The 57671-nt window shown below is 61.6% G+C and carries 53 protein-coding genes, 1 tRNA gene and 1 pseudogene (1 of these 55 running past the window's edge); 37 read left to right on the top strand and 18 right to left on the bottom strand.

Annotated elements, in window-relative coordinates:
• The 4 genes from GR197_RS13590 to GR197_RS13605 all read right to left on the bottom strand — a co-directional run.
• Nucleotides 1-238: porin (locus GR197_RS13590; RefSeq protein WP_204330199.1), on the bottom strand; the 238-nt coding region annotated here is incomplete at its 3' end.
• 593 nt (nt 239-831) lie between these two features.
• Nucleotides 832-923: transfer RNA gene (locus GR197_RS13595), tRNA-Ser, on the bottom strand.
• A 254-nt stretch (nt 924-1177) separates the two neighbouring features.
• Complete coding sequence (locus GR197_RS13600; protein WP_164010265.1) at nt 1178-2395, bottom strand: FAD-dependent oxidoreductase; 1218 nt, start codon at nt 2393-2395, stop codon at nt 1178-1180.
• Nucleotides 2396-2482: 87 nt separating this feature from the next.
• The gene (locus GR197_RS13605; RefSeq protein ID WP_164010267.1) at nt 2483-3598 is read right to left on the bottom strand and encodes a Gfo/Idh/MocA family protein; all 1116 of its coding nucleotides are present in this window, start codon (nt 3596-3598) and stop codon (nt 2483-2485) included.
• 206 nt (nt 3599-3804) lie between these two features.
• On the opposite strand from GR197_RS13605, the gene GR197_RS13610 reads away from it, so the two are divergent.
• The 8 genes from GR197_RS13610 (at nt 3805) to GR197_RS31995 (ending at nt 12220) form a co-directional block, all read left to right on the top strand.
• Nucleotides 3805-4680 (top strand): MurR/RpiR family transcriptional regulator, encoded by an 876-nt coding sequence (locus tag GR197_RS13610; RefSeq protein WP_164010269.1) that lies wholly within the window; start codon nt 3805-3807, stop codon nt 4678-4680.
• A gap of 93 nt (nt 4681-4773) precedes the next feature.
• On the top strand, nt 4774-6708 hold the full coding sequence (locus tag GR197_RS13615; RefSeq protein WP_164010271.1) for a bifunctional 5-dehydro-2-deoxygluconokinase/5-dehydro-2-deoxyphosphogluconate aldolase: 1935 nt from the start codon (nt 4774-4776) through the stop codon (nt 6706-6708).
• Nucleotides 6709-6909: 201 nt separating this feature from the next.
• Nucleotides 6910-8760 (top strand): 3D-(3,5/4)-trihydroxycyclohexane-1,2-dione acylhydrolase (decyclizing), encoded by a 1851-nt coding sequence (gene iolD / locus GR197_RS13620; RefSeq protein WP_164010273.1) that lies wholly within the window; start codon nt 6910-6912, stop codon nt 8758-8760.
• 65 nt (nt 8761-8825) lie between these two features.
• On the top strand, nt 8826-9743 hold the full coding sequence (iolE, locus tag GR197_RS13625; protein ID WP_164010275.1) for a myo-inosose-2 dehydratase: 918 nt from the start codon (nt 8826-8828) through the stop codon (nt 9741-9743).
• Nucleotides 9744-9936: 193 nt separating this feature from the next.
• Complete coding sequence (gene iolB, locus GR197_RS13630; RefSeq protein ID WP_164010277.1) at nt 9937-10734, top strand: 5-deoxy-glucuronate isomerase; 798 nt, start codon at nt 9937-9939, stop codon at nt 10732-10734.
• Between the two features lie 89 nt (nt 10735-10823).
• Nucleotides 10824-11051: a DUF1127 domain-containing protein gene (locus GR197_RS13635; RefSeq protein ID WP_164010280.1), complete on the top strand. Its 228-nt coding sequence runs from the start codon at nt 10824-10826 to the stop codon at nt 11049-11051.
• A gap of 68 nt (nt 11052-11119) precedes the next feature.
• Nucleotides 11120-11956, top strand: coding sequence for a helix-turn-helix transcriptional regulator (locus GR197_RS13640; protein WP_164010282.1), 837 nt, complete (start codon nt 11120-11122; stop codon nt 11954-11956).
• Between the two features lie 102 nt (nt 11957-12058).
• Nucleotides 12059-12220, top strand: coding sequence for a hypothetical protein (locus GR197_RS31995; RefSeq protein ID WP_204330201.1), 162 nt, complete (start codon nt 12059-12061; stop codon nt 12218-12220).
• A gap of 45 nt (nt 12221-12265) precedes the next feature.
• On the opposite strand, the gene GR197_RS13645 is transcribed toward GR197_RS31995, so the two are convergent.
• Nucleotides 12266-13633: an MATE family efflux transporter gene (locus GR197_RS13645; RefSeq protein WP_164010284.1), complete on the bottom strand. Its 1368-nt coding sequence runs from the start codon at nt 13631-13633 to the stop codon at nt 12266-12268.
• A gap of 77 nt (nt 13634-13710) precedes the next feature.
• Nucleotides 13711-14154 carry a glyoxalase superfamily protein gene (locus tag GR197_RS13650; RefSeq protein WP_164010286.1) on the bottom strand — a complete coding sequence of 148 codons (444 nt, stop codon included), beginning with the start codon at nt 14152-14154 and terminating at the stop codon, nt 13711-13713.
• Between the two features lie 354 nt (nt 14155-14508).
• On the opposite strand from GR197_RS13650, the gene GR197_RS13655 reads away from it, so the two are divergent.
• Nucleotides 14509-14841, top strand: coding sequence for a hypothetical protein (locus tag GR197_RS13655; protein WP_164010288.1), 333 nt, complete (start codon nt 14509-14511; stop codon nt 14839-14841).
• A 36-nt stretch (nt 14842-14877) separates the two neighbouring features.
• Nucleotides 14878-15096: pseudogene (locus GR197_RS32300) on the top strand (LysR family transcriptional regulator); the annotation flags it as partial.
• A gap of 63 nt (nt 15097-15159) precedes the next feature.
• Here the strand turns inward: GR197_RS32300 and GR197_RS13665 are convergent.
• The gene (locus GR197_RS13665; protein ID WP_164010291.1) at nt 15160-15606 is read right to left on the bottom strand and encodes a host attachment protein; all 447 of its coding nucleotides are present in this window, start codon (nt 15604-15606) and stop codon (nt 15160-15162) included.
• A gap of 161 nt (nt 15607-15767) precedes the next feature.
• On the opposite strand from GR197_RS13665, the gene GR197_RS13670 reads away from it, so the two are divergent.
• From GR197_RS13670 to GR197_RS13680, 3 genes are all read left to right on the top strand, one after another.
• Nucleotides 15768-16169, top strand: coding sequence for a DUF2177 family protein (locus tag GR197_RS13670; RefSeq protein WP_164010293.1), 402 nt, complete (start codon nt 15768-15770; stop codon nt 16167-16169).
• A gap of 236 nt (nt 16170-16405) precedes the next feature.
• Nucleotides 16406-16807, top strand: coding sequence for a PilZ domain-containing protein (locus GR197_RS13675; protein ID WP_116405296.1), 402 nt, complete (start codon nt 16406-16408; stop codon nt 16805-16807).
• A 160-nt stretch (nt 16808-16967) separates the two neighbouring features.
• Nucleotides 16968-18080: a pyridoxal phosphate-dependent aminotransferase gene (locus tag GR197_RS13680; protein ID WP_164010295.1), complete on the top strand. Its 1113-nt coding sequence runs from the start codon at nt 16968-16970 to the stop codon at nt 18078-18080.
• A 200-nt stretch (nt 18081-18280) separates the two neighbouring features.
• Here the strand turns inward: GR197_RS13680 and GR197_RS13685 are convergent, their stop codons facing one another.
• Nucleotides 18281-18547 carry an SEL1-like repeat protein gene (locus GR197_RS13685; RefSeq protein WP_007626573.1) on the bottom strand — a complete coding sequence of 89 codons (267 nt, stop codon included), beginning with the start codon at nt 18545-18547 and terminating at the stop codon, nt 18281-18283.
• A gap of 442 nt (nt 18548-18989) precedes the next feature.
• Here GR197_RS13685 and GR197_RS13690 point away from each other — a divergent pair, with 442 nt between their 5' ends.
• From GR197_RS13690 to GR197_RS13700, 3 genes are all read left to right on the top strand, one after another.
• Entirely contained in the window at nt 18990-19328 is a 339-nt protein-coding gene (locus tag GR197_RS13690; RefSeq protein ID WP_164010297.1) for a DUF2147 domain-containing protein, read from the top strand.
• 271 nt (nt 19329-19599) lie between these two features.
• Entirely contained in the window at nt 19600-19779 is a 180-nt protein-coding gene (locus GR197_RS13695) for a hypothetical protein (protein WP_164010299.1), read from the top strand.
• Nucleotides 19780-19861: 82 nt separating this feature from the next.
• Complete coding sequence (locus GR197_RS13700; protein ID WP_164010301.1) at nt 19862-21364, top strand: AMP nucleosidase; 1503 nt, start codon at nt 19862-19864, stop codon at nt 21362-21364.
• Between the two features lie 9 nt (nt 21365-21373).
• Here the strand turns inward: GR197_RS13700 and GR197_RS13705 are convergent, their stop codons facing one another.
• Nucleotides 21374-21589, bottom strand: coding sequence for a hypothetical protein (locus tag GR197_RS13705; RefSeq protein WP_246724565.1), 216 nt, complete (start codon nt 21587-21589; stop codon nt 21374-21376).
• 155 nt (nt 21590-21744) lie between these two features.
• Here GR197_RS13705 and GR197_RS13710 point away from each other — a divergent pair, with 155 nt between their 5' ends.
• Genes GR197_RS13710 through GR197_RS13725 form a run of 4 tightly spaced genes read left to right on the top strand, consistent with a single transcriptional unit; the run spans nt 21745 to nt 24084 of the window.
• On the top strand, nt 21745-22101 hold the full coding sequence (locus GR197_RS13710; protein WP_164010305.1) for a YciI family protein: 357 nt from the start codon (nt 21745-21747) through the stop codon (nt 22099-22101).
• 10 nt (nt 22102-22111) lie between these two features.
• A complete protein-coding gene (locus GR197_RS13715; protein WP_164010307.1) occupies nt 22112-22471 on the top strand; it encodes a YciI family protein in 360 nt (119 codons plus the stop codon).
• Nucleotides 22472-22473: 2 nt separating this feature from the next.
• A complete protein-coding gene (locus GR197_RS13720) occupies nt 22474-22833 on the top strand; it encodes a YciI family protein (RefSeq protein WP_164010308.1) in 360 nt (119 codons plus the stop codon).
• A gap of 9 nt (nt 22834-22842) precedes the next feature.
• A complete protein-coding gene (locus GR197_RS13725; protein ID WP_164010310.1) occupies nt 22843-24084 on the top strand; it encodes an RNA polymerase sigma factor in 1242 nt (413 codons plus the stop codon).
• On the opposite strand, the gene GR197_RS13730 is transcribed toward GR197_RS13725, so the two are convergent.
• Nucleotides 24052-25014 carry a lysylphosphatidylglycerol synthase domain-containing protein gene (locus GR197_RS13730; protein ID WP_164010312.1) on the bottom strand — a complete coding sequence of 321 codons (963 nt, stop codon included), beginning with the start codon at nt 25012-25014 and terminating at the stop codon, nt 24052-24054. The two genes, GR197_RS13725 and GR197_RS13730, sit on opposite strands and share 33 nt — an antisense overlap.
• A gap of 179 nt (nt 25015-25193) precedes the next feature.
• Between GR197_RS13730 and GR197_RS13735 the strand changes: the two genes are divergently transcribed.
• From GR197_RS13735 to GR197_RS13750, 4 genes are all read left to right on the top strand, one after another.
• Nucleotides 25194-26687: an ArnT family glycosyltransferase gene (locus GR197_RS13735; RefSeq protein ID WP_164010314.1), complete on the top strand. Its 1494-nt coding sequence runs from the start codon at nt 25194-25196 to the stop codon at nt 26685-26687.
• Between the two features lie 137 nt (nt 26688-26824).
• Entirely contained in the window at nt 26825-27841 is a 1017-nt protein-coding gene (locus GR197_RS13740) for a glycosyltransferase family 2 protein (RefSeq protein ID WP_164010316.1), read from the top strand.
• 12 nt (nt 27842-27853) lie between these two features.
• Nucleotides 27854-29356: a glycosyltransferase family 39 protein gene (locus tag GR197_RS13745; protein WP_164010318.1), complete on the top strand. Its 1503-nt coding sequence runs from the start codon at nt 27854-27856 to the stop codon at nt 29354-29356.
• The gene (locus GR197_RS13750; RefSeq protein ID WP_164010319.1) at nt 29353-30840 is read left to right on the top strand and encodes an ArnT family glycosyltransferase; all 1488 of its coding nucleotides are present in this window, start codon (nt 29353-29355) and stop codon (nt 30838-30840) included. The genes GR197_RS13745 and GR197_RS13750 overlap by 4 nt, the downstream gene beginning before the upstream one ends.
• Before the next feature lie 6 nt (nt 30841-30846).
• On the opposite strand, the gene GR197_RS13755 is transcribed toward GR197_RS13750, so the two are convergent.
• A complete protein-coding gene (locus tag GR197_RS13755) occupies nt 30847-32214 on the bottom strand; it encodes an aspartate aminotransferase family protein (protein ID WP_164010320.1) in 1368 nt (455 codons plus the stop codon).
• Nucleotides 32215-32294: 80 nt separating this feature from the next.
• Between GR197_RS13755 and GR197_RS13760 the strand changes: the two genes are divergently transcribed.
• Nucleotides 32295-33647, top strand: a complete 1353-nt coding sequence (locus GR197_RS13760) for a glutamine synthetase family protein (protein ID WP_164010856.1) — start codon at nt 32295-32297, stop codon at nt 33645-33647.
• A 15-nt stretch (nt 33648-33662) separates the two neighbouring features.
• On the opposite strand, the gene GR197_RS13765 is transcribed toward GR197_RS13760, so the two are convergent.
• Nucleotides 33663-34607, bottom strand: coding sequence for a diacylglycerol/lipid kinase family protein (locus GR197_RS13765; protein WP_164010321.1), 945 nt, complete (start codon nt 34605-34607; stop codon nt 33663-33665).
• Nucleotides 34608-34906: 299 nt separating this feature from the next.
• On the opposite strand from GR197_RS13765, the gene GR197_RS13770 reads away from it, so the two are divergent.
• Together GR197_RS13770 and mgtE are read left to right on the top strand one after the other, a co-directional pair.
• Complete coding sequence (locus GR197_RS13770) at nt 34907-36133, top strand: MFS transporter (protein ID WP_164010322.1); 1227 nt, start codon at nt 34907-34909, stop codon at nt 36131-36133.
• Nucleotides 36134-36397: 264 nt separating this feature from the next.
• Nucleotides 36398-37771, top strand: a complete 1374-nt coding sequence (gene mgtE / locus GR197_RS13775) for a magnesium transporter (RefSeq protein WP_164010323.1) — start codon at nt 36398-36400, stop codon at nt 37769-37771.
• 31 nt (nt 37772-37802) lie between these two features.
• On the opposite strand, the gene GR197_RS13780 is transcribed toward mgtE, so the two are convergent.
• Nucleotides 37803-38324 carry an Lrp/AsnC family transcriptional regulator gene (locus GR197_RS13780; RefSeq protein WP_204330203.1) on the bottom strand — a complete coding sequence of 174 codons (522 nt, stop codon included), beginning with the start codon at nt 38322-38324 and terminating at the stop codon, nt 37803-37805.
• A 96-nt stretch (nt 38325-38420) separates the two neighbouring features.
• Between GR197_RS13780 and GR197_RS13785 the strand changes: the two genes are divergently transcribed.
• Complete coding sequence (locus GR197_RS13785; RefSeq protein ID WP_164010325.1) at nt 38421-39326, top strand: DMT family transporter; 906 nt, start codon at nt 38421-38423, stop codon at nt 39324-39326.
• 82 nt (nt 39327-39408) lie between these two features.
• Here GR197_RS13785 and GR197_RS13790 read toward each other — a convergent pair whose 3' ends face one another.
• On the bottom strand, nt 39409-40023 hold the full coding sequence (locus tag GR197_RS13790) for a L,D-transpeptidase (protein ID WP_164010327.1): 615 nt from the start codon (nt 40021-40023) through the stop codon (nt 39409-39411).
• A 137-nt stretch (nt 40024-40160) separates the two neighbouring features.
• Complete coding sequence (locus GR197_RS13795) at nt 40161-41825, bottom strand: electron transfer flavoprotein-ubiquinone oxidoreductase (protein ID WP_164010329.1); 1665 nt, start codon at nt 41823-41825, stop codon at nt 40161-40163.
• Nucleotides 41826-42077: 252 nt separating this feature from the next.
• On the opposite strand from GR197_RS13795, the gene GR197_RS13800 reads away from it, so the two are divergent.
• Nucleotides 42078-42866, top strand: coding sequence for an SDR family oxidoreductase (locus tag GR197_RS13800; protein WP_164010332.1), 789 nt, complete (start codon nt 42078-42080; stop codon nt 42864-42866).
• Nucleotides 42867-42876: 10 nt separating this feature from the next.
• On the opposite strand, the gene GR197_RS13805 is transcribed toward GR197_RS13800, so the two are convergent.
• The gene (locus GR197_RS13805; protein WP_164010334.1) at nt 42877-43755 is read right to left on the bottom strand and encodes a phosphotransferase family protein; all 879 of its coding nucleotides are present in this window, start codon (nt 43753-43755) and stop codon (nt 42877-42879) included.
• 292 nt (nt 43756-44047) lie between these two features.
• On the opposite strand from GR197_RS13805, the gene GR197_RS13810 reads away from it, so the two are divergent.
• The 6 genes from GR197_RS13810 (at nt 44048) to GR197_RS32005 (ending at nt 51579) form a co-directional block, all read left to right on the top strand.
• Nucleotides 44048-45355 carry an efflux RND transporter periplasmic adaptor subunit gene (locus GR197_RS13810; RefSeq protein WP_164010336.1) on the top strand — a complete coding sequence of 436 codons (1308 nt, stop codon included), beginning with the start codon at nt 44048-44050 and terminating at the stop codon, nt 45353-45355.
• Entirely contained in the window at nt 45352-48468 is a 3117-nt protein-coding gene (locus GR197_RS13815; protein ID WP_164010338.1) for an efflux RND transporter permease subunit, read from the top strand. Before GR197_RS13810 ends, GR197_RS13815 begins: the two co-directional genes overlap by 4 nt.
• 217 nt (nt 48469-48685) lie before the next feature.
• Nucleotides 48686-49978, top strand: a complete 1293-nt coding sequence (locus GR197_RS13820; RefSeq protein ID WP_164010340.1) for an Hsp70 family protein — start codon at nt 48686-48688, stop codon at nt 49976-49978.
• Nucleotides 49979-50046: 68 nt separating this feature from the next.
• Nucleotides 50047-50952 carry a uracil-DNA glycosylase gene (locus GR197_RS13825; protein WP_164010343.1) on the top strand — a complete coding sequence of 302 codons (906 nt, stop codon included), beginning with the start codon at nt 50047-50049 and terminating at the stop codon, nt 50950-50952.
• A 131-nt stretch (nt 50953-51083) separates the two neighbouring features.
• Nucleotides 51084-51275 (top strand): hypothetical protein, encoded by a 192-nt coding sequence (locus GR197_RS13830; protein ID WP_164010858.1) that lies wholly within the window; start codon nt 51084-51086, stop codon nt 51273-51275.
• 148 nt (nt 51276-51423) lie between these two features.
• Nucleotides 51424-51579 carry a hypothetical protein gene (locus GR197_RS32005; protein ID WP_007626617.1) on the top strand — a complete coding sequence of 52 codons (156 nt, stop codon included), beginning with the start codon at nt 51424-51426 and terminating at the stop codon, nt 51577-51579.
• Here GR197_RS32005 and GR197_RS13835 read toward each other — a convergent pair whose 3' ends face one another.
• Together GR197_RS13835 and GR197_RS13840 are read right to left on the bottom strand one after the other, a co-directional pair.
• On the bottom strand, nt 51580-52452 hold the full coding sequence (locus GR197_RS13835; RefSeq protein ID WP_164010346.1) for a hypothetical protein: 873 nt from the start codon (nt 52450-52452) through the stop codon (nt 51580-51582).
• Between the two features lie 245 nt (nt 52453-52697).
• Nucleotides 52698-53636, bottom strand: a complete 939-nt coding sequence (locus tag GR197_RS13840) for a DMT family transporter (RefSeq protein ID WP_164010349.1) — start codon at nt 53634-53636, stop codon at nt 52698-52700.
• A gap of 336 nt (nt 53637-53972) precedes the next feature.
• Here GR197_RS13840 and GR197_RS32655 point away from each other — a divergent pair, with 336 nt between their 5' ends.
• Together GR197_RS32655 and pepN are read left to right on the top strand one after the other, a co-directional pair.
• A complete protein-coding gene (locus GR197_RS32655) occupies nt 53973-55079 on the top strand; it encodes a methyl-accepting chemotaxis protein (protein ID WP_164010352.1) in 1107 nt (368 codons plus the stop codon).
• A 187-nt stretch (nt 55080-55266) separates the two neighbouring features.
• Nucleotides 55267-57671, top strand: partial view of an aminopeptidase N gene (gene pepN / locus GR197_RS13850; protein ID WP_164010353.1) — the 5' portion only. Its footprint extends 244 nt past the window's final position; 2405 of the gene's 2649 nt are visible here — the first part of the coding sequence; it begins with the start codon at nt 55267-55269; its stop codon lies beyond the right edge, outside the window.

Consider the following 57671-nt stretch of genomic DNA (forward strand, 5'->3'; position numbering starts at 1 on the left):
CGCGAGTGTCGGAATTGCCGACCCGATCGCCAACGTTGACCTGGAAACGGATGTAGCCTTCGATCTTGAGGCAGGTTTCGGTGCCCGGGATGTAGAAGTAGCCGGTGCCGTAAGCGTCGCAGACGCGGACGTATTCAACCGGTTCCGGCTCGGCAGCAACAATAGCGTCAGCAGCCTGAGCACCGGAAACTACTGCGAGAGCAGCAGCGGAGCCGAGAAGAAGGCTCTTGATGTTCATAAATGACCTCCAATTCAAAGTTTCGATCGGGTTTGAGATCTTTCGCTGAGCAGCGTTCCCTGCCCCATCCCCGTGTTTCAAGAAGTGGACGATCCGTCGCCCTTGCTTCCGAGAGTGAAAATACAAGACGGCGGCCGTCACGCAATCACCAACTTGCTCGGATGGGTGGTTTGGGGAAGCCTTCCCGAAATCCTGTTGCTGAAAGGACACAAGTCGGGCAGCCGGCCGCGATTTCCTTTATTCTTTGTTAAGAAAAGCCTGATTTTGCGGCGGTTTAGGTTGGATCAACAGTGAACCGGACATGGGCTGCGCAACACATTTGCGACGGTTTTTTGACGAAATCCGGAGGCTGAAGGGATATCGCGGCTGCGGCAAGCGTAACCAGAGATGCACAGAACCGGTTCTGCTGCTTGTCGGGGCATGCGAGCGGGCAGTGATTCCCTGCTGGCGATTCTCCCGCTCAAAGGCGGAACGATTTTGTCATCGCGCCGCCACGAAGCAGACCGTCCAGCGACCGCAAGACATAGCTTGCCTAACCCCAGGTGGCTTCCGGCCGCACGATAAGGATTGAACTGAACTGGGGGAAATCAAAATGGCGGAGAAGATGGGATTCGAACCCACGATACGCTTTTGACGTATACTCCCTTAGCAGGGGAGCGCCTTCGACCAACTCGGCCACCTCTCCGGTGCGGCCTAACTATGGTGACCGGTCTGTGAATGCAAGGGTTTTTTCAGGTTTCACCAGAAGAAATGCAGTCGGCGGCATTTAGGCCGGTTCGGCAAACAGACCGCATTTGCTGGGGTGATCCGCGGAATTTGATCGCGCTTCGTTCTCTTTAGCGAAGAAGCTGCGCTTTGCCCCCCGGCGTCCGATAGGATTGGCGCGCCGAGCACGGCGTTTCCGCCGGCTGTGATTCCTTGCGAGGATCGGTCTTGAGCTCAGCCAAGCAGGCGCTTGAGGTCGGCGGAGGGATCGGCCAGAATCGATCTGTCGGGGTTGGTCCCGGATTCCAGTAGTTTTTTGCCGGTCACATAGGCTTTGGCGTCGTTGATGGCATCGACGGCAATCAGCAGGCCTTGCCTGAAGTACCAGACCGAATGGGCGCCTTCGCGGGCGCCGGGGCGCAGCAGCGTTTCGTCATAACCGAGGTTGAAGCCGGCGATCTGCAGCTTGACATCATACTGGTCGGACCAGAACCACGGCTTCGGATCATATGGCGCGCTGCCACCGGCGATGACGGCTGCCGCCGCTTCGGCCTGGTCGACGGCGTTCTGCACCGATTCGAGCCTGATGCGGCCACCCTGCCAGGGAAGGGCTGCGCAATCGCCGGCGGCAAAGATCGCCGGATCGGAGGTGCGGGCGAATTCGTCGACGACAATGCCGTTGGCGACGTCGAGGCCGGCTTCCTTGGCGAGCTGGTCATTCGGCACGACGCCGATGCCGACGACGGCAAAGTCGATGTCGATTACCGATCCGTCGGAAAGCGCGGCGCCAGTGACGCGGCCATCCTTACCGACCAGATGCTTGAGCCCTGTTTTCTCGCGGATCACCACGTCATGGGCCTGATGGATCCCGCGCATGATGTCGGCGGTCTCCTTCGCAGCCACGCGCTGCAGGATGCGGTCGGCCATTTCGATGACGGTGACCTCAAGGCCGCGGTAGCGGGCAACGGCTGCCGCCTCGAGGCCGATATAACCGCCGCCGATGATGAGGACGCGGCGACCGGGGCGCATTTCGTCAGCGAGCAGATCGGCATCGCGCTTGTCGCGGGCGACGTAGACGCCGTCGAGATCACCGCCGATTGCGGCCGGCAGCCGGCGCGGCGTCGAGCCGGTGGCGAGCGCCAGCATGCCATAATCGAGAACGGAGCCGTCCTGCAGCAGAACCTGCTTGCTGTCCGGCTTGATCTGCTCGGCCCATGTGGAAAGGCGAAGGTCGACGTCATTGTCGCCGTACCAGTGCTCGTCGCGGAACAGCAAACGGTCGAAGGCCATTTCGCCGAGCAGGTATTTCTTCGAAAGCGGCGGGCGCTGATAAGGCGCCACGTCTTCGGCGCCGATAAGGGTGATCGGGCGCGTGTCCTTCAAGGCACGCAGCTTGGCCGCCAATGCAAAACCAGCCTGCCCCGCGCCGATGATCACCAGTCTATCCGTCACGATCTCACTCCTGAAACGAGGCCCGACACTCATGCCAAGGCCTATCCCCTGCCCTATGCGCCGTCAACGGAAAGCAGCTTCTTACCTTCAGCCGATCTCGATCCAGCGACGCTCGTGGAAGGACTGTGCCATGGCATGCACCGACTTCTCTATCCTGAGACCGTCTTTAAATGTCACGATCGACGACGGCTCGCCCGATATCGCCCGGATCAGCTCGCGGCATTCGATGATCTTCAGATCGTTGAAGCCGAGGCCGTGGCCGGGCGCCGGGATGAACCGATCATAGGGCCGATGGGCTGGTGCCGCCAGTATCTTGCGGAAACCTTGTTCCGAGCCGCGACCCTCCGCCTGATAGAGTTCGAATTCGTTCATCCGCTCCTGGTCGTAGACGATCGAGCCCTTCGAACCGTAAATCTGCAGGGCGATGCGGCCCTTGCGGCCCCAGGCGGCGCGATTCGCCATCAAGACAGCGGAGATGCCGCCGCCAAGCCGCATCAGCACGTTGGCAGCATCGTGATTTTCGACGGCACGGCGGCCACCGTCGCTGAGCGGTCGGTCGGCATAGGGCTTCAGCATATCGGTTATAACAGCCTCGACATGGCCAAAGAGATACCAGAGCAGCGACAGCGGGTGCACGGCGAAATCGTCGAGCGCGCCGTAGCCGGCGGAAAGCTCGCTCTTCCAATAGAAGAAGACATCGGGATCGGCCATGAAATCCTCGTCCATCTCGACGCGGATATGATTGACCGTGCCGATGGCGCCCTCGCCGACAAGCGTCTTGATATGCCGCATGACGGGATTCTGAATGTAATTATAGCCGAGGGCGGCAATCTTGCCGGAGCGCTCCGCCGTTTGCAGCATGCGCTCGGCTTCGGCATAGGCAGGCGCCATCGGCTTTTCGCACCAGATGTGCTTGCCGGCCTCAAGGGCTGCAATCGCCATCTCGGCGTGGAACTGGTTGGGCGTGGTGACCGAGACGACGTCGACCTCGGGGTCGGCGATCAGTTCCCGCCAGTCGGCCGTCGCCTTCTGGAAGCCGAATTCACTGGCCCGCGTCTGCGCCAGCCCGGCATTGGCTTCGGCCAGATGCACGAGACGCGGACGCTCGACATCGCCGAACACCGTCTTCACCGCATTCCACGCCAGCGCATGGCATTTGCCCATGTAGCCGGTGCCGATCAAACCGATGCCAAGTGACTTCATTTCCGTCTCCTCCAAAGCTGCGCGCGGATTTTTGGAATATTTGGATCATTTTGACAAGAGAGTTGTCCGCAGGCATTTTCGCGCTTCTCCCGAAAAATTGTTCAAAACCCTTCAATTACAGAGGATTAAAAACAATTAGGCGTGTGATTTGAAATCGTCTATGCTCAACAATATGGAATATTTGTTTCATCTCGCGGGCAGCAAGCATGGATAACGATCCCCAGAGGCAGGCGCGCGTCCCGCGCGATTTCGAAAGCCTGCGCAGCACCATCATCGAGCGCAAGGCGAATATGCCGAAGCGGCTGGCGCAGGTCGCCGCCTTCGCGCTCGGCAATCCCGACGAGATCGCCTTCGGCACGACGGCAAGCATTGCAGCCGCCTCCGACGTCCAGCCTTCGACGCTGGTGCGCCTGGCGCATCATCTGGGTTACGAAGGCTTCTCCGACCTGCAGAGCATCTTCCGCGAACGGCTGCGCGACCGAACGCTGAGCTATGAAGAGCGGCTCGTCACGCTGGAGCAAACCAGCGGCGACGACGAGGACGCCAATCTGCTTTCCGGTTTCATTGCCGCTGCCAGCCAGTCGGTCAATCGGCTGGCGGCGACCGTGCAGAGCGATACGTTCACGAAAGCGGTGAGTATCCTTGCCGCCGCCGAAACGATCTATCTGATCGCCAAACGGCGTTCCTACCCGCTGACGGCGCACATGACCTATGCTTTTTCCAAGCTCAACATCCGCCACCAGATCGTCGCCTCGCCGAACGGCGTCGACCCCGAAATGGTGCAGTTCGCAACACCGAAGGATGCGGCGATCGCCGCGAGCTTCTCGCCCTATGCGGCCGACAGTCTCAGTCAGAGCCAGGAACTTGCCGACCGCGGCGTCCCCGTCATCGCGATCACCGATTCGGCGTTCTCGCCGCTTGCCGCCTGCGCCACGCACTGGTTCGAGGTGGCGGAAGCCGATTTCGCCGGCTTCCGCTCGCTTTCTGCTTCGATGGCGCTCACCATGGCGCTCCCGGTGGCGATCGCCGAACGGCGCCGCAAGCTTCACCATCCAAAAGCTGGGAAAGCGAAAATGGAATAAACATTCCGAATTGACAAAATAACGGAACCGATGTTTCATTATTCACAAATTCGCAGGCACTGGAAGCCGCGCAAAATCTAGCGGGAGGACATCATGGTACAATCGAATCCGAGCTCACAGCCGGAGCCGGCGCTTGATGTAATCACAATCGGCCGCTCCTCGGTCGATCTTTACGGCCAGCAGATCGGTTCGCGGCTGGAGGATATTGCCTCCTTCGCCAAGTCCGTCGGCGGCTGCCCGGCCAATATCGCCATCGGCACGGCACGGCTTGGCCTCAAATCCGGTCTCATCACCCGCGTCGGCGACGAGCAGATGGGACGCTTCATCCGCGAGCAGTCGGCGCGCGAAGGCGTGGCAACAGACGGTATCGTCACCGACAAGGAGCGGCTGACAGCGCTGGTGCTGCTTGCGGTCGAGGCCGAGGGCGTGTCGCCGATGATCTTCTATCGGTCCGACTGCGCCGACATGGCGCTCGATGAAGGCGATATCAATGAGAACTTCATTAAATCGTCGCGCGCCGTTCTGGTTTCCGGCACGCATTTCTCCAGGCCAAATACCGAGGCCGCGCAACGCAAGGCGATTCGCATCGCCAAGGCGAACGGCCGCAAGGTGATCTTCGACATCGACTACCGGCCGAACCTCTGGGGCCTTGCCGGCCATGCGGAAGGCTTCGAGCGCTACGTGAAATCCGACCGGGTCTCCTCGAAGATGAAGGAGACGCTGCCGGATTGCGATCTCATCATCGGCACCGAAGAGGAGATCCTGATCGCTTCCGGCGCCGACGACGTGCTCGGCGCGCTGAAGGAGATTCGTCGCCTGTCGCCGGCGACGATCGTGCTCAAGCGCGGCGCGATGGGCTGCATCGTTTATGACGGGCCGATCGCCGACGATCTTGAAGCCGGCATCGTCGGCGAGGGTTTTCCGATCGAAGTCTTCAACGTGCTCGGCGCCGGCGATGCTTTCATGTCCGGCTTCCTGCGCGGCTTCCTGCGCGACGAGCCGCTAAAGACCTGCGCCACCTGGGCCAATGCCTGCGGCGCGTTTGCCGTCTCCCGTCTGCTCTGCTCGCCGGAATATCCGACCTGGGCGGAACTCGATTACTTCCTGAAGACCGGCAGCCAGCATCGGGCGCTGCGCAAGGACGAGGCGATCAACCATATCCACTGGGCATCGACCCGGCGCGGCGAAATCCCGCTGCTGATGGCGCTGGCGATCGATCACCGTTCGCAGCTTGTCAGCGTCGCCGATGAGCTCGGCGTCGGTCATGAGAAGATCGTCGCCTTCAAGCGGCTGGCGGTCGCCGCAGCGGCGCGGGTTTCGAATGGCCGTGACGGCTACGGCATGCTGATCGACGAACGGTTCGGCCGCGACGCCTTCTTCGACGCGGCGACGAAGAATTTCTCCTGGATCGGCCGGCCGGTGGAACTGCCGGGCTCGAAGCCGCTGCGTTTCGAATTCAGCCAGGATATCGGCTCGCAGCTGGTGGAATGGCCGCTCGGCCATTGCATCAAGTGCCTGTGCTTCTACCATCCCGACGATCCGGCCGAATTGAAGAGTGAGCAGCAGGAGAAGCTGCGCACCCTGTTCGAGGCCGCCCGCAAGGTCGGGCGCGAGCTGCTGGTCGAGATCATTGCCGGCAAGAACGGACCGCTGACGGACGATACGATCGCAACCGCGCTGGAGGAACTCTATGCACTCGGCATCAAGCCGGACTGGTGGAAGCTCGAGCCGCAGGCATCGAGCGAAGCCTGGAAGAAGATCGATGCGGTGATCGCCAAAAACGATCCCTTGTGCCGCGGTATCGTGCTCTTGGGGCTCGAAGCGCCCGCCGACGAGCTGATCTCCTGCTTCGAGGCGACGCTGGCCGCCCCTTCGGTGAAGGGCTTCGCCGTTGGCCGGACGATCTTTGCCGATGCGGCGCGCGCCTGGCTTTCGGGCGCAATGAACGACGAGGAAGCGATCACCGATATGGCCGGCCGCTTCCGGCAGCTGACAGAGGCGTGGCTGAAGACGCGCGAGCGTCGGTAGGAAAATTAAGGCCCCTCCCCAACCCCTCCCCACAAGGGGGAGGGACTTACGCGGAGCACCGCTCAGTGTCAGGCAGCGCCCTCCTATAGGAAGAGACGCTGAAATTTGCCTGAGGTAGCGCCGCAAATTAAGTCCCTCCCCCTTGTGGGAGGGGTTGGGGAGGGGAAAACAGATAGAGTGTCAAAAGTCCGGGAGGCCCCGATGGGCAAGACGATACGGTTGACGATGGCGCAGGCCGTCGCACATTTCCTCAAAAAGCAGATGACTGTTGTCGACGGCAAAAAGGTGCCGATCTTCGGCGGCGTCTGGGCGATCTTCGGTCACGGCAACGTCGCCGGTATGGGCGAGGCGCTCTATCAGGTGCGTGGCGAGTTGACGACCTATCGCGCCCACAACGAGCAGGGCATGGCGCATGCCGCGATCGCCTATGCCAAGGCGAATTTCCGCAGCCGCTTCATGGCCTGCACCACCTCGATCGGCCCCGGCGCGCTGAACATGGTCACGGCCGCCGGCGTCGCGCATGTCAATCGTATTCCCGTTCTTTTCCTGCCGGGCGACGTCTTTGCCAACCGCGCGCCGGACCCGGTGCTGCAGCAGATCGAGGATTTCGGCGACGGCACGGTTTCGGCCAATGATGCCTTCCGTCCGGTTTCGCGCTATTTCGACCGTATCACCCGGCCCGAGCAGATCATTTCCGCGCTGAAGCGCGCCATGCAAGTGCTCACGGATCCGCTGGATTGCGGCCCGGTGACCTTGTCGCTCTGCCAGGACGTCCAGGCAGAAGCCTATGATTATCCGGAAAGCCTGTTTGATGAAAAAGTCTGGACGACCCGCCGGCCGCAGCCGGATGCGGACGAGCTGGCGAATGCCATTGCGCTGATCAAGGCCTCGCAGAAGCCGGTGATCGTTGCCGGCGGCGGCGTGCTTTATTCGCAGGCGACGAAGGAGCTTGCCGCCTTTGCCGAGGCCCACGCCATTCCGGTCGTCGTCACCCAGGCCGGCAAGTCGTCGATCAACGAGACCCATCCGCTGGCGCTTGGCTCGGTCGGCGTCACCGGCACATCGGCGGCGAATGCGATTGCCGAAGAGACGGATCTCGTTATCGCCGTCGGCACCCGCTGCCAGGATTTTACCACCGGCTCCTGGGCGCTGTTCAAGAACGATAGTCTGAGGATGATCGGTCTCAATATCGCCGCCTATGATGCGGTGAAGCATGACAGCCATCCGTTGGTCGCCGATGCCCGCGAAGGGCTGAAGGCGCTTTCATCAGGGCTTTCCGGCTGGAAGGCACCGGCGGCACTGGCCGAAAAGGCAACTGCGGAGAAGAAGGTCTGGATGGAGGCTGCCGCCAAAGCGTTGGCGACGACCAATGCCGCCCTGCCCTCCGACGCCCAGGTGATCGGCGCGGTGGCGCGCACGATGGGCGGCGAAAATACGACGGTACTTTGCGCTGCGGGCGGCCTTCCCGGCGAGTTGCACAAGCTCTGGCCGGCGACAGCGCCGGGCAGCTATCACATGGAGTATGGCTTTTCCTGCATGGGCTACGAGATTGCCGGCGGGCTCGGCGCCAAGATGGCGCATCCCGAACGCGATGTGGTCGTCATGGTCGGCGACGGTTCCTACATGATGATGAATTCCGAGATCGCCACCTCGGTCATGCTCGGCCTCAAGCTCAACATCGTCGTGCTCGACAATCGCGGCTATGGCTGCATCAACCGACTGCAGATGGGCACCGGCGGCGCCAACTTCAACAATCTGCTCAAGGACTCCTATCACGAGGTGATGCCGGAGATCGATTTCCGCGCGCATGCCGAAAGCATGGGCGCCATTGCCGTCAAGGTCGCCTCGATCACCGAGCTGGAGCAGGCGATCGCCGACTCGAAGAAGAACGATCGCACCTCGGTCTTCCTCATCGACACCGATCCGCTGATCACCACGGAAGCCGGCGGCCACTGGTGGGATGTCGCGGTGCCGGAGGTCAGCCCCCGCGAACAGGTCAACGAAGCGCGCAAGGGCTATGTCGACGCACGCGCCGCCCAGCGCATCGGCTAATCTATTGCTGTCATTTTTTCGGAGGAGCGGAACCGCTCTTCCGCAGTGCTTTTAAGGAGAATGTGATGAAGGCCAAACTCGGCATGTCGCCCATCGCGTGGTGGAACGACGATCTTCCTGAACTCAGCGACGACGTATCGTTGGAGGAATGCCTTCGGCAATCGCGCAGCGCCGGGTTTACCGGCATGGAGCAAGGCCGTCGTTTCCCCAGCAATCCCGAGGATATGCTGCCCATCCTGCGCGCCGCCGACGTGACGCTCTGCGGCGGCTGGTTCTCGGGCACGCTGGTTATGGAGGAGCTTGCCGCCAACAAGGACCGCATCGCTCCGATGATCGAGCTGTTCAAGGCGGTCAATGCGCCCTGCATCGTCTATGGCGAGGTCGGCCGCTCGATCCAGGGCGACCGGTCCAAGCCGCTCGCGACCAAGCCGCGCCTTTCCGACGACGAGATGAAGGCCTATGCGCGCCGCGTCACCGAGTTCGGGGAATGGTGCGCCGAACAAGGCATGCCGCTCTCCTATCACCATCATATGGCTGCGGTCGTCGAAACCGAGCCGGAACTCGACGCCTTCATGCGTTCTTCGGGCGAAGGCATTCCGCTGCTGCTCGATGCCGGCCATCTCGCCTTTGCCGGCGGCGACGTGCTGCGTGCCATCGGCAACCACCACGCCCGCATCAACCACGTTCACGTCAAGGACATCCGCAAGCCTGTCGTCGACGGGCTCGACCGCAGCCGGCAATCCTTCCTCGACGCGGTGGCGCTCGGCGCCTTCACGGTGCCGGGCGACGGCTCGCTCGATTTCGGCGCCATCGTCCAGCGGCTGGCCGATCACGGTTATGAAGGCTGGTTCGTCGTCGAGGCAGAACAGGATCCACGCAAGTCACCTCCGCAGAAGATGGCCGAGATCGGCCATGCGGAATTGATGCGGGTGATGACGGCCGCGGGTTATACGGTGGAGACCGAAGGTTTCCCGAAGAGATAACGGAAAAGAAAACCCCTCCCCAACCCCTCCCCACAAGGGGGAGGGACTTAACTTGAGGCACCGCCCCGCTCCAGACAGCGCTACCTTGCAAAAGGAACGCCGCAACATGGGGGAGACAGCGCCGCAGATTAAGCCCCTCCCCCTTGGGAGGGGTTTGGGGCGGGGAATTTTCAACGTACGAGGAGAACCACCAATGCCAAACCTCAAGGTGAAACCATCAGGCACGCATGGCCGCGTCACGCATGTCACCCCTGAGAATGCCGGCTGGACCTATGTCGGCTTCGATCTGCACCGGCTAAAGTCGGGCGAGACGGTTTCGGGAGAAACCGGCGATCGGGAAGTCTGCCTCGTCTGGGTCACAGGTAAGGGCAAGGCCTCTGCCGGCACCAAGGATTTCGGCACGCTCGGCGGCCGCATGAACCCGTTCGAAGGAGCACCGCATGCACTCTACATCCCGATGGAATCGGCGTGGTCGGTGACGGCTGAAACCGATCTGGAGCTCGCCGTCTGCTCGGCGCCCGGCGGTGGCACCTATCAGGCGAAGGAAATCCCGCCGGGCACGCATCCGCAGGTGACGCGCGGCAAGGGAACGAATCTGCGCTACGTCAACAATATCATGCCTGAGGACGACAGCTCGGCGCATTCGCTGCTTGTCGTCGAGGTGATCACGCCCGGCGGCCATACGTCGTCCTATCCGCCGCACAAGCACGACCAGGATGACCTTCCGAACGAGAGCTTCCTGGAAGAGACCTATTACCATCGCCTCAACCCGCCGCAGGGCTTCGGTTTCCAGCGTGTCTACACCGACGATCGCTCGCTTGACGAAGCGATGGCGATCGAGGACGGCGACGTGACGCTGGTGCCGAAAGGCTATCATCCCTGCGCCGCCTGCCATGGCTACGATCTCTATTACCTCAACGTCATGGCCGGGCCGACGCGGATCTGGAAATTCCACAATGCCGTCGAGCACGAGTGGCTGGTCAAGGCGTGAGGACTGCGTCAGATCGCTAAATAATCTGACAGCGCCAAACTGCCGTCGATGGTTCACTGCCTCCATCCAAACACGGATGGAGGATCACCATGCACAGCTCGAATGTCACAATCTCGGCCCGGAATATTCGACCTTCGCGTCATTTTCGTCCCGGCCTGCTTCTTGCCGTCATCACGGCGGCACGCTGGCTGGCGCGCAAGATTGGCGAACGGCGCAACAGCAATGCGCTGATGGAACTTTCCGACGATCAGCTAAAAGATATCGGTCTCTCCAGGGGGCAGACAGAAAGCGACGTTCACGTCTATAGTCGCATCTAAAATACAGGTTTCAGTTGTGATACTGTACCTCGGGCCGCCTCGTCGGCGGCCTGTCCTGGGAATATCAAATGTCGCAGTTTTCGACAGCACCGCTCTTGCAAACGAAGATGGTCACCATTCGTGATATCGTCTGCAATGGTGCGTGCCGCCATAAGAGCGACGAGGAATGCGCCCACGCAACAAGCCTTGTCTATCCCTATCGCGGCGTCTTCATGCGGCATGTCGGCCGCAATGACACGGTGGCCGAAGCCAATCAGGTGTTGTTCTTCAACCCCGGCCAGGGATATCGGATCAGCCACCCGATCGAGGGCGGCGACGCCTGCATCGATCTGGCAATCGACGAGACCATGCTCGAAGAACTCGCGCCGAAAGATCAGGTGCAGCCCGGCCCGGCTTTTTCGTTCCGCCGCCAGCGCCGGCGGATCGATCCGCGTGCACAGGCGCTGGTCGCGCTTCTGCGTCATGGTTTGAGCCGCAATGTCGCCGAAACGCTGGAGGCAGAAACACTCGCCCTGACGCTGGTCCGACGCTCGCTCGGCGAGCGCACATCGCATGCGGCGGGTGCCAGCGCCGGCCGGCAAAAACTCGTCGACCGGGCAAAGCTGGTGCTTTCCTCCGATCTCGCGCGGCGCTGGACGCTCGGCGACATCGCCGCCGAAGTGGGCGTCTCGCCGGTTTATCTCACCCAGGTGTTCCAGCAGGTCGAGGCGACGCCGCTCTATCGCTATCAGCTGCGGCTCAGACTTGCCCGTGCGCTCGATCTGCTCGGCCAATACGACGATCTGACAGCGCTTGGGCTCGATCTCGGATTTTCCAGCCATAGCCATTTCAGCGCTTCCTTCAAACAATCTTTCGGGCAGACCCCGGCCGAATTCCAGCGCGCGACGCAGCTGCGCCGGAGGTGATGATCCAGTTCGATCGCTAAAGATTTCGACAGCGGCATTGCGGTCTTCGATGATCTTATCAGCCTGTCCCGATCCGGGGACGATCAACCGGAGGATCACCAGATGAAGAAGACAACCTGTGCCGCCTGCGACTGCGAACTCGGCGCCGAGACTATATCCGTCAAGCTCGGCGGCAAGACTGTCGAGGTCTGCTGCCAGGAATGCGCCGAGGCGCTGAACGAGGCGGAAGCCGCGACATCGGCAGCTCCAACAGGCAAGGAATAGACGACATCCGGCAAGAGCCGCGCTCGCCAGCGCGGCTCTTGCGTTTCAGGCCGGCAGTAGCCCGTAACGCCAGCCGCGGCGTTTTGCATTCTGTGACAGCACCAGGAAGGCGAGGATAAACATGCCGGCCTCGGCAAAGACCGGCACCATCCAGATCCCCTGCTCGCCGAAGATAAGGGGCAGCAGGAAAGTGAGCGGTAGGGTCAGCAGATAAGGCCGCGACAGGCCGAAGATCGCCGCGCGCGGCGCATCGCCGATCGACTGGAAATAGGACGACAGGATCAGCATCTGCCCAAAAAGAAAATAGGCGCCGATTGTCCAGGGCAGAATTCGCCTGACCTCGGCGATAATGGCGGGATCGGCGACAAAGACGGCGCCGAGGCGGCCAGCCAGCAATTCGACGGTGATTTCCACCAGGGTGCAATAGACCAGCGCTGAGAGCATGGCGATCTGCAGGCTTTGGCCGACGCGAAGCCTGAGACCAGCACCATGATTGTTGCCGGCGATCGTCTGCAGGGCGATGCTGAGGCCGAGCAGCGGCAGATAGGTGAAGGTCATGATCCGGGTGATGATGCCGTAGGCGGCGATCGTCGCGACGTGGTCATGCACGCTCCAGAGCGAGACGTTGATCAGAATGGCTGCCGAGGCCAGCGATATGCCGATGAAGCCGAGGCTCATCGGCGCGCCGAAGGTGGCGATGCCGCGCCAATCGGTCAATGCGGTTTCCAAAGAAGGTCTGAGTGCCGCCGGCCGGCGCTGGCGATAGGCAAGCACGGCTGCGAGACAGACGAATTGTGCGGCGATGGAGCCGACCGCCGAACCGAGCACGCCCCAATGCATGACCGCCATGAACAGCCAATTGGCGAAGATGTTGAGCAGCGAGGCCGACAGCGTCACCAGGGTCATGAAACCAATCTTGCCTTCGCAGCGCAATCCGTCGAGATGCAGCGACAAGAAGAAGCTGACCGGCGCAAAGGCGATCATCGCGCCCATGAACAGCATGGCGCCCTCAGCCACCGCGGCATTGCCGGCAGCACCGGCGTCGATGATCTGCCGGCCGAGGGTCCAGTAGACCAGGTTGAGCACCAGGGTGACTGCGAGCGCCAGCGTATGGGCACCCGTGAATACCTGGTGCGCGCCTTGGCGATCGCCAGCGCCGAGCCGGCGGGCAAGGATGCTGGCCATGCCGTTCGAGACCAATGACTGCAAGGCGACGAGCAGCATCAACCCCGGGAAAATCAAGCTGACGGCAGAAAGCGCATCAGGGCCGACATAGGCCCCGAGGAAATAGGCGTCGACGACGGTGAACAGGCCGTTGACGGTGGTGATCGCGACGATCGGCGCTGCCGTTTTGATGAAGACGGCCGGCAGCCAGCCGGTGAGAAAGGTATTGCCTTCTGAAAGAGCGGTCATGGAGAAATCCGTACAATAGGAGGCAAGGCCCGAGCCGACTAAATCATCCGGTTCTGGACGGCCTCAAAAAAAGCAATTTAGAGATCGAGCACCAAATGCGGCACGCCGTTCGAGGTCTTTCGCGGCGAGACGCCGTCGGCGTCGATCTGCGCGTTCACGCGCCGGCGAAAGGCCGAAAAGCTTTCGAAGGTGACGACATCCACCGGCTCGTCGAAATGGATGGTGATCCTGTGGAGATCGCCGCCCGGCAAGGCCGAAAGCGCCAGGACTTCGCCGGTGAACGGCTGATTGAGATAGCGGCCGCGAATATAGGCGCCGACGAAGAGCTGTGTCTTCGGGCCGGCATTGGGCTTTGCCGCGAGGGCGGCCAGCGTGTTCCAATCGCGGACGCCGTGCTGGCGGGCAATCATTTCGAGGGCGGCACTGTGGGTCAGTGTGGTGCCGCGATCGTTCATCGCCTGGCGCAAGCGCTTGGCCTGGGCCTTCAATTCTTCAATGGCAGGATAATAGGTCGTCGTCATGGAGTGAGCCTTCGCAAGGCATGCTCTTCGACTGTGAATGGGAGCTCGCATTACCGCCAGTCAGCATGCACAAGGGCCGTGACCATGATCGCGAAGACTTCACCATGGATTTTCATCCGCGAGCGGCTGGTGCCTCGAACCGGCCTCTGTATGCGCGAACGCCACCGACATGTCAAGAATGGCGCATGCGCACTTTAGAATGAGCAAATTTGGGGCAAAACTGCACGAAATCGATGCGGTTTTCCCGCAGGGTCCACATAAACATTCAATCTTATCGATGTTGTTCAGCAGCTGTCAGCATTCTTCGGCTAATATCCTGTGGTAGAACAAGCGGAGGCTAAAAGGGCCTTTCAGATGCACCTCGACACAGAACACCCCAAGCCGGAACGTGCTTACAGGGAATTCAATCTCGACAGGCCCGGCAACATCATCTTCGTCGGCCATCATCTCAGCACCGGAACGCAGGTGCGCTGCCTGATCCGCACGATCACACTTGCCGGCGCATTGCTCGAAGTCAGCCCGAACCTGGAAATGCCGAGCCATTTCTTCCTCGAAATCCTCGGCATCCATGACGAGATCGGCGCGACCATGGTCAAGCGCGAAGGCGAATGGGTGACGGTCAGCTTCAACATGCTGCTCAATCCGGAATTTCTGCACCACGCGCTGCGGCTGAGCTTCGAAACCTGAGGCCTTGCAATTGGTAAATCATTGCGGCGCGGCATGGGGCGCGCCGGCCGCGGCGTGCTCCCCTGTTTCATCGGCGACCAGGACCGCAACCTCGTCCACGCCGGGCCGCTCATCGATGAACTGACCTATGAAATGTGGATCGTTGCGCATGACGACGAGCGGCAATAGCCGGAGGTCAGGATCGTCATCGATCGGCTGGCGGCGCTCTTTGCCGATCATGAAAACCTGTTTGCCGGGCAGAGGCCGTCGCTTTGACACGCAAACGCGGGCCTCTCGACCCGCGTCCCCATCATTCAAGGTATAGAGGTTTCTATCGGTTCAGGCGGCGAGATGGCGCTCGATCTCGTTGACCGGCATATTGGTATAGTCCTTCGCCACCTCCGCGGTGATGACCGCCTGCGTATCGGCACGGAGCGCCGGCCGCAATGTACCGAGCGCTCTTGGCGGTGCGACGAGGACGATGCGGCGGGCATTCTTTTCCTGCACCAGCGCGTCAAGCTTTTCCGCCACCTGTTTCAGGAATTCCGCTTCGGCCTGATCCTGCCAGTTGGTCTCCTCGACAGCGCTGCCGCTGAAGCCATTCGCTGCATGGGTTCGGCCGGGCTTGTCGGCGCCGATCTCGCGATCCGGCGCACTCGGCTGCGTCAGGGTTTCCAGCACCTTCAGGTTCATCAGTTGGGCATCGCCCGCATTCTGCATGATCAGAGCCTTGGCTCCGTCACAGACCACAACCCATGATTCCAAAGGGATTTTAACGTTGGTCATTTTCAACTCCTCGCTGTCGTCATTCGAAGCGCGCCCTGCGTCATCGATCAAGACAGAACGCCCGGCAGTTGAAAGAGTTCGGGAAAATTGCACCGAAATCGAACCGGCGGCGATCCGGTCGGCCTTTGCTGCGTAGAAAGGGCTGGTTCGGGAGATTGACGATGAAGACATCACTGTTGGCCTATGCCGGCACCTTTCTCACCCTTCTCGTCTGCGACGGGATATGGCTTGGCCTCATCGCCCGCAACTTTTATCGCGACCAGTTGGGGGCACTGATGCTGCCTTCCCCCAATCTAGCGGTCGCCGCATTGTTCTACCTCTTCTTCGCCGCAGCAGTGGTCGTGCTTGCAGTGCTGCCGGCGCTGTCGGCAGGCTCGATCGCCACAGCGTTTCTTCACGGTGCCATTCTCGGATTGGCGGCCTATGGCACTTATGACGTCACCAATCTTGCCACACTCCGCAACTGGCCACTCGCCATGAGCCTGGTCGACATGGCGTGGGGCACGTTGCTGACGGCGCTGACCGCCGCCGGCGGATACCTCGCCGTCAGAATTCTTGCGTGAAACGATACCAAGGAGTGAAAGCCCGCGTCCCGATAATGGACATGACGGCGTCCCGCATAGGAACAAAGTTTGAACTCGTTAAAATTGTAATTTTATATTTGACGAATGTGCAAAACATTCATGTGACCTTGGTTGGGAGCAAGACCAGCTTGCTCGGGATGAAGACCAGCCTGCTCGATCAAAACCCGCCCTGATCGAGATCACGGACCCCAAATGCGTCCTGACGGAGAATGTGAATGTCTATGCTCCGCGCCACACACCTTGCCACGGTCAAGTCCGCTGTCTACGACCTGCGCTGGGAAGAATTCAGCGTCAAGCGGCCAGCCCGCATCGTCGCCGTCCGGCCGTGCCTCACAGGCGTCTCGATGCGAAGCGCCGAGATCATCGATATTTCCCAGGGTGGCGCCACCTTCGTCGTATCGACCACGGCCGGCCTGCCGAAGCACTATTATCTGAACATTCTCGGCCTCGCCTATCGCATCGGCTGCGCCGAGGTCTATCGCCATAAGGAACGTATCGGCGTGCGGTTCATCAACATCATGGACCCCGAGGTTCTGCGCCGCGTCGTCCGCACCGATTTCCTCGTCGGCAACATGGAAGCGATCGCCGCCCGGCGCGGGCCGATCTTCCGGGCGTGAACAGGCCAACAGGCTGCATAATTCCTTGAATCGGGATTGGCGTCTCGCGCGTCTGAAAAGACGCGCTGGACTGTCGTTGCGGATATAATCTTGCTTGCGTTGGTCGTGCCCGGGCCTATTGTTTCGCCAATTGTCACGTTATCCGGGAAACCGCCGTCGCATGTCCGCCTTTTCGCGCTTTACGCCTCTTGCCAGCGCCCTGCCCTCCACAGTCCCCTTCGTCGGCCCCGAGGCGATCGAGCGCCAGCGCGGGTTTGCCGTTTCGGCGCGCATCGGCGCCAATGAGAACGGCTTTGGTCCAGCGCCTTCGGTGTTTGCGGCGATGCGCGAGGAGGCGGGCAATATCTGGAAATACAATGATCCGGAGAATTTCGCGCTCAGGCAAGCGCTTGCCGCCCATCTCGGCATCTCCCCCGCCAATATCGCCATCGGCAGCGGCATTGACGAATTGCTCGGCCAAATCGTCCGACTGGTGATCGAGCCGGGCGCGCCTGTCGTCACCTCGCTCGGCGCCTACCCGACCTTCAACTTCCACGTCACCGGTTTCGGCGGCCGGCTGGTCACCGTTCCCTACGCAAACGACCGTGAGGATCTCGACGGGCTGCTGGATGCCGTGAAGCGCGAGAACGCGCCGCTCGTCTATTTCGCCAATCCCGACAACCCGATGGGAAGCTGGTGGGATGCCGACAGGATCGTCGCTTTCGCCAGGGCGCTGCCCGAGCCGACGCTGATGGTGCTCGACGAGGCCTATAGTGAGACAGGGCCGGCAGGGTCGCTGCCGTCGATCGCCTCGCTCATCGACCTGCCGAACGTCGTTCGCACCCGCACTTTCTCCAAGGCCTACGGACTTGCCGGCTCACGCACCGGCTACGTGATCTCGACCGCCGGCACAGCGCAGGCCTTCGACAAGATCCGCAATCATTTCGGGATGAACCGGCTGGCGACGGCCGCAGCGCTCGCCGCCCTCAAGGACCAGGCCTATCTCGTCGAGGTGGTGGGGAAAATCCACGCGGCGCGGGAGAGGATCGCCGGTATCGCCCGGGCAAACGGCCTTGAGCCCCTGCCCTCGGCAACGAATTTCGTGGCGATCAACGCCGGGCGCGACGGCGCTTATGCCAGGGCGATCGTCGACGGGCTGATGGAACGCGGCGTCTTCATCCGCATGCCTGGTGTGGCGCCGCTCAATCGCTGCATTCGCATCAGCGTCGGGCCAGAGGCGGATATGGCGCTTCTCGAAGAAACCCTGCCGCAGGTGCTGAAAAAGATCGGCTGATAGAGCATGTGCCGAAAAGTGTCAGTGGTTTTCGGGCGGCATGATGCTCTCACTCTTTGCCGTAAAACAGCGAGAACCGCGACCGGTGGAGGATCCGGTCGCGGTTCCGTTCTCCCGGCGTCGGCCCCATCTAAAGTGCCCGCCAGCCCCTCTTTTCGAGGTTGTTATATCGTTCCTGCCGATTTGCCGGCAGGATAGTATCAGTGAACCGTCATCCACTCGCGGGCGGCGCGCAACGCTGCCACGAGCTGCATCTTGTCCATGGCGGCGGCCACGTCGGCACGCAGCTCGGCGGCGCGGTCGTTGCCCTTGATTGCGGCGATGTTCAGCCATTTGTGAGCTGCGACCAGATCGATTTCGCAGCCGCGGCCGGTCGCATACATCAGACCCATTTCACAGAAGACATCGGCGCTGTTGTCGCCACCCATGGTGGCCGTTTCAGCATTATGCATTTCAAAGCGTGCCATCGGTTTTATCCCTGTTAGCCTGTTTATGACTTACCCTGTTTTACCTCTGGGCTTGCCGACTATCGCGGCTTGCGGCCCTTGCGGTCCGGCGGGTTTGCCCCGCTCGTTTGATGGGTTCACTATGCCAAACGGCCTTCAAAAAACGCCTAAAATGCATGATTAATTCTAGGCAAACGAAATGCAAATGCTTGGTAAATTTGGGTTTTTGTTAAACATCACATGCCTTGCGAATTAAGGACTTTCGCTCGACTTTTACGAAACATTCAGATTTGAAAATAAAGGGATCGTTCATCATGAAATCAGCAGGCGATATCATTGCAAGCGCGCCGCACGGCTTTTTCTCGCGTCTTTGGCCCAGTCTGCGGGATAACGATCATGCTTATTTACCTTTACGTTCGCGTCAGTTATTTTCGCGGCCGATCAGGACATCATGGAGGAAAAGATGATCCGCAGCTTCGTTCTCGCCGCCGCCATCGCAATGACCGCGGGCATAGCTCGCGCCGAGGAGCCGATCGTCGGCAACTGGAAGACGGCCGCCGGCGATACGGCGGTGATCGTATCCTGCGGCGGCAGTTATTGCGTGACGCTGAAGACCGGTAAATATGCCGGCCGGAAGATCGGCACGCTTGCTGGAACCGGCGGCAGCTATGCCGGCGAGATCACCGACCCCGCCGCCGACAAGACCTATAGCGGCTCGGGCAAGATTTCCGGCAATTCGCTGAGGATGCAAGGCTGCGTGATGAAGATCCTCTGCAAGGCGCAGACCTGGACACGGCTCTGAGCCTGTAAGGCGGCTGCACAACGATTATCAAACGCGCGCATGCCAACGCGCCGGCATGCCCCGCGGCCCTTTTTCTGCCCCTTCACCCAAGCGACCCGGCAAAGTCGAACGCGTTGAGCCGGGCCTAGCGAACCCTTGTAAATCCTCTCCGCAACCCGCACCGAGCCTCCCCGGCAAGCTGAACGCTGGATGAACCGGTATCTCAGCACTCGTTCAGCCGCCCCATGGCAAAACCCTTGTCACGATAGAGTTGCGTATCGGGGGCAAGGCAATGGACATGTATATTCTGGCAAGGCGTTTCAGCATCATCACACTGTTTGCGGCGATCTTCGCGATCACGTTTTCGGCGGTGGTGGTGCACAATGGCGGCGGTGGCGCACAGTCGCATTTCGGCGCTAGCTATACCTGCCTGGAGAGAAACGGCACCTTCTGCGCGCCATCGGTGCAGTGACGGCATCTGGCGCGGAATAAAATAATCGGATTCCGCCGGCGCGCGTCGTTTGCTTGTCAAAAACAACTCTCTATAATGCGTCATGAACAAACGAATCTCCCCTTTGTCGCCGCTCGACATATCCTCACCACCCCCTTTCCAGCCGCAGAGCTTTGATGATCCCGCTAAGGCGGTGGAGGCGCTGACGGCGCTTTACGAGCGCAATACGGCGTTCCTGATCAAGAGCTTCACCGAGCTGGCGCAAGGCGCTCCAATCTCCTCGCGCTACCGTGCCTTCTATCCGCAGGTCAGCATCGAGACGACAAGCTTCGGCCATGTCGATTCGCGCCTTTCCTACGGCCATGTCACGGCACCGGGCATCTATACGACGACAGTCACTCGGCCCAAGCTCTTCAAGCACTACTTGAAGGAGCAACTGGCGCTGCTGTTGAAGAGCCACAATGTTCCGATCATCGTCTCGGAATCGACGACGCCGATCCCCCTGCACTTCGCCTTCGGCGAGGGTGCGCATGTGGAAGCATCGACAAACGCCTTCATCGACATTCCGATGCGCGATATTTTCGACACGCCCGACCTCAACACCACCGATGACGAGATCGCCAACGGCGAATATATCCCGCCGCCGGGAGAGCCCTCGCCGCTTGCGCCGTTCACCGCGCAACGCATCGACTACTCGCTCGCCCGTCTGTCGCATTATACGGCAACGCATGCCGAGCATTTTCAGAATTTCGTGCTGTTCACGAACTATCAGTTCTATATCGACGAATTCTGCAGCTGGGCACGCAAGCTGATGGCGGAGGGCGGCGACGGCTATACGGCCTTTGTCGAGCCCGGCAACATCGTTACCCTCCCCGGCTCGAGCGCTCCGGAAACGGATGCCGCGCTTACCCGTCTGCCGCAGATGCCGGCCTACCATCTGAAGAAGAAGGGCCATGCCGGGATCACCATGATCAATATCGGCGTCGGCCCCTCCAACGCCAAGACGATCACCGACCATGTCGCCGTGCTGCGCCCGCATGCCTGGTTGATGCTCGGCCATTGCGCCGGTCTTCGCAACAGCCAGCGGCTCGGCGATTATGTGCTTGCCCATGCCTATATGCGTGAGGACCATGTTCTCGACGACGACCTGCCGGTCTGGGTACCGATCCCGGCGCTGGCCGAAGTGCAGGTGGCGCTAGAAGCGGCTGTTGCCGAAATCACCGGCTACGAGGGCTTCGAGCTGAAACGCATCATGCGCACCGGCACCGTCGGCACGATCGACAACCGCAACTGGGAACTGCGCGACCAGCGCGGGCCGGTGAAGCGGCTGTCCCAGGCGCGCGCAATCGCGCTCGACATGGAATCGGCGACGATCGCCGCCAACGGCTTCCGCTTCCGCGTGCCCTACGGCACGCTGCTCTGCGTCTCCGACAAGCCGCTGCACGGCGAATTGAAGCTGCCGGGCATGGCGACAGCCTTCTACCGCACACAGGTCAACCAGCATCTGCAGATCGGCATCCGCGCCGTGCAGAAGCTTGCCGCCATGCCGACGGAAGCGCTGCATTCGCGCAAACTGCGCAGCTTCTTCGAAACCGCCTTCCAATAGGCGGCTTCCTCACCGTCCCGCCACAACAGGTGCCGGGTGATCCGCAAGCATCTGCGGTCTGCCGGCGGCAAGGTTCAACCCTGCTATCAGCAGGGTGAAGGCGACGAAGGCGAAAGCGACGCGCTGGAGAATCTTCAGCCCATCGCTTTCGAGGAACTCCAGCTGACGTTTTTCATGGCGGCGTGCCCAGATCTGGCTTGCCAGCGCGATTTCAAGAATGCTCATTGTCGTTCTCCTCGACAGGTTTCGATGAAGCCTTGTCGAGTGCTGCCTTGCGATTTCGACAGCCGACCGGCACAAAAGATTTTTTCCGCCGCTGTCGAAATGCATGGAGGTCGTTCGTCCAGGAGTATGGAACACGACAAAGGAGGCTGCCTGCGATGAAGTATCTCTGTCAGGTGTGGTTCGACGGCGCGATACTCGACGCCATGACGCAAGAGGAGAAGGCCGAGCTCGACACCAATTCGTTGAACTACGACAAGGACCTCGCCGAAAGCGGACATATGATCGTCGCCCAGGCGCTGCAGCCCCCGACATCGGCGGTCACTGTCCGGGTGCGAGACGGCGACACGTCCGTGACGGACGGTCCCTTCGCCGAGACCAAGGAGGCGCTCGGCGGCTTCATCCTGATCGAGGCCAAAGATCTCAACGATGCGATCCGCATTGCCGCCGGCATTCCGCTTGCCAAGCTCGGCGCGATCGAGGTGCGGCCCATCCACGAATTCGCAGCTCAATGAGGAGGAACCAATGAAGTTTCTATGCCAGATCTGGTTCGACACCGAAAAAAGCAAGCTGGTCCCTCAGAGCGAATGGGATGCGCTCACACAGGAGTGCATCGCCAGCGACAATCGCTGGCGCGAGAGCGGTCATCTACAAGCGGCGTTTGCCTTGCATGAGCCGTCAACGGCGATCACGGTCCGGCTGCACAATGGCGAAGTCTCCGCGACCGATGGCCCGTTTGCCGAGATCAAAGAACATCTCGGCGGTTTTGTGCTTGTAGAAGCCGAGAACATCGAGGAGGCGAAGACCATCGCGTCCAGTTTTCCCATCCTCAAATATTGCTCGATCGAAGTGCGTCCGGCCTATTCCATCCAGGATGGGAAATAGGCATGCGCTACATCTGCCTGATCTACAATCGCGCCGATACCGACGGTACGCTGACACCTGATGAAACCGATGACCTCGTCAAGGCGCATTTCGCCTTCGACGAAGAACTGCGCAGCAACGGCATCATGATCCATGCCGATGCGCTTGAAATGCCTGACAAGGCGACCGTGCTGCGTGTTCGAGACAACACTCTGTCCGCGACCGACGGTCCGTATGTCGAGACGAAGGAGCATCTGGCCGGCTTCTACGTTATCGAAGCACCTGATATGGCGACGGCAATAAAGATCGCCGGGCGGATCCCTTCGGCGCGTTTCGGCGCGGTTGAACTCCGGCCCGTGCGGATGCTGACCCTGCCGGACTGAGGTGCGCCGTTGGAAAGCGTGATCGAGGAGATTTATCGAACCCAATCGCGCCGGGTGCTGGCGACGCTGATCCGCCTGCTCGGGGATTTCGACCGGGCTGAGGAAGCGCTGCACGACGCCTTCGCCGCGGCCGCGCGGACATGGCCGGCCGACGGCATTCCCGGCAACCCCTTCGCCTGGCTTGTTTCGACGGGACGTTTCAAGGCGATCGACACGATCCGGCGCCGGGCGCGCTTCGATGCGTCGCAGCATCACATCGAGGACAGCCTCTACACGCCTGAGGCAACTTACATCGGCGACATGGAACCGATCGAGGACGACCTGCTGCGGCTGATCTTCACCTGCTGCCATCCCGCTATCCCCTCCGACGCGCAGACGGCGATGGCGCTTCGGGAAATTTGCGGGCTGACCACCGAAGAGATCGCCCATGCCTTCCTTACTCCCGCACCGACAGTTGCCCAGCGGATCGTGCGCGCCAAGAACACGATCCGGGCGGCGAAGATCCCTTACGAGGTGCCGGGCCACGAGGCGCTGCCGCAGCGGCTCGACCAGGTTCTGCACGTCATCTACCTGGTCTTCAACGAAGGTTATTCCGCCTCTTCTGGCGAAGACGTGGTCCGTGCCGATCTGACCGCAGAGGCGATCCGTCTGGCGCGGCTGCTTCTGACGCTGCTGCCGCATCCCGACGTCTCCGGCCTGCTGGCGCTGATGCTGCTGCAGGATTCCCGCCGCACCGCCCGCAGCAGCGAGCGGGGGGCGCTGGTGCTGCTTGCCGATCAGGACCGCTCGCTCTGGGATCATGCGAAGATTGCGGAAGGTCTGGCGCTGCTTGCCGAAGCAATGAGAACGGGAGAGGTCGGCAGCTATACGCTGCAGGCGGCGATCGCCGCCGAGCACGCCAGGGCGCCTGCTGCCGATGAGACCGACTGGCAGCGGATCGCCTTCTATTACGATCTGCTTCTGACGGCCCAGCCCTCGCCGATCGTCGAGCTCAACCGCGCCGTGGCGATCGCGATGGCGGAAGGGCCAGCGAAGGGGCTGAAGCTGGTCGATGCCATTCTGGAACGCCAGGAGCTACAGACCTATCATCTCGCCCATTCGGCGCGCGCCGATTTCCTGCGGCGCCTCGGCCGGAGGCAGGAGGCGATCGCGGCCTATAAAACGGCGCTGTCGCTTTGCCGGCAGGAGCCGGAGCAGGCATTTCTCAGAAAACGGATTTCAGATCTTGCCACGACGCCCGAGCGGCAGTGAGATCGCCGTTCCCGTCAGCGCCGAGACGATGATCAGCAGATGGGCGTTGACGCTCGCCTGGGCCAACGCGGCCAGGGCCAGCCGCTCACTCGAAGCCCCAAGAGCAATGGCGCCGGCGGTGATGCCGGCCGGATAGGTGCCGACGCCACCCGGCGCGTGGACCGGCAGCACGGAGGAGAGTTCACCGCCGAGCGCACCGCCGAAGCTTGCCGCCATCGGCAGCACGCCCATCAGGCCGAGCGCCCAGGCAAGCACCATCACCTTCACCAGCCAGTTGACGATGGTCATCGCCCAGGCGCGTGTAAAAGCGATGGCATCGACCGGCAAACCGTTTTCGATCTCGGCGACGAATTTCTGCGCCTTTTCCGGCAGCAGCCTGGCGGCGAGGCGCAGCAGCGGCTTGCGGGCGGCAAAGGCTGCGACCGGCAGCAGCAGAAAGCCGGTCCACAGCGACCAGGCAACGATCGGATCGGCAGAGGCGACGGCAAAACCGATGCCGGCGGCGGCGACAAGCGCGTGCAGGTCGAGCAGCCGCATGACGAACAGCGCCGAGGTTCCGCGTGTCAGCGGAATACCGAACTCCGAGCGCATCAGCAGCGGAAAGCTGGTCTCGCCGGTGCGAAAGGGCAGCATGATGTTCAACAGGTTGTGGATCTGCGTGACGCGGAAGAGGACTGCGAACCGGCCGGCCGTCTCCTTCGGAAAATAATCATAGATGCGCCAGGTGCGCAGGAAATAGGTGCTCGTCAGGAGCACCAGCGCACCGATCACCGGGCCGGCGCCGACATTGGCCCACTGCCTGATAATGACAGGCCAACCCCAGAACCATTGGATAAAGAGCGCATAGGCTGCGACGATGACGACCGTCAGCACCGTCATGCGATTGCGCATAAACCAGGATTGCCGGCTTTCAACGATCGAACTCTTCATGTAGTAGGCATTCCTCGCTTGGCGTCGGCATTGGCCCCGTTCGCCAGGCCTTTTAGGAGAAATGACGGTTGCGCACAACGGCGGAGTTGATGGGCAGTGGCGGCAAACTCCGCTTCACCGCCGACGATCCGAGCGCTGACCGGTAAATCACATGCCTTGCCGGCTTGACGTGGAGATCGATGTTGGAGCGGATTACCAAAAGCATTACGAGCGCAAGCCTTTTTCTGGCAGTCTATTTCCTGCTCAATATCGCGCTGCGCATCGCCTTGCCTCATACGCTCGATCTCGACGAGGCGGAGCAATCTTTCTATTCACAATACCTGCTTGCCGGCTATGGCCCGCAGCCGCCGTTCTACAACTGGATTCAATATGCCATCGTTTCGGTGACCGGCATATCGATGTGGGTGCTCTCGGTCCCTAAGAATATCATTCTCTTCGGCTGCTATCTCTTCTACGGGCTTGCTGCCCGCGAGGTGCTGAAGAACCGTTCGCTGGCAGCCGTGGCCATGCTGAGCCTGATTACGCTGCCGCAGGTGGGTCTGATGGCGCAGCGCGAATTGACCCATACCGTCGCCCTGCTATTTGCGACCTCGCTGTTCCTCTTCGGTTTTTTCCGGACGCTGCGCCGGCCGACGCTTGCAAGCTTCCTCGTCATCGGCATCGCCACCGGCATCGGGCTGATCTCGAAATACAATTTCGCCATCCTGCCGGCTGCAGCACTCCTCGCCGTGCTGCCGGACCGGGAATGGCGCAGCCGTCTGATCGACTGGCGTTTGCTGCCGGCAATCGTCATCGCCATTCTGATCGTGCTGCCGCATGCGCTCTGGCTGCCTGACAATCTCCTCAGCGCCTCTGCGCCGACATTGGAGCGGATGACCGCCGAAGACTTGGCCCCCGCCGGCATGCCCCGCATCGGACAAGGACTATTATCTCTCCTCATCGCCGTGCTCGGCTTCGTCGCCTTGCCGATCGTTCTCGTCGCAGCCGCCTTCCGGCGGGATTTCTTTGGCGCACTCTCCTCGTCCAGCCCGATGATCCGGCTGATCGACCGGCTGATGATCATCAGTCTGGTCGCTTTCGTCGGCGTGGTGCTCTTTGCCGGTGCAAGCGATATCCACGAGCGCTGGCTCGATCCCTGCCTGCTCGTCCTGCCGCTCTATCTGTTCCTGAAACTGGAAACCGCAGGTGTCGATCTTTCCGCCGGCCTTGCGCGCTTCCGGCCCGTGGTGCCGGTCTTCATGGTCGTCATCCTGTCGATCCTTCTCTTCCGGATCATCGGCATTCAATATATCGGCACCTATACGAGAACGAACGTACCCTTTGCGGGCTACGTCGCTGAACTGACCGCGACCCGCAAGCCGGTTCTCATCGTCGCTGGAACCAAATTCGTGGCCGGCAATCTGAAGCTGGCGCTTCCCGATGTGCCCGTGGTGATACCGTTCTTCCCGGGATCCGGGGTTCCCGAATATGCGACTGCGAAGGGACCGGTTCTGGTTATCTGGCGCGGCGAGACCGCAGACGACCCGACGATCTCCCCCGGCTTCGCCAACGATCTCTCGAGATCAGGCATTCATCTGCAGGAGTTGAACACGCTGACGCTGCCCTATCTCTTCGGTGACGGCAAACGCAGCTTCTCCATTGGGTATTCCTGGGTTGAGGGCGGCGCGAAATAGCGTTGCGGCAGGTCAAGCGATTGCGGGGAAACCGGCATTGCCCGCTGGCAACCAGCGGACAGTTCATGTACTAGCCTTCCGCAAGCGCGACGGCAGCCGTAAGATTGCTCAACCGTCCGGCCTTTTGGAGATGAACGTTGCAGACAACCGTAGAGCCCATTCGCGGTACGAATGATCCGGTACAATCGCTAGAGCTGTCGCTGGTCGTGCCGATTTTCAACGAAGAGGATAGCGTCGGTCCACTCGTCGAGCGTGTCGTGGCTGCGATGGCAGCCTATCCCGATCGCTGGGAGCTGATCCTCGTCGACGACGGCAGCACGGATGCGACGCTCGTCAACGCCCGCAAGTTCGTCGGACGCGACGGGCTGGTGCTCAGGATCGTCGAGCTGCAGCGCAACTTCGGCCAGACCGCTGCCATGCAGGCCGGTATCGACACCGCCCAGGGCCGGCTGATCGCAACGATGGACGGTGACCTGCAGAACGATCCGAAGGACATTCCTGCGATGGTCGCCGAACTGGAACGGCGCGAACTCGATCTCCTTGTGGGATGGCGCAAGAACCGCAAGGACGGTCTGTTCCTGCGCAAGATCCCCTCCTGGTGCGCCAACTACCTGATCGGTCGGATCACCGGCGTCAAGCTGCACGATTACGGCTGCAGCCTGAAGATCTACCGTGCCTCGATCATCAAGCAGGTGAAGCTGATGGGCGAAATGCACCGCTTCATCCCGGCCTGGGTGGCCGGTGTCGTCCCGAGCTCGCGCATCGGCGAGATGGCCGTCACCCACCACGCCCGCGAACACGGCGTTTCGAAATACGGTATTTCGCGCACCTTCCGCGTAATCCTCGACCTGCTGTCGGTGATGTTCTTCATGCGCTACAAGGCCCGGCCCGGGCATTTCTTCGGCTCGCTGGGTCTCGGCCTCGGCGCGGTCGCGATGCTGATCCTCATCTATCTCGGCTTCGACAAGTTCATCATGGGCAATGATATCGGCACGCGCCCGATGCTGATGGTCGGCGTCGTGCTGCTGCTGTCGTCGGTGCAGATGATCACGACCGGCATCCTGGCGGAGATGATCGCGCGCACCTATTACCGCGACGACGCCTCTCCAAATTATATCGTGCGGCAGATCTTCGACGATCGAAGCCAAGCCTAAGCCGGCAGCACGATGCTGGAGCGCGCGACGAGGACGATCAAAACCGCGGGCCTGCTGCTTGCGGCCTATTTCGTGCTCAACGTCGTGCTGCGCATCGCGCTTCCGCATTCGCTGGAGCTCGACGAGGCAGAGCAATCCTTCTTCTCGCAATATCTGCTGGCGGGCTACGGCCCGCAGCCACCCTTCTACAACTGGATGCAATATGCCGTCGTTTCGGTGACGGGCATGTCGATCGGAGCACTGATCGTGCCGAAGAACATCCTGCTGTTCCTGTGCTACCTTTTCTACGGCCTTGCCGGGCGCGAAGCCTTGAAGGACCAGGCGCTTGCCGCCGTCGGCATGCTGGCGCTGATCACCCTGCCCCAGGTCTCCTATATGGCCCAGCAGGATCTGACCCACACGACGGCGCTGCTCTTTGCCAGCGCATTGTTTCTCTACGGCTTCTTCCGCACGCTCGACCGTCCCGATATCGGCAGCTATCTCCTGCTCGGGCTTGCCACAGGCATCGGGCTGATCTCGAAATATAACTTCGCGCTGATGCCGGCCGCTGCCTTGACCGCCATCCTGCCGGATGCCGAATGGCGGCGCAGGGCACTCGACTGGCGCATGCTGGCGGCGATCGCCGTCGCGCTCGTCATCGTCCTGCCGCACGCGATCTGGCTGCGGGGCAATCTCGCATTCGCGTCCTCCGATACTCTGGTGAAGATGGCCGCCGGCAACGAACCGGCCGGCATCGCGCGAGCCGGCAAAGGCTTCATCGCCTTTGTCGTCGCCATCATCGCCTTTGCGGCCCTGCCGGTCGCCATCTTCGCCGCCGCCTTCCGCCGGGATTTTGTCCGTGCCCTTTCGGCCGGCAACCGCTGGACCGGGATGATGGAGCGGATGATGCTCGCAAGCCTTGCCGGCATCGTTCTTATCGTGCTCTTCACCGGCTCCACCACCGTGCGCGAGCGCTGGCTCGACCCGTTCCTGCTGGTGCTGCCGATCTATTTCCTGGCGAAAATGCAGGCGGCCGGCATCGACCTTTCTGCCGGCTTGCGCCGCCTCCGGCCGGTGCTGCTGGTGCTGATGGCCTGCGTGCTGATCGCACTCGGCTTGCGTGTCGTCGGCGCCGGCCTGATCGGCGTCTACGCCAGGCCGAACGTGCCGATGGCCGCGCTTTCCCGCGAGATGACGCGACAAGCGGAACCGGCGCTAGTGATCGCCTCGGATACCTATATCGGCGGCAACATGCGGCTGCAATTTCCCGATGTGCCGGTGGTCATCCCGGATTTCCCGGCACCGGGCATATCAGCCTATGCCGAGGCGAAGGGACCGGTGCTCATCGTCTGGCGCGGCAAAAAGACGGCGACGGCCGCCGATGCAGTGATGCCGGAACGGTTTTCGTCGGCACTGGCAACGGCTGATATCGCACCGCAGGAGATCGGCTCGCTGTCGCTTCCCTATTATTTCGGCCGCCAGGGCGACAATTTCGCGCTCGGTTACGCCTGGGTTCAGCCGAGGGCCAATAGATGAGCGAAACCGACAGTCGCGACATCCGCTGGATTTTCGTCCTGCTGGCCGCCTATTTCGTGCTTCAGATCGGCGTGCGGCTGGCGACCTCGCATTCGCTCGATCTCGACGAAGCCGAACAAGCCTTCCGCTCGCAATGGCTTGCCGCCGGCTATGGCCCTCAGCCGCCCTTCTACAACTGGCTGCAATACACCGTCTTCCAATTTACAGGCGTCTCGCTTGCCGCACTTTCGGTGGTGAAAAACCTTCTGCTGTTCATGTCCTACCTGCTCTATGGCCTGACCGCGCGTCTTCTGCTGCGCGACAAGGCGCTGGTGGCGATATCAACACTGGGGCTGCTCACGATCCCGCAGATGGCTTTCGAGATGCAGCGCGACCTCACGCATACGGTCGCGGTATTCTTCTCGGCCAGCATCTTCTTCTACGGATTCATCCGCAGCCTGAAACAGCCAAGCCTTGCCTCCTATCTGATCGCCGGCATCGGCATCGGTTTCGGCCTGCTGGCCAAATATAATTTCGCGATCCTGCCGGCGGCAGCGCTGATTGCGGCGCTGGCGGATGCGCGCCTGCGGCCGCGGATCTTCGACCGGCGGCTGATGCTGACGGCGGTGGTGGCGCTGATCATCGTCCTGCCGCATCTTTTCTGGCTGAAGGACAATCTCGATTTTGCCACCGCCCGCACGCTGGAGAAGATGACTGCGAGCGGCCATGCGAGCTATCTCATGCAGGTGACCATGGGGGTCAGCTCGCTTGCTCTCGCCATCATCAGCTTTGCCGGATTGACGGTGGCGGTCTTCGCCGTCGTCTTCGGCAAGGGCCTTCGTTCGGCGTTCACTGCCGGCTCGCAATGGACACGGCTCATCGAGCGGATGATGCTCGTCTTCCTCATCGGCATTCTGTTTCTGATCGTCTTCGGCGGCGCGGCCGGCATCAAGGACCGCTGGCTGGTGCCGATGCTCTTCATCCTGCCGCTCTATTTCTGCCTGAAGATCGAAGCCGCCGGCGTTGCGACAGGCCGGGCGTCCCGGCGTTTCGCGGTCGCCGTCGCCATCCTCATGATCGGCGTGCCGGCCGCCCTTTACGGCAGCGTCGCGGCGGCACGCTTCACCGGTCACTACGAACGATTGAACAGGCCCTATGCCACGATGCTGGAAAACCTGCGCAAACAGGCCGAGCCGACGGCGATCCTTGCCGGCGACAGCCTGCTTGCCGGCAATCTCAGACAGGATATTCCCGGCGTGCCGGTCCTCTCCGTCGATTATCCCGGCTTCCATCCGGATCTTGCCGGCCGGCGACCGCTTCTCCTCGTCTGGCTGATACCGCCGAAGGGCGGCAGCGAAGCACTCCCGCCGGCCATGGCGCAATGGCTCCAAGCCAATCTCGGCGCCTCCGCGCCTGAGGCCTCGGTGATCGACGTGCCCTATTTCTACAGGCGCGGCGACGACAGCTACCGTTTCGGCTATGCCTGGATCAAGCAGCCGGGCTGAACGAAATCAGGATTTCAACTCCTTCCAGGCCAAGTCCAGCGCCAGCCTGGTAATCCTTGCCATCTCGTCCACCTCCGCATGGCTGATGACAAGCGGTGGCGAGGCCAGCATGCGGTCGCCGGTGGCGCGCAGCACGAGGCCGTTCGCCAGCGCGTGGTTGCGCACCAGCGCACCGACCTGATCGGGCTTTTCGTAACGGCTGCGCGTGCTCTTGTCGGCGGCAAGCTGCAGGGCACCCATCAGGCCGATGCCGACGGCCTCGCCGATCAGATCATGCTCGGCAAGGGCCGTCCAGGCCTTGCCGAAATAAGGCCCGATATCGTCGCGCACCCGTTCGACCAATTTCTCCTCCTCGATGATGCGCAGATTTTCAAGGGCGGCGGCGGCGCAGACCGGGTGGCCGGAGTAGGTGAAGCCGTGATTGAACTCGCCGACCTCGTTGATCAGCACATCGGCGATGCGGTCGCTGACCAGCACGCCGCCGATCGGCAGGTAGCCGGAGGACAGTCCCTTGGCAATCGGCACCAGATCGGGCTCGACGCCGAAATGCTGATAACCGAACCAGGCGCCCAGCCGGCCGAAACCGCAGATCACCTCGTCGGTCACCAGCAGGATATTGCGCGCCTTGCAGATGCGGTTGATCTCCGGCCAGTAGGTCTCGGGCGGGATGATGACGCCGGCAGCCCCCTGCACCGGTTCGGCGACGAAGGCGGCGACATTTTCCTCGCCGAGCTCGTCGATCTTCGCTTCGAGTTCGCGGGCGACCTTGAGGCCGAATTCATCAGGCGAGAGATCGCCGCCCTCGCCGTACCAATAGGGCTGGCCGATATGGACGATGCCGGGGATCGGCAGGTCGCCCTGCTCGTGCATATATTTCATGCCGCCGAGGCTGGCGCCGGCGACGGTTGAACCGTGATAGCCGTTCTTCCTTGCTATAACGATTTTCTTCGACGGCTTGCCGACGGCGCTCCAGTATACGCGGGCCATGCGGAACCAGGTGTCGTTCGCCTCCGAGCCGGAGCCGGTGAAGAAGATGTGATTGAAACGTTCTCCGGCGTGGGAGGTGACCTTCTGGGCAAGCAGTGTCGCCGGCGCCGAACTCGTGCCGAAGAAGGTGTTGTAATAGGGCAGCTCGTTCATCTGCCTTGCGACTGCGTCGGTGATCTCGCGGCGGCCATAGCCGATATTGACGCACCAGAGGCCGGCGAAGCCGTCGAGATATTTCCTGCCGTGATTGTCGAAGATATGAACACCCTCACCGCGCTGGATGATGCGCGTGCCTTCGGCATTCAGCTTCTTCATGTCGGCGAAGGGGTGCAGGTGATGCGCGGCGTCGATCGCTGCAAGGTTCGAGGGTGGGTAGGTATCGGGCATAAGGTGAAGACCCTCGCGGATTGAAAGGCTGTTATCGATGGGATAGGAGCTTGGCCTTGTCCCGGAGGATTTTCAAGGTCATGGCGAGCGACAGGGTGGACGGCAAGGCCGAGGGCGGCGATCCTCGTTTCGAGATCTTGATCGTCGGCATGAACGGCGATCTGCGCGGCAAGCAGCTTCCATCAGGCGCCGAAGACAAGATCTGGGCCGGCGACATCCGCCTGCCGACCTCGACGCAATCGCTCGACATCTGGGGCGACGACAATGACGACATTACAGGCCTGTCGCTGACGATCGGCGACCCGGACGGCAAGCTCGTCCCCGACCGGCGCAGCCTCGCGCCGATGCCCTGGGCGCCTGAGGGCTCGATGCAGGTGCTTGCCACCATGCATGAATTCGACGGCAGCCCGAGCTTCATGGATCCGCGCGCCATCCTCGCCTCGGTGCTCGATCGCTATCGTGCACGCGGCCTGACACCGGTGATGGCGACCGAGCTGGAATTCTACGTGATGTCAGGGGACTGGCGCGAGGCCGGCCGCCCCTCCCCGCCCGAAAGCCTCACCTATCGCGGCGAACCGAACGGTTTCCAGCTTTACGACATGAGCGCCGTCGATGCACTCGACACCTATCTCGGGACGCTGAGGGCCTATGCGAAGGCGCAGGGGCTGCCGGCGGATGCGACGACGGCGGAATTCGGCCCTGGTCAGCTCGAGGTCAACCTGCTGCATCGCCCCGATGCGCTGGCGGCCGCCGACGACTGCCTCTACCTCAAGCGCATCGCCGAGCAGGCGGCGCGTCGCCACGGGCTGAAATCGACCTGCATGGCCAAGCCCTATTCCGACCATGCCGGTTCCGGCCTGCATGTGCATGCGAGCATCATCGACGCACAAGGCCGCAACATTCTCGATGCCAAGGGCGGCGAGCCGAAGCGGCTGAAATCGGTCACGGCAGGCCTGCTTGACACGATGCGCGCGGCGCAGCTGATCTTCGCCCCTTTCGCCAACTCCTATCGCCGCTTCCAGCCGGGCTCGTTTGCACCTGTCGATCTGACCTGGGGCAGCGGCCATCGCGGCACGGCGATCCGCATACCCGACAAGGACGGGCCGGCCGCCCGCATCGAGCACCGCGTCGCCGGCGCCGATGCCAACCCCTACCTGCTGCTTGCGGCGATCCTCGGCGGCATGCTCCTCGGCCTCGACGGCGAACTCGACCCAGGAGAGGAAACGACGCCGTCGCACACACCGGCGAATACCGCGCGACTGACGCATGATTTCCTGAGCGCCGCCGAGACCTTCCGCGCCTCACCCTTCATCGCCGATATCTTCGGCGCACGTTATCAGGCGCTCTATGGCGACACCAAGCGCAAGGAGGCGCTGGCGCATCTGCGCACAGTCTCGGATTTCGATTACCGCACCTATCTGCCGCGGCTCTGAAATTCGGCAGAAGACCTACACAGCCGGCTCGCGCCGCTCGGCCGCATCCACCTGCGCGGCGAGACCCTGCTTGACGAGAACCTTCAATTCGCCCGGATGCAGCCGGATCGAGACGTCGCGTTCGAGCGGCAGCAACTCGCCGTCCATGACACAATTGGCCTTGGAGCGCAGTTTGGGGAAATGCAGTTGCACCTCGGCCGGATGCATCACCATGACGTCGGCATTCTCGCGGACCTTGCCGCGCAGCATGTCGATGGCGAGACGAGCGACGCCGACGGGTTTCAGCGGATTTGCCGTATAGAAGCCGAGTTCGCCGCTTCTCAGATTATCGGCATAAAGCAGCGCATTCTCACCGAAGGGATTGTTGGAGACGGAGATTGCCGACACCCTCCGGCGCTCGCGCATGCCGGCCGCCTCGAACTCGACTTCGAATTCCGGCGGGTTGAAGATAACGCCCAAGGCCGCCTTTGTGCTCGCCCGGATCTTACCCAGCCGCGAACGATAGCTGTAGGCGTTGCGGTAGCGCACCATGCGGGCGTGCAGGCCGGCGGAAAACTGGTGGATGAAGGGCCGGCCGTTGGCGCTGGCGATATCGACATTGTCGATCTCGCCGGAGGCAAGCACATCCAGCGCCTGCCAGATATCGAGCGGTACACGCAGCGAGCGGGCAAACAGATTCATGGTGCCGGCCGGCACGACGCCGAGCGCAATGCCGTTCTTCCAGGCGATCGAGGCCGCCGCCGAAATCGTGCCGTCGCCGCCGCCCGCGACGATGCCGTCGATATCGTCGCGCTTGGCCGCCCGCTCCATGGCGGGAATGATCTCCTTTCCGGAGAAGACGATGGCGTCGAAATCATGCCCGGCGTCGCGAAAAGCCGCCTCCGCCCTCTTTTCATAGGCCAGCATGTCGGTGGTCTTGAAGGTACCGCCGTCGCGATTGAAAAAGCCTACCAGCTTCATGAGCGATCCCGTCTCTGGCGCGGAAACAATCCTGCCTTGCCCATCAGATGGTTGCGGGATCGGCGATTTCAAGCGCCAGCGCCTTTCCCGAGAGACGACAGAAATGCAAAAATTGCAACGGACATATGCACATAGCAGGACGCTGCACTGCAAAAAATGCACTCGACGCCGGCCGGGTCGTCACGGATAGATGGAAGGATCGGAGACAGGTCTCCACCTCCCGCCATTTTGAACGATCGGCCACGGTCGCGCCTGCGCCAGTGCCATCGCCCATCAGAAAACCGCATCCAGGAGCTCTCGTGAGTGAGATCACCGTCAATGATTCCATCGATAGCCAGGATGAAGGGCTGCCCTCGGCAACGACGGTAGCGCTGGTCCAACTGGCGCTCGCCTGCGGCGGCTTCGGCATCGGCACCGGTGAATTCGCGATCATGGGCCTATTGCCCAATGTCGCCAAGACCTTCTCGGTGACGACGCCGCAAGCCGGATACGTCATCAGCGCCTATGCGCTCGGCGTCGTCATCGGCGCGCCCGTCATCGCCGTGCTCGCCGCGAAGATGGCGCGCCGTACACTTCTTTTGATATTGATGCTGATTTTTGCCGCCGGCAATATCTTCAGCGCCATGGCGCCGACCTTCGAAACCTTCACTTTGCTGCGCTTCGTCAGCGGCCTGCCGCATGGCGCCTATTTCGGCGTCGCGGCCCTTGTTGCCGCCTCGATGGTGCCGGTGCACCGCCGCGCGCGCGCCGTCGGCCGCGTCATGCTCGGCCTCACCGTCGCAACACTTCTCGGCACGCCATTGACGACGTTCTTCGGCCAGTCGCTCGACTGGCAGATCGCATTTTTCTCGGTTGGCGTGCTCGGCCTGCTGACGGTAGCACTGATCTGGTTCTACGTGCCCAAGGACAGGGTTTCCGAGGAGGCAAGCTTCCTGCGCGAACTCGGCGCTTTCCGCCGGCCGCAGGTGTGGCTGACGCTCGGCATCGCCGCCGTCGGTTACGGTGGGATGTTCGCGATGTTCAGCTATATCGCCTCAACGACAACAGAGGTGGCGATGTTGCCGGAAACAGCCGTTCCGATCATGCTGGTGCTCTTCGGCGTCGGCATGAATGCCGGCAATTTCATCGGTTCGTGGCTCGCCGACAAATCGCTGCTCGGCACGATCGGCGGCTCGCTCGTCTATAATATCGTCGTGCTGACCACCTTCTCGCTGACCGCCGCCAATCCCTATATGCTCGGCCTCTCGGTTTTCCTCGTCGGCTGCGGTTTTGCCGCCGGCCCGGCGCTGCAGACCCGGCTGATGGATGTCGCCGCCGATGCGCAGACGCTTGCCGCCGCCTCCAACCATTCCGCCTTCAACATCGCCAATGCGATCGGCGCCTGGCTCGGCGGCCTGGTCATCGCCGGGGGCTACGGTTTTGCGGCAACCGGTTATGTCGGCGCAGCACTGTCTTTCCTCGGCCTCTTCGTGTTTGCCGCTTCAGCACGGCTGGAGCGTCGCAGCCGGAGCACGCAGGCCGCGTAGAGCATCTCCGCCCGCAATGCGTGGAGGTGCGACATTCTGGCGTTAAGCATTTACCCCGCTTGACTTTTTTCGCGTTCGGGACCACCTAGCATCTCACGTGGATGGCACTTGTCTTCCGCGGATTTTAACGGAGCCATCTTAACGATGCCAAGCGACAGTAGCAGTCGATTGCCCCTGCCGTACGCGGCCCTCGTGCGCTGACCGACTCCTGTCGGCTCGCCCGGTCGGGACGCTACGGCGGATCGACGGAAAGGCGAGCCTCAAATGAATATCAATCGCTTCCCTCTTCGGGCAGGCCATGCCGCCCGTGCCTTCATCAACAACAGCCGCGGCGCGACGATCGCCGAACATGTCGAGTCGTTGAACGCGCTGACCGCCCAGGACGCCGGGCGCGTGCTGACCGGCATGCCGCTCGACTATGCCGTCAACATTCTCGACCGGCCGGAGCTTCGCAACGCTGCACAGATCCTGGCGCTGATCGGCGCCGAGGACGCTGCACGGCTGCTGCACGGCATGTCCAACGACCGTGTCGCCGACGTGCTGCTCGAACTCGACGGCGAGACCCGCGCCCGGCTGTTTGCCAGCCTCGACGAGCCGGTGCGCATTGCGATCCAGCATCTGATGGGCTACCCGCCGCGCACGGCCGGCGGCATCATGACGACGGAATTCGTCAGCGTGCCCGTGAACTGGACCGTCGCCCAGACACTTGATCATGTGCGCCAGGTCGAACGCTCGCGCGAGACCGTCTACGCCATCTATGTGCTCGACGAGATCAGCCACGCGCTCATGCATGTGGTGACGCTGCGCCGCCTGATCACCGGCGAGCCGGATGCTTCCATCCTCTCGGTGGCGCAGAAGGGCACACCGGTTTCGGCCGATCCGCTGATGAAGCAGGAGGATGTCGCCCGGCTGATCCGCAAACACGACCTGCTCGCCTTGCCGGTCACCGACGAACACGGGCAAGTGCTCGGCATCGTCACTGTCGACGACGTGATCGACACGATGATCTCCGATACGACGGAAGCGGCCCAGAGGTTCGGCGGCATGGAGGCGCTCGGCCAGCCCTATATGAAGATCGGCTTCGCCGGCATGATCCGCAAGCGCGCCGGCTGGCTCGCCGCCCTGTTCCTCGGCGAGATGCTGACGGCAAGCGCCATGCAGCATTTCGAAGGCGAGCTGGAAAAGGCCGTCGTGCTGACGCTGTTCATCCCGCTGATCATGAGCTCGGGCGGCAATTCCGGTTCGCAGGCGACCTCGCTGATCATTCGGGCCTTAGCGCTTGGCGAGTTGAAGCTTTCGGACTGGTGGAAGGTGCTGCTGCGCGAACTTCCCACAGGCATCGTGCTCGGCGCAATCCTCGGCTTCGTTGGCTTTATCCGCATCGTCTTCTGGCAGTCGGCCGGCCTCTACGACTACGGCCCGCACTGGCAGATGGTCGCCATCACGGTGTTTGCCGCCCTGATCGGGATCGTCACCTTCGGCTCGATCTGCGGCTCGATGCTGCCCTTCCTGCTGCAGAAGCTCCGGCTCGATCCGGCCAGCGCCTCGGCGCCCTTCGTTGCCACGCTGGTCGACGTCACCGGGCTCGTCATCTACTTCTCGGTGGCGCTGCTCATCCTCAGCGGGACGCTGCTGTAGCACCCGCAAATGGCAACAAGCCCGAGGGGATTTATTTTCCCTCGGGCAATTTCAACGGCCCATGTGTCTTGATGCTGCGGATGGCGAAGTTGGAGCGGATGTCGCTGACATTCGGCAGGGTCAACAGCGTTTCCGTCAGAAGCCGTTCGTAGGCGGCGAGATCCTCGACCACCACTTCGGCGAGGAAATCGGCGGTGCCCGAAATCAGGAAGCATGAGACGATCTCGGGGATGGCGAGCAGCGCCCTCTGCTGCGCGTCGGAATTCTCGCGGCTGTGATGAACGACTTTCAATTCGACGAAGACGGTCAGGCCGAGCCCGACCTCCTTGCGGTCGATATCGGCCGTGTAGCCGCGGATGATGCCGGAGCGTTCGAGATTGCGGATGCGGCGCAGGCAGGGCGACGGCGAAAGGTTCACCTTCTCGGCGATTTCGACATTGGTGGCCCGCGCATCCTCCTGCAGGCACTTCAGGATGGCAATATCGAACTTATCGAGATTTGGCATTTTCGCGATCCTCGCTGGCGTCGATTGGCAGAAGATTGCGCGTAGCATGATTTTTGAGCCAGAGATAGCAAGGACATGCCCTGCCCTGTGCGGCTAATCTTTTCCTCGACCGGAAAGGCTCCGGACGAAGGGAAGGACAGGACGATGACCACCATTGCATTGACGAACGACAAGTCGCCTTCACAGGCACTGGGTTATGCCGGCGGCACTGTTACCGTACTGATCTGGGCGACATGGTTTCTCGTCACCCGCCACAGCGCCGCAACGCCGCTCGGCTCGATCGACATCGGACTGATCCGCTTCGGCATTCCGGCGCTGGTGCTTTCGCCGGTCTGGCTGAAGACCGGGCTGTTGCCGAAGTCCCTGCCGCTGCATCTGCTGGCGATCATGGTGTCCGGCTCGGGCGCCGTTTTCTTCCTGCTCACCACGCTGGCAATCCATTCCACGCCGGCCGCCTCCTCAGGCATCCTGCTCGGCGGCTCGATGCCGCTTGCGGCGGCGCTGATCGGCATCGTGCTGTTTGGCGAAAGACCCGATAGCACCCGCATCTTCGGGCTGGTCGCAATCGTCACCGGCGTGCTGATCCTGCTCACGCACAGCCTTGCAGACGCCTCGCTGCCATGGACGAGCTTCGTGCTGCTGCCGGCCGGCGCCGTTTTGTGGGCGAGCTATACGCATGCCTTCCGCCGCTCGGGCCTGACGGCCGTGCAGGCAAGCGCGCTGATCGCCGTCTGGTCCTTCCTGATCATGGGCGCGCTTGCCCTCATCTTCGGCATCTCGCTGCCGCAGGCACCGCTTCCGGAAATCGGCCTGCAGGTGTTGAGCCAGGGCATTCTTTCCGGCCTCGTCGCAATGGTCGCCTACGGCACCGCCGTCAGAACACTCGGCGGAACGCAGGCCGCCGCCTTCACGGCGCTGACGCCGGTGCTGGCAACGCTGGGCGGCGGCTTCCTGCTTGGCGAACCGATCGGCCTGACGGAAATCAGCGCCGCGGTGATCACCGGCATCGGCGTTGCACTTTCCACGGGGATCGCCGCCCAGCGCAGCTGACCGCCAGCCAGGCCCAACAAAGTCGAAAGCCGCCGACAGCCATCGCTGCGGCGGCTTTTTCAATGAAGGTGATTTGGACCGCTCACGCCTGGATGACGACGACCCTGGCGCCGACTTCGACGCGGCTATAGAGATCGATCACGTCGTGGTTCATCATGCGGATACAGCCGCTTGACATGGCGAGACCGATCGATTGCGGCTGGTTGGTGCCGTGAATGCGAAAATGCGTGTCGCCGCCACCGCGATAGAGATACATCGCCCGTGCGCCGAGCGGGTTGTTCGGGCCGCCCGGCATGCCGCCGGCGAGCTTGCGGTAGCGCTCTTCGCGGCGCTGCATGTTTTCGGTGGGCGTCCAGCTCGGCCATTCGGCCTTGCGGCCGACATAGGCGTCGCCGGCAAATGCCAGCCCCTCGCGACCGACGCCGACGCCGTAGCGCACCGCCCTGCCATCGCCGAGCACGTAGTAGGCGCGGCGTGCAGGTGTGTCGACGATCACGGTGCCGGCCGCATGGGTGGTTTCATAGGCCACTTCCTGGCGGCGGAGTTCCGGCTTAATCTTGTCGATCGGCACCTGCCTCAACGGGAATTTTTCATCCGGGAGTGCGGCGTAATTCGTCTGGCTGTTCAGGCCGGTCGAAGAGCAGCCGGCGACAAAAAGCGGCAGAGCGATCAGGAAGCCCCGGCGGGAGATCGTCATAAAATGTGTCCTTAGTGCGTCAACAAGATGTCGCAAGCTAAGAAGATTATGGTTAACGAACGGCTAACGACCGCCCACCGCAAGTAATCACGAAGGCGTCAGCACGTAAAAATTGTCGGCGGCGTGGATAATCCGCCTCACATATTCGGATAGACCGGCCCCTCGCCGCCCTGCGGCGGTACCCAGTTGATGTTCTGGTTGGGATCCTTGATGTCGCAGGTCTTGCAGTGCACGCAGTTCTGGGCGTTGATGACGAAGGTCTCCTGCCCGTCCTTCTCCACCCATTCATAGACCCCAGCCGGACAGTAACGCGTCGACGGGCCGGCGTAGATGTCGTGCTCCGAACGTTTCTGCAGGCCGATGTCCTTGACCTGAAGATGCACCGGCTGGTCTTCCTCGTGATTGGTGTTCGACAAGAACACCGAGGACAGGCGGTCGAAGGTCAGGACGCCATCCGGTTTCGGATAGGCAATCGGCTTGTGGTTTGCTGCCGGCTCGAGCGACTGCGCATCGGTCTTGCCATGCTTCAGCGTGCCGAAGAACGAGAAGCCGAACAAGGTGTTGGTCCACATGTCGAGACCGCCGAGAGCCACGCCGAGCGCCGTGCCGAACTTCGACCACAGCGGCTTGACGTTGCGCACCCGCTTGAGATCCTTGCCGATGTCGCCCTTGCGCCATTCGGTTTCGATCTCGGTGACCTCGTCATGGCTGCGGCCGGCTGTAATTGCGGCGGCGATCTTTTCGGCCGCCAGCATGCCCGACAGCACCGCATTGTGACTGCCCTTGATGCGGGGAACGTTGACCAGACCGGCCGAACAGCCGATCAGCGCCCCGCCCGGGAAGGAGAGCTTCGGCACCGACTGGTAACCGCCCTCGGTGATCGCACGCGCGCCATAGGACAGCCGCTTGCCACCCTCGAAGGTGCCGCGGATCGCCGGATGGGTCTTGAAGCGCTGGAATTCCTCGAAGGGATAGAGATAGGGGTTCTTGTAGTTCAGGTGGACGACGAAGCCGACGGCGACCAGATTGTCTTCGAGATGATAGAGGAAGGAGCCGCCGCCGGTCTTCATTCCGAGCGGCCAGCCGAAGGAGTGCTGCACCAGGCCGAGACGGTGGTTCTCAGGCTTGACCTGCCAGAGCTCCTTGATGCCGATGCCGAACTTTTGCGGTTCGCGATCTTTCTGCAGATCGAACTTGGCGATCAGTTGTTTGGCGAGCGAGCCGCGCACGCCCTCGCCGATCAGCACATATTTGCCGAGCAGTTCCATGCCGCGGGTATAGTTCGGGCCAAGCTCGCCGTTCTTCTCGATGCCCATGTCGCCGGTGGCGACGCCGATGACGGCGCCCTCGTCATTGTAGAGCACTTCGGTTGCGGCAAAGCCCGGATAGATCTCGACGCCGAGTTCTTCGGCTTTCGCCGCCAGCCACCGACAGACGAGCCCGAGCGAGACGATGTAGTTGCCGTGATTGTTCATCAGCGGCGGCATCAAAAAATTCGGCAGGCGGATCGAGCCGGCAGGGCCGAGCAGCAGGAAGTGGTCGGCATTGACCTCGGTCTTGAAGGGATGGTCGCTTTCGCTGCGCCAGCCGGGCAGCAGTCTATCGATGCCGATCGGATCGACGACGGCGCCTGAGAGAATATGAGCGCCGACTTCCGAGCCCTTCTCCAGCACCACGACCGAAAGCTCCGGATTGACCTGCTTCAGCCGGATCGCCGCGGAAAGACCGGCCGGACCGGCGCCGACGATCACCACGTCGAATTCCATGCTCTCGCGTTCGGGCAGCTCAGTCGTCTCGGTCATTCACTCGTCTCCGCTTGGCGGCACGCGGCCGTCATCCCGTCATAGGCACTTTCTTGTCAAAACGAGAAAGCATTGTCGAGCCGGGATACGACAGCCAATCTTCAATTCGCACAATGATATGCCCTGGGCGCCAGAATTATATGTCGTTTACGTCAACGTCAATTATCAAACGGCGCCGAAGCGACCACCTGCCCTTCCCTTTTCCGCCGCATGCGCCTTATACATCGCTCAAAGATATCGGAGGGAACGATCATGGATCTCGGCATCGAAGGCAAACGGGCGCTCGTCCTCGCCTCCTCGCGTGGGCTCGGCCTTGGCATCGCCACAGCACTGGCGCGCGAAGGCGCAAATGTGCTGCTCTGCGGGCGCAGCGGCGAGCAGCTGGAGGCCAATTGCAAGGCAATCAATGCCGAAGGCAAAGGCCGGGCCGACTGGATCTGGGCCGATCTCGGCGATGAACGCTTCGTCGAGACGACGACGGCGGCGGTGAACGAGAAATTCGGCGGGCTCGATATCCTCGTCAACAACACCGGCGGGCCGAAGCCCGGCACGACCGAGGACATGACCGGTGAAAAGCTCGAGACCTATTTTATCTCCATGGTCGCCCGCGTCATCACGCTGACCAATGCGCTGCTGCCCGGCATGAAGGTGCAAGGATGGGGCCGTATCCTGACGGTCGCCTCCTCGGGGGTGATCGAACCGATCGCCAATCTGGCGCTGTCGAATACGCTGCGCCCGGCACTTGCCGGCTGGAGCAAAACGCTTGCCTCCGAAGTCGGCGGCTTCGGCATTACCACCAACCTGCTTCTGCCGGGCAGCATCCTGACCGCAAGACTCGACGATCTCGACGGGGCGGCGGCAAAGCGGACGGGCAAGAGCCTCGAAGATATCCGCACCGACAAGGAAGCGCGCATTCCGGTCGGCCGCTATGGCAGGGTGGAGGAATTTGCCGCAACGGCTGCCTTCCTTTGCAGCCAGCCGGCAAGCTACATCACCGGCTCGCTGATCCGCTGCGACGGCGGTGCGGCCCGATCGGTCTGACGGCTTCGCCTCAGCCGGCGTGTACGGCCCCAGCCCATGTCGCGGCACTTCGGATCATCTGTTCGACATAGGCGGGGTCGTCGGCAAATTCGGCGAGCTCGGAAAGACGATGGAAGCCCGTCAGGATCGCAATGCGCCGCCGGTCGAGCCGGCGTCCGGTCAACATTTCATAGGCCGATACGATCCGGGCGGTGAGATCGGGCGAGATGAAGTTCGAGTAGATGAACTCTTGGTGCAACGGACCGAAGCCCGAATCGGCGAAATCATAGATGCCGTTGAGCCTCCCTTGCGCATGGTCGAAAGCCATGTTCCAGCCATGGCCGTCGAAGAAGCCGTAGATGTTGCCGTGAGGATCCGGCGGCAAGGTTTCGAAATCGGCAAGAATGGCCTGCGCAAAGCTCCTGATGTCGGGCGGCAGAAGCGGTAAGGCCTTGGTTCGCACCACCTCCGGCGATTGCCATGGCTGGATCGGCCCGGCGCCGGCCGACCGCATGCGATCGGCATCGAGCACGTGCAGCTCGGCGTAAAAACGAGCAAGATCATCGGCGAGACGTCGACGATAATTCTCGCCAAGCGCATCGTAATCCTCGGCAATGAGATGTTCCCCCTCGAGCTTGGCATGGCTGGAGAAGATCGGCGGCCCGTCGTGAATGCGCATGTCTGGAACCGCCATCGACAGCGACGGCCTGATGATGTCGAGCAAGGCGGCTTCCTTGACAAGCGCTCTTTCCGCGCCTGAATGGCGAGGAAATTTAAAGATCAACGTGTCATCGACGTCGACGGCAAGCGAGTCCCAACCCTTCGCCGCCAGCTTGAACACGGAGGCCGTGAGTTCGGGAAACACGCTTATGATGAGAGAGCGAAATTCGCTGGCGTTCAACTCGGTCATGACGACCTGCCTTCTCTGGTTTTTCCGTATTCTTCCCGTGCCATCGCCGGATGGCGGGGTAATCTCGTCTTCTCGCGAAGGATCTCCCGCCGCAGCCGTCGAACGGCACTCAGGTAAACGCGGCCTATATTAGTATAGTTTGAATATTACGGAATATTCATTACAAAAATTTAAGCCGTTATAACCACTTAGTGATTGCGACCCGGGAATTATGTCTTTTTTGCGCCGCAATATAAGTGGTTCAATCGGGGCATAAAATTTGCAACCCCATTCAACACCCGGTCTGTCGCCCATGAAGAAATTTTGGATCACTGTCAGCGTTATCGCAGTTGCCGCCGTCGGCGTCTGGCAATTCGGGAATCTGATCCCTTATGCCTCTCGCATTCCCTACCTCTCGCAGTTCATCAAGCAGCCGGCCGGGAGCAATGGCGGCGGGCAGCAAGCACAGGGTGATCAGGCGCAGGCCGATCAAGCGCAGAACGGTGGGCAACATCAGGGCGGCGGGCGCAAACGCGGCGGCGGTGGCCCGACTGTCGTCAAAACAGTCGCAGCGGTGAAAACGACGCTGCCGACGGATGTGACGGCGACCGGCTGGGCCGATGCCGATGACAACACGACCATTGCCGCCCAAGAACAGGGCCTGATCGTCAGCATCGATGCGCAGGATGGGGCGACCGTCAAAGCCGGCGACCTGATCGCCAAGCTGGATGGGCGTACGGCCAAGGCAGCGGTCGACAAGGACAATGCGATGATCGTGCGCGACACCGCCACCCTTTCGGAGGCCGCGACCGCCTTGACGCGCGCGCAGGACCTGTTCGACCAGAAGGCCGGCACCCAGCAGAGCCTCGACCAAGCGGTCGCCGCCCGCGATACTGCCGCAGCCACCGTCGACGCTGACAAAGCATCGCTTGCCTCCGATCAGGTCACCCTCGAGCACACCGACATTCGCGCGCCCTTCGATGGCCGGCTCGGCGATATTGCCGTCAGCAAAGGCGCTTTCCTCGGTGCCGGCGCGGCAATCGTCACCATCGCCAAATACGATCCGATCTATGTGAAATTCCACCTGCAGGAACGCTATCTGCGGACGTTGAAAAACGCTCTGGCAGCCGGTCCGGTCGAGGTCAGCACGGTTCCCAAATCAACCAAGGGACAGGTCCGAAAGGGCGAGATCAGCTTCTACGACAACACGGTCGACACGGCCTCGGGCACGATCCTCGCCAAGGCGAAATTCGAGAATGCCTCCGGCGCGCTCTGGCCCGGCCAGTCGGTCAACATCGTGGTGCATTTCAACAATGACGAACAGCAGGTCGTGGTGCCGACGGTTGCCGTCAGCCCTGGTCCGGAGGGATTCTTCGCCTTCGTCGCCAAGGACGGCAAATCGCATCTGACGCCGGTCACCGTCGCCCGCGCAAACGGCGGCTTCACCGCCATCGAATCGGGTCTTTCGGCGGGCGACCACGTCGTCGTCGAGGGCCAGGGCCAGCTCAGCGATCAACAGGCGATCGACGAGCAGTTCAACGAAAAGGCGCTTGATGTCGCGTCCGCCGAAGAGCCTCGGCAGCAGCAGTCCGAGACGATCGCGGTGGGAGCTCAGCAATGATCCCCAATTTCTGTATTCAGCGGCCCGTCGCGACGACGCTGCTTGCCATCGGCGTCATTCTGGCCGGCCTTGCCGGTTACCAGCTCGTACCTGTCGCCGCATTGCCGCAGGTCGATTTCCCGACGATCAACGTTTCGGCGCAATTGAGCGGCGCATCGCCGCAGACGATGGCGACCTCGGTTGCAACACCGCTGATCAAGCAGTTCGAGACCATTCCCGGGATCAGCGAAATCAGCGCTTCGAGTTCGCTCGGCAGCAGCAGCATCGTGCTGCAGTTCGATCTCAACCGCAGTATCGACGCTGCCGCAGCCGACGTGCAGGCAGCAATCTCGCATGCGACAAGGCAGCTGCCCGACAATCTGACGACACCGCCGAGCTACCGCAAGACCAATCCGGCCGATGCGCCGGTGATGCTGCTCTCGGTGCAGAGCAACACCATGCCGCGCAGCAAGCTCGACGAGATCGCCGAGGACATCATCTCGCCGTCGCTTTCCACGCTTCCCGGCGTTGCCCAGGTCAGCGTCTACGGTGCGCAGACCTATGCCGTGCGCGTCGAGGTCGATCCGAACAAGCTTTTGACCCGCGGCATCGGCATCGATACCGTCAACAAGGCGCTCGCTGCGGCCAACAGCCAGCAGCCGGTGGGAACGCTGCAGAACAACTCGCAGAGCATGACCATCACGGCGAATACGCAGCGCACCAACGCCGAACAATTCCGCTCGCTCGTCATTGCCAATCCGAACGGTGCGCCGATCCATCTCGGCGATATTGCCGATGTGCAGGACAGTGTCGAGAACCAGTATACCGGCAGCTGGTATGACGGCCAGCGCGGCATCATTCTCGCCATTCAGCGTCAGCCGGATGCCAACACGGTCGATGTCGTCGATGCGATCAATGCCAAGCTGCCGCAGCTTCACGCCGAAATCCCGCCCTCGGTCAACACCGTCGTCATGAACGACGCGGCAAAACCCATTCGCGATGCCATTTCCGACGTGAAGTTCACGCTGCTCTTGACGATCGGTCTCGTCGTTCTCGTCATTTACCTCTTCACCGGCCATGCGACCGCAACCATCATTCCGGGACTTGCGGTTCCGCTGTCGCTGATCTCGACCTTCGGCATGATGTATGTGCTTGGCTACAGCATCGACAACATTTCGCTGCTCGGGCTGACGCTGGCGGTGGGGCTGGTGGTCGATGATGCGATCGTTATGCTCGAAAACATCCTGCGCCATGTCGAGGAAGGCATGCCGGTGCGGGAAGCGGCGATCAAGGGTGCGGGCGAAGTCAGCTACACCATCATTTCCATGTCGGTGTCGCTGATCGCGGTCTTCATCCCGATCCTGCTGATGGGCGGCGTCGTCGGCCGCGTGTTCAACGAATTCGGCATGGTGGTCGCCATCGCCATCATCTCGTCGGCGATCGTCTCGCTGACCGTGACGCCGATGCTCGGCTCGCGTCTGTCCAATAACCACAGCCGCCGGCCGCTCATCATCCGCGTCTTCGATGCCGGCTTCGAGCGGACACTCAATGGGTACGACAAAGCGGTTGGCTGGTGCCTTCAGCATCGCCCCACAATCATCGGAGTTTTCCTCGCCTCGGTGGCGCTGACGATCTATCTCTTCATGACGCTGCCTACGAGCTTCTTCCCGCAGGAAGATATCGGCCGCCTGACGATCAGCACGCAGGCCCGGCAGGACATTTCCTATTCCGCCATGGAAGCGCTGCAGCAGCAGGCGGCGGCGGTCGTCAAAGCCAACCCGGCGGTCAACCACGTGATGTCGACGATCGGCGGCAACCCGAACAAACCGCAGAACAACGGCTCGATGTTCGTCGAACTCAAGGACAAGAAGGCGCGTCCGCCGCTTGACCAGACGCTGCGCGAACTGCGCACGGCGATCAACAAGATCCCCGGACTGCAGGCCTTCGTGACGCCGAACCAGAGCCTGCGCTTCGGCGGCCGCCAGACCGCCAGCCAGTATCAGTTGGTGGTGCAGGCACTAAGTGCCGATCAGACCAACCTCTGGGCCGGCAAGATCCAGGCGGCGATGCGCAAGGACCGGCTGTTCACCGACGTGACTTCGGACGCCCAGAACAACGCCCTGCAGGCCAATATCGTCATCGATACCGAGCGGGCGGCCGCTTATGGGATCGACAACGACACGCTGCGCACGACGCTGCAGGAATCCTTCAGCGGCTATTCAGCGGCGGAAATCCAGTCGACCGGCGACAGCTACGACGTCATCGTCGAATACGACACCAGCAAACCCTGGGACGACCAGAAGCTTTCGGAAATTCAGGTCGCCTCCGCCAATGGCAGTCTGGTGCCGCTGTCGAACTTCGCCCATGTGCAACGCACCACCGGCCCGGTCACCATCAACCAGACGGGCCAGCTGGTCTCGACCACCGTTTCCTTCAACCTGCCGGAAGGCGTCTCGCTCAGCGATGCGACGGCGGCGGTCGACCAGATCAAGAAGGACATCGCCACGCCGGCTGATGTTTTCACCTCCTATGGCGGTACGGCGGAGATTTTCCAGCAGTCGCAGGGCAATACGCCCTATCTGATCCTGGCGGCGGTGCTAACCATCTATGTCGTGCTCGGCGTGCTTTATGAGAGCTTCATCCATCCGCTCACCATCCTCTCCGGCCTGCCGGCCGCAGCCTTCGGCGCGCTGCTGGCATTGAAGATCATGGGTTTCGACCTGTCGATCATCGCGCTTATCGGCCTGTTGATGCTGATCGGCATCGTCAAGAAAAACGCGATCATGATGATCGACGTGGCGGTGGAGACCATGCGCACGACAGGCGAAAAGGCGACGGCGGCGATCCACGAGGCCTGCGTGCGGCGCTTCCGGCCGATCATGATGACGACCTTCTGCGCCCTGCTCGGCGCCCTGCCGATCGCGCTCGGCACCGGCGCAAGCTCGGAACTGCGCCAGCCGCTCGGCATCGCCGTCGTCGGCGGCCTGATCGTCTCGCAGATGCTGACACTGTTCATCACCCCCGTCATCTTCGTCGAGATGGACCGCTTCGGAAACTTCCTCGGCCGCCTGATCGGCGGAAAGAAGGTCGAGGAGCCGGTGGTGCAGGAGGTAAGGGCGATGGCTGCCGAATGATGATGGCCCTCTGATTTCAGCATTGCCAACCCTTGCGGCGCACTTCTTTTCCCCGACCGGGAGAAGAAGTGCGCCCGCGATCACATCAAGCCTCCATCCTCTTGAATGTGTCACGCCTCTGTGGCATCACGCGCCCTCCTGAATCCGGGGCGTGCTTACGTCCCTTCGCGGAGCCACGCTCCGTCTCCAATAACAATCGGCATGAAGAGGTGCGGGCATGGCTCAGGCGCTGGGTTTGGACTTTGGCACGACGAATACGGTTCTCGCCATGGCGGATGGCGGGGCAACGCGCTCGCTGGCGTTCACGAGCACGGAAGGCACGGCCGACAGCATGCGCACGGCACTTTCCTTCATGAAGGATGCGCAACTCGGCGCGTCGGCATTGAAAGTGGAGGCGGGCCATGCGGCGATCCGCCAGTTCATCGACAATCCCGGCGAATGCCGCTTTCTGCAATCGATCAAGACCTTCGCGGCAAGCGCGCTGTTCCAGGGCACGCTGATTTACGCCAAGCGGCATAATTTCGAGGATCTGATGGAGGTTTTCGTCAGGCGCCTGCGCAATTACGCCGGCGACCACTGGCCTTCGGATGTCAGCCGCATCGTCACCGGCCGGCCGGTGCATTTTGCCGGCGCCAGCCCCGATCCTGACCTGGCGACCCAACGCTACAACGAGGCGCTGTCGCGCTTCGGCTTTCCCGAAATCCACTACGTCTACGAGCCGGTCGCCGCCGCGTTCTACTTCGCGCAGAACCTGAAGCAGGATGCGACCGTGCTGGTTGCCGATTTCGGCGGCGGCACGACCGACTATTCGCTGATCCGCTTTGCGACGGTCGCCGGCAAGCTGACGGCAACGCCGATCGGCCATTCCGGCGTCGGCGTTGCCGGCGACCATTTCGACTACAGGATGATCGACAACATCGTTGCACCGCTGATCGGCAAGGGCAGCCATTTCAAAAGCTTCGACAAGATCCTTGAAGTCCCGTCCAACTACTATTCCAGCTTCGGCCGCTGGAACCAGCTGTCGATCTTCAAGACGACGCGCGAATTCGAGGATCTGAAGAAGCTGGTGCGCACCAGCCTGGAGCCGGAAAAGCTCGAAATCTTCATCGACCTCATCGACCATGACGAGGGCTATCCGCTCTATCAGGCGGTGTCGGCGACAAAGATGGCGCTGTCGGCCGCCGAAGAAGCGCCTTTCGATTTCGCGCCGCTCGGCCGCAGCGGACATCGCAGCATCCGGCGCAGCGACTTCGAAGGCTGGATCGCCGAGGATCTCGCCCGTATCGAAGGCGCGCTCGACGACCTGCTCGACAAGACCAGGACAAAGCCCGGGGAAATCGACAAGGTGTTTCTGACCGGCGGCACCTCCTTCGTGCCGGCGGTGCGCCGCATCTTCACCGAGCGTTTCGAGCGCGACCGGATCGAAAGCGGCGGTGAGCTGTTGTCGATCGCCCATGGCCTGGCGCTGATCGGCGAACGCGACGACATCGCGCAATGGACTGTGCAATAACATCGGCAGGGGTGGGCAATCTGTCGCCTGCCCTTCCAATGCCACTGTCTCTCCGCTAAACCCGTCAGATGATCTCCGCCAACGACCTTTCCCCCGCCGAGCTTGCAGCGCTTCTGCATTTCCACGCGGATGCCGGCGTGGAATGGCTGCTGGAGGAAGAGGCGATCGACCGCTTCGCCGAGTTCGAGGCGATGAAGGCCGCCCGACGCCCGGCGGCACAGGCGCAGCCACAAGCTCCCATCGCTGGGGAAGGTCCCGTCGCTCGGGATGGTCGGACACCGCCGCGTCCGAATGGAGTGGCACGCCCAGCTCCAGCCGAACGCGCCGCTTCCGGCCCGCAGCCGGCGATCCCGGACGGCGAGGCAGTGCAGCAGGCGCGTTTCGTCGCCGAGAGCGCGCGATCCCTGAGCGAGCTCAAGACTGCGATTGAAGCCTTCAACGGCTGCAACCTCAAGCACAGCGCCCGCTCGACCATCTTTGCCAGCGGTGATGCCGAAAGCGGTATCATGGTGATCGGCTCGGCGCCGGGCGCCGAAGACGATCGCGAAGGCGTGCCCTTCTCGGGAAAATCCGGCCAGTTGTTCGACAAGATGCTGGCGGCGATCGGGCTGACGCGCTCGAGCGTTCTGCTGACGCAGGTCATCCCCTGGCGACCACCGGGCAATCGTGCGCCTTCGGCGGCGGAAATGGACATCTGCCGGCCCTTCATCGAACGGCAGATCGCCCTGGCTGAACCCAAGGTAATCCTGTTGCTCGGCAATTTTTCGGCCCGCTTCTTCTTCGGCGAAAACGACACGATCCACGGCCTGCGCGGCCGCTGGAAGGAGATTACCGCTGCAGACTGTGTCATTCCTGCCATAGCCAGCCTGCATCCGCAGGATCTGTTGACCGCGCCGGTCAATAAGCGGCTGGCCTGGAATGATCTGCTCGCCTTTCAAGCGAAGCTTAAGTCCCTCTCCTTGCTTAGAAATTAGCCAAAGTTGAAGATATTATGAATTGATCTATGCGCCTTGCGCATGGCTGCATCCCGCCGTGGCGCATTGCGGAATCAATGCTGCACCGCAATATGAGGGGTGTCTTGGGAGGAACCAAAGGAACCAAGGCCATGAACAAACGATTTCGTCCTATCCATAGCGGGTTTGAAACCCTTCGCCTCGCCGGCGACCAGGTTCGTACCACTCACGGCCACAGCCGTTTCGGCTTTGCCGCAAACGAACAGATGATTGCCCGCGGCACTGGCATCAACGGCCGCACAGCGCGCCCCGACGCGATTTTTTCGGACTTCCAGCAATATTGAGCGGCAGGCGCATCGCCTGCCGTTTAGAGCAGTTCAGCTTTTCATGGAAGCGCCGAACCGCTCTAACCTTTTGTTATTACGCAATTCCGGACGGAAAACCGCTTCGCACTTTTCCTGGAATTGCTCTAGCGTTAAGAGTAACTCCAAGATGACGATCCTGATATCGCTTCTGCGCAACATCGAAACTTTCGAGCATATCCGCGTCGCGGTCTCAGCCGCGCGGGAATATGAGCGCGAGCTATCGCTCAAGCCGGTCGACGCCGCCCCCTGCATCGGCCCAAGTGCCGCGGCCATCGTTCTCTGATCAGACGGCAATTTCCTCGATCTGGGTTTTTGCCCATTCGAAGGCTTCGTCGACATAGGCGAACTTGACCGCCTGCCAGGCGCAGTATTGCTCGACGAAATCCCGCGATATCCAAATGTGCGTCTTGCGTGGTTCGTCATCCCAGCCGACGCAGCCGCGCTGCGCCGCCTTTGCCAAGAGCCGTTGGAGGTGGGTGCGCGACATCATGAAATCGGCGGCGAGCGCACGGGTTTCGACGCGACCGACGGAAAACCTGTCCGGCTCGCTGCTTTCCATATCCATTCGGGCGATGAAGTTGTCGACGACGAGGCCGCCGGCCTCCGTCCAGAGGAACAGCGCCACCTGTTCGGGCGGCTCGCGCCAGGCGGCATCCTCCAGGCAATGGCGAGCGATGCGCGGCTGAACCAGCCGCATCATTGATGGGTTTGACTGGAAAAACGCTGCCCTTTGACCGCCGTCAAGCAGATCGAGCGCGCCGAGATTGGAATGAATCCAGGCAAACATCGCCTGATGGCTGACGTCGGCCGGCTCGAAATGACGTGGCCGCCGCCGCTCATCGCCGGGCGTGTGAACAATGAAGCGGTAGGTATAGAGTTCTTCGATGAAGGCGAGAACGGTGTTGCGGCTCGCCACCTTATGCGCGGTGATGCGTCCGGTCAGCCGAACGGCGGTGAAACCCGAGGTCGGGTCGCGCGGGTCATATTCCAGATTGAGGGCATAGGCAGTCTGGGTCAGAAGCCAGCGCTGGTGCGAAGCGAGCAATCGCGCCAGGCGCGGGCCGGCATCGAACATACCGCGCATCTGCCCAGCCAAAAAGCGGATGCTCATCAGAAAGGAGGAGTTCCCCGCCAATTGCTCCGCCGTGAATGCCATTATGCTTTTCTCCACCTCCGCGCGCCGGCCGGCGTTCGGAGCAGCAATACCGAAAGCTTCCCCGGTATCAGCGGCCATTCAGACATGCACAGCTTCGAATAAATGATACTCTCTCATCTTCAACAAACATATTCCGCGAGGCAGCGATATCCCAAGAATTCACCATTCTTTTCGCTCTTTGCGAGCATTTTTCCCCAAGCGGCGATATTCGCCTTAAAAGCTTTCATATCAGGCGGTTGCAAGCGTCAGGCTTGCGGCGTCGTGGCTCTGCGCGCCTCCCTCTGCTCGATGCCCAGCTGATGCTCGCGATAGATGATGAAGATGCCGGCGGAGATGACGATGAGAGTGCCGATCAGCATGGTAAAGCTCGGCACATCGCCGAAGACGAAATAGGCGACGATGATCCCGAGCAGGATCGAGGTATATTCAAACGGCGCGATGGTGGAGACATCGGCATGGCGGTAGCTTTCCGTCAGCAGGATCTGCGCGATGCCGCCGCAAAAACCGGCGGCGACGAGGCAGAGTGCCGACGGCCATGGCAGGACGAGCCAGCCGAACGGCAGGGAGGCCAGCGAGAAGACCGATGCGATGAGCGAGAAATAGAGTACGATCGTCGCCGTTTTCTCCTCCTCGACGAGACGACGCACCTGGATCATCGCCATGCCGCCGAGAACGGCCGAGAGCAGCACTGCGAGCGCGCCGACGGCCTGTTCGGCTTCCATGCCGCCGTCACGGAACAGCGTGAGTTTCGGCCAGGAGACGATGGCGACGCCGACGATGCCGACCAGGACGGCGCTCCAGCGATAGATCCGCACGGTCTCGCCGAGAAAAACCGCGGCGAAGACGACGGCGACGAGCGGCAAGGCGTAGCCGAGCGCAATCGCTTCCGGCAACGGCAGATGCAGCAGGCCATAGAAACCGAAAGCCATCGACATGATACCGATCGTGCCGCGCTTTAGGTGGCCGATCGGATTGGCGGTGTAAAAGGCCGCGCGCAGTTGCCCGATATAGGCGAGATAGGCCATGATCGGGAAAAGCGCGAAGAAGGACCTGCAGAAAGTGACCTGACCGGGTGGGATGTCTGAGCCCGCCAGCTTGATGAAGGTCTGCATGGCCAGGAAGACCACGACCGACGACACCTTCAGCGCAATGCCTCTCATCGGGTTTTTGAGAACCACGTGCATGATCCTGGCTCTTATATCGACTTAACAGCAACGGGGAGACGCGTTCGACTCGGGAACGCAGAAGATGACGTTTCTATCGTAGCGAAGAAAATCCCGATTGGCGAAAAAATCGCAAGCAGCGTGGAAGAATCGCAAGATCACCTTCCCGCGCAGGCCCGACGGTGCGGAATGCGCGCCCTCGCGTCGTTTTTTTGCTCTCTTCAGCCATTTCGCCCCAAAATGTTCACCTCTGACCGGCCGCTGTTAACCAATTGAAAACCATAGGCACGCATCGTTTTTGCTTGTTCGAAATTTTCCTCGCCCTGCAACGATTGCCCGCCCTTCCAGGATCATTTGATGAAGCCGCTTAGCGCCGAAACCATTGCCCAGTCGCAAAATGCGACGCCACGTTCGATGCGCGTCGTCACCGACGGCATCAGCATCGACCTTGAGCGCTTCAGCGCCGACAACACCAATATCGTCAAGCAGATCAAGCTGCTCGCCATCAATGCGCTGATCGAAGCGGCAAGAGCCGGCGAGACCGGAAAGGGCTTTGCGGTCGTTGCCAACGAGGTGCAGCGGCTGGCGCAGATCGCCACCGACATCACCGGCAGGTTCGAGAGCAACGTGCTCGGGCGCATCGGCCTCAGCCGCGCCATGGCGGATTCGCTGGTCGAGGAGATGGAGGGCGTTCGCCTCACCGATCTGGCGCAGACGCTGGTGCAGCTCATTGTCCGCAACCTTTTCGAGCGCACGGCCGATGTGCGCTGGTGGGCGACGGACCCGGCGCTCTGGCAGGCGCTGCGAAACCCGGATCGGGAAGCCATCGCCTTTGCCGCGGAGCGTCTCGGCGCCATCAACCGCTTCTACACCGTCTATCTCGATCTGGTCATGACCGATCTTTCGGGCAAGGTGATCGCATCGGCCAATCCCAAGTTCCAACGCAAGATTGCCGGCACGAGCTTTGCCGGCGATGCATGGTTCCGCGCGGCGTCTGCCTGCGCCTCCGGCGACGCGTATAGTGTCGACGAGGTCAAAGCGAGCCCCATCCATGACAACAGGCATGCGCTCGTCTATGCCACCGGCATCCGCGAAGAAGGCAAGCTCGACGGACGGCTGATCGGCACGCTCGGCGTCTATTTCGACTGGCAGAACCAGGGCCAGGCGATCGTCGAGAAAGAGGCGAACCTGCCGCCGCAACTGGCGGAGAAAACGACGGTCATGCTGCTCGACGGCAAGAGCCGGGTGATCGCCACCACCAATCCCGCCTTGCTGTTTTCCCATTTCGCCCTCGCCAACCCATCCGGCCGTGCCAAGGGCAGCTACTACGACAATAACGGCTCGATCGTCGCTTTCGCGCGCACCCTCGGCTACGAGGACTATGACGGGCTCGGCTGGTACGGCGTCGTCGTGCAGCGGACGGAAAGCGACGCGACGATCAAGGCGGCACTCAATCTAAAATAGCACCTTTCGCCCAGCAGCCGCGTCCTTCAGTTCTCAAGAGGATATTTTGCCCGTGAACTTGGTGTTCGCGGGCAATTTGCTTTAACTTTAGTTCAGACTTTAATGTAATCATGCCCGGCAAAATTATGGCAGAGTGCGCCCGCCTCTGTATTCCGCGGTTGTCAAATAACGGTCTTCAGGAAACACCATGCGAACAGATACCGGCCAGGTCATTCATCTGGCAGATTACCGTACCACCGACTTTGTGCTGGAACGCGTGGACCTGACCTTCGAACTCGACCCGACGGAGACAAAGGTCGAGGCACGCCTGATCTTTCATCGCCGCCCGGGCGCCGATCCGACAGCGCCGATCGTGCTCGACGGCGATGAGCTGACGCTGTCCGGGCTGCTGTTCGACCAAGTGGAGCTCGACCCTTCGCGTTATGACGCAACAGGCGAGAGCCTGACGGTGCGCGACCTGCCGGAGAGCGCGCCTTTCGAGCTGACGATCACTACGGTCATCAACCCCGAGGCCAATACCAAGCTGATGGGCCTTTACCGCACCGGCGGCATCTACTGCACGCAATGCGAGGCGGAGGGCTTCCGCCGCATCACCTATTTCCCCGACCGGCCCGACGTGCTTGCACCATTCACGGTCAACATTATCGCCGACAAGGACGCCAACCCGCTGCTCTTGTCGAACGGCAACTTCCTCGGCGGCGCCGGCTACGGCCCGGGCAAGCATTTCGCCGCCTGGTTCGACCCGCATCCGAAGCCGAGCTATCTGTTCGCGCTCGTCGCCGGCGATCTCGGCGTCGTCGAAGACATTTTCACCACCATGTCCGGCCGCGAGGTGGTGCTGAAGATCTATGTCGAGCACGGCAACGAGCCGCGCGCGGCCTATGCGATGGACGCGCTCAAACGCTCGATGAAGTGGGACGAAGAGAGGTTCGGACGCGAATACGATCTCGACATCTTCATGATCGTCGCCGTCTCCGACTTCAACATGGGGGCGATGGAGAACAAGGGCCTCAACGTCTTCAACGACAAATACGTCCTTGCCGATCCGGAACTCGCCACCGACGCCGACTACGCCAATATCGAGGCGATCATCGCGCATGAATATTTCCACAACTGGACCGGCAATCGTATCACCTGCCGCGACTGGTTCCAGCTGTGCCTCAAGGAAGGCCTGACGGTCTATCGCGATCACGAATTCTCTTCAGACCAGCGCTCGCGGCCGGTCAAGCGCATCGCCGAGGTGCGCCACCTGAAATCGGAGCAGTTCCCGGAAGATGGCGGCCCGCTCGCTCATCCGGTGCGGCCGACGCAATATCGCGAGATCAATAATTTCTACACGACGACCGTCTACGAGAAGGGCAGCGAAGTCACGCGGATGATCGCGACGCTGCTCGGCAAGGATGGCTTCAAGAAGGGCATGGACCTTTATTTCGATCGCCATGACGGCCAGGCCGTGACGATCGAGGATTTCGTCAAATGCTTCGAGGATGCAAGCGGGCGCGACCTCACGCAATTCTCGCTCTGGTACCATCAGGCCGGCACACCGCTCGTCACCGCATCGGGCAGCTATGATGCGGCGGCCGGCAGCTTCACCCTGTCGCTGGAACAGATGACGCCCGCTACACCAGGCCAGCCGAACAAGGAGCCGATGCATATCCCGCTCAGCCTGGCGCTGTTCGGCGAAAACGGCGGCAAGATCGAGCCTCGCTCGGTCGACGGCGCGGAATATGCCGGCGAGGTGCTGCATCTCACCGGCCGCACGCAGACGGCGGTGTTTCATGGGATTGGCTCGCGGCCGGTCGTTTCGATCAACCGCAGCTTCTCGGCGCCGATCAACCTGCATTTCGATCAGAGCCCGGCCGATCTCGCCCACCTCGCCCGCCATGAGACCGATCATTTCGCCCGCTGGCAGGCGCTGACCGATCTGGCGTTGCCGAACCTCCTGAAAGCAGCCCGCGACGCTCGCGAGGGCAAGCCTGTCGTCTGCGAGGCGACCTTCGTCGAGACGCTGATTGCGGCGGCCGCCGACGAGCGCCTCGAGCCTGCCTTCCGCGCTCAGGCACTCGCTCTGCCGAGCGAATCCGATATCGCCCGCGAACTCGGCGGCAACAACGATCCCGATGCCATCCATGCCGGCCGGCAGGCGGTCGTGAAGCAGATCGCCGATGCCGGAAAGGATGTTTTTGCCGGCCTCTATGCGGCGATGACGACATCGGGCGATTTCAGCCCCGACGCGAAAAGCGCCGGCCTCAGGGCCTTGCGCAATAGCGCGCTTACCTACCTCTCCTACGCCGAGCAGACGCCGGCCCGCGCCAAAGCCGCCTTCGATGCGGCCAACAACATGACCGATCTCAGCCATGCGCTGACGATCCTCGCCCATCGTTTTGCCGACAGCGCCGAGACAGCCGAGGCGCTGGCAAGCTTCCGCGACCGTTTCGCGGAAAATGCGCTCGTCATCGACAAATGGTTCGCAATCCAGGCCGGCATTCCGGGCGCAGCAACCCTGGAGCGGATCCGCGCGCTGATGGACGATCCGCTGTTCAAGCGGACCAATCCGAATCGGATGCGGGCGCTGGTCGGCACCTTCGCCTT

The organism is Rhizobium phaseoli (assembly GCF_010668805.1).
GTDB lineage: Bacteria > Pseudomonadota > Alphaproteobacteria > Rhizobiales > Rhizobiaceae > Rhizobium > Rhizobium phaseoli_A.

Coding starts and splice junctions, on each gene's coding strand:
- GR197_RS13605 (WP_164010267.1), bottom strand. CDS start 3,598: ATGAAGTCACTTGGCATCGGTTTGATCGGCACCGGCTACATGGGCAAA.
- GR197_RS13610 (WP_164010269.1), top strand. CDS start 3,805: ATGGATAACGATCCCCAGAGGCAGGCGCGCGTCCCGCGCGATTTCGAA.
- GR197_RS13615 (WP_164010271.1), top strand. CDS start 4,774: ATGGTACAATCGAATCCGAGCTCACAGCCGGAGCCGGCGCTTGATGTA.
- iolD (WP_164010273.1), top strand. CDS start 6,910: ATGGGCAAGACGATACGGTTGACGATGGCGCAGGCCGTCGCACATTTC.
- iolE (WP_164010275.1), top strand. CDS start 8,826: ATGAAGGCCAAACTCGGCATGTCGCCCATCGCGTGGTGGAACGACGAT.
- iolB (WP_164010277.1), top strand. CDS start 9,937: ATGCCAAACCTCAAGGTGAAACCATCAGGCACGCATGGCCGCGTCACG.
- GR197_RS13635 (WP_164010280.1), top strand. CDS start 10,824: ATGCACAGCTCGAATGTCACAATCTCGGCCCGGAATATTCGACCTTCG.
- GR197_RS13640 (WP_164010282.1), top strand. CDS start 11,120: ATGTCGCAGTTTTCGACAGCACCGCTCTTGCAAACGAAGATGGTCACC.
- GR197_RS31995 (WP_204330201.1), top strand. CDS start 12,059: ATGAAGAAGACAACCTGTGCCGCCTGCGACTGCGAACTCGGCGCCGAG.
- GR197_RS13645 (WP_164010284.1), bottom strand. CDS start 13,633: ATGACCGCTCTTTCAGAAGGCAATACCTTTCTCACCGGCTGGCTGCCG.
- GR197_RS13650 (WP_164010286.1), bottom strand. CDS start 14,154: ATGACGACGACCTATTATCCTGCCATTGAAGAATTGAAGGCCCAGGCC.
- GR197_RS13655 (WP_164010288.1), top strand. CDS start 14,509: ATGCACCTCGACACAGAACACCCCAAGCCGGAACGTGCTTACAGGGAA.
- GR197_RS13665 (WP_164010291.1), bottom strand. CDS start 15,606: ATGACCAACGTTAAAATCCCTTTGGAATCATGGGTTGTGGTCTGTGAC.
- GR197_RS13670 (WP_164010293.1), top strand. CDS start 15,768: ATGAAGACATCACTGTTGGCCTATGCCGGCACCTTTCTCACCCTTCTC.
- GR197_RS13675 (WP_116405296.1), top strand. CDS start 16,406: ATGTCTATGCTCCGCGCCACACACCTTGCCACGGTCAAGTCCGCTGTC.
- GR197_RS13680 (WP_164010295.1), top strand. CDS start 16,968: ATGTCCGCCTTTTCGCGCTTTACGCCTCTTGCCAGCGCCCTGCCCTCC.
- GR197_RS13685 (WP_007626573.1), bottom strand. CDS start 18,547: ATGGCACGCTTTGAAATGCATAATGCTGAAACGGCCACCATGGGTGGC.
- GR197_RS13690 (WP_164010297.1), top strand. CDS start 18,990: ATGATCCGCAGCTTCGTTCTCGCCGCCGCCATCGCAATGACCGCGGGC.
- GR197_RS13695 (WP_164010299.1), top strand. CDS start 19,600: ATGGACATGTATATTCTGGCAAGGCGTTTCAGCATCATCACACTGTTT.
- GR197_RS13700 (WP_164010301.1), top strand. CDS start 19,862: ATGAACAAACGAATCTCCCCTTTGTCGCCGCTCGACATATCCTCACCA.
- GR197_RS13705 (WP_246724565.1), bottom strand. CDS start 21,589: ATGAGCATTCTTGAAATCGCGCTGGCAAGCCAGATCTGGGCACGCCGC.
- GR197_RS13710 (WP_164010305.1), top strand. CDS start 21,745: ATGAAGTATCTCTGTCAGGTGTGGTTCGACGGCGCGATACTCGACGCC.
- GR197_RS13715 (WP_164010307.1), top strand. CDS start 22,112: ATGAAGTTTCTATGCCAGATCTGGTTCGACACCGAAAAAAGCAAGCTG.
- GR197_RS13720 (WP_164010308.1), top strand. CDS start 22,474: ATGCGCTACATCTGCCTGATCTACAATCGCGCCGATACCGACGGTACG.
- GR197_RS13730 (WP_164010312.1), bottom strand. CDS start 25,014: ATGAAGAGTTCGATCGTTGAAAGCCGGCAATCCTGGTTTATGCGCAAT.
- GR197_RS13735 (WP_164010314.1), top strand. CDS start 25,194: ATGTTGGAGCGGATTACCAAAAGCATTACGAGCGCAAGCCTTTTTCTG.
- GR197_RS13745 (WP_164010318.1), top strand. CDS start 27,854: ATGCTGGAGCGCGCGACGAGGACGATCAAAACCGCGGGCCTGCTGCTT.
- GR197_RS13750 (WP_164010319.1), top strand. CDS start 29,353: ATGAGCGAAACCGACAGTCGCGACATCCGCTGGATTTTCGTCCTGCTG.
- GR197_RS13755 (WP_164010320.1), bottom strand. CDS start 32,214: ATGCCCGATACCTACCCACCCTCGAACCTTGCAGCGATCGACGCCGCG.
- GR197_RS13760 (WP_164010856.1), top strand. CDS start 32,295: ATGGCGAGCGACAGGGTGGACGGCAAGGCCGAGGGCGGCGATCCTCGT.
- GR197_RS13765 (WP_164010321.1), bottom strand. CDS start 34,607: ATGAAGCTGGTAGGCTTTTTCAATCGCGACGGCGGTACCTTCAAGACC.
- mgtE (WP_164010323.1), top strand. CDS start 36,398: ATGAATATCAATCGCTTCCCTCTTCGGGCAGGCCATGCCGCCCGTGCC.
- GR197_RS13780 (WP_204330203.1), bottom strand. CDS start 38,324: ATGCTACGCGCAATCTTCTGCCAATCGACGCCAGCGAGGATCGCGAAA.
- GR197_RS13785 (WP_164010325.1), top strand. CDS start 38,421: ATGACCACCATTGCATTGACGAACGACAAGTCGCCTTCACAGGCACTG.
- GR197_RS13790 (WP_164010327.1), bottom strand. CDS start 40,023: ATGACGATCTCCCGCCGGGGCTTCCTGATCGCTCTGCCGCTTTTTGTC.
- GR197_RS13795 (WP_164010329.1), bottom strand. CDS start 41,825: ATGACCGAGACGACTGAGCTGCCCGAACGCGAGAGCATGGAATTCGAC.
- GR197_RS13800 (WP_164010332.1), top strand. CDS start 42,078: ATGGATCTCGGCATCGAAGGCAAACGGGCGCTCGTCCTCGCCTCCTCG.
- GR197_RS13805 (WP_164010334.1), bottom strand. CDS start 43,755: ATGACCGAGTTGAACGCCAGCGAATTTCGCTCTCTCATCATAAGCGTG.
- GR197_RS13810 (WP_164010336.1), top strand. CDS start 44,048: ATGAAGAAATTTTGGATCACTGTCAGCGTTATCGCAGTTGCCGCCGTC.
- GR197_RS13815 (WP_164010338.1), top strand. CDS start 45,352: ATGATCCCCAATTTCTGTATTCAGCGGCCCGTCGCGACGACGCTGCTT.
- GR197_RS13820 (WP_164010340.1), top strand. CDS start 48,686: ATGGCTCAGGCGCTGGGTTTGGACTTTGGCACGACGAATACGGTTCTC.
- GR197_RS13825 (WP_164010343.1), top strand. CDS start 50,047: ATGATCTCCGCCAACGACCTTTCCCCCGCCGAGCTTGCAGCGCTTCTG.
- GR197_RS13830 (WP_164010858.1), top strand. CDS start 51,084: ATGAACAAACGATTTCGTCCTATCCATAGCGGGTTTGAAACCCTTCGC.
- GR197_RS32005 (WP_007626617.1), top strand. CDS start 51,424: ATGACGATCCTGATATCGCTTCTGCGCAACATCGAAACTTTCGAGCAT.
- GR197_RS13835 (WP_164010346.1), bottom strand. CDS start 52,452: ATGGCATTCACGGCGGAGCAATTGGCGGGGAACTCCTCCTTTCTGATG.
- GR197_RS13840 (WP_164010349.1), bottom strand. CDS start 53,636: ATGCACGTGGTTCTCAAAAACCCGATGAGAGGCATTGCGCTGAAGGTG.
- GR197_RS32655 (WP_164010352.1), top strand. CDS start 53,973: ATGAAGCCGCTTAGCGCCGAAACCATTGCCCAGTCGCAAAATGCGACG.